The organism is Kitasatospora sp. NPDC127067 (genome assembly GCF_042724755.1).
Lineage (GTDB): Bacteria > Actinomycetota > Actinomycetes > Streptomycetales > Streptomycetaceae > Kitasatospora > Kitasatospora lactacystinica.
The window spans coordinates 33,595-89,059 of the sequence record NZ_JBHXEM010000019.1 but is presented as its reverse complement, the minus strand read 5'-3'; the positions used below and the strand labels follow the sequence as shown (position 1 = coordinate 89,059).

50 protein-coding genes and 6 pseudogenes (1 of these 56 cut by a window edge) are annotated in these 55,465 nt (G+C 73.1%); 22 read left to right on the top strand and 34 right to left on the bottom strand.

Going from position 1 to position 55,465, the window contains the following annotated elements:
• Positions 1 to 901: the 3' portion of an FAD-dependent monooxygenase gene (locus ACFWJ4_RS11260; protein ID WP_380542007.1), read on the top strand. Its footprint begins 308 nt before the window's first position; only the last 901 of its 1,209 coding nucleotides appear in the window; its start codon lies beyond the left edge, outside the window; it ends in the stop codon at positions 899 to 901.
• Between the two features lie 132 nt (positions 902 to 1,033).
• Here ACFWJ4_RS11260 and ACFWJ4_RS11255 read toward each other — a convergent pair whose 3' ends face one another.
• Positions 1,034 to 1,708: a DUF4386 domain-containing protein gene (locus tag ACFWJ4_RS11255; RefSeq protein ID WP_380542004.1), complete on the bottom strand. Its 675-nt coding sequence runs from the start codon at positions 1,706 to 1,708 to the stop codon at positions 1,034 to 1,036.
• A 107-nt stretch (positions 1,709 to 1,815) separates the two neighbouring features.
• Between ACFWJ4_RS11255 and ACFWJ4_RS11250 the strand changes: the two genes are divergently transcribed.
• Together ACFWJ4_RS11250 and ACFWJ4_RS11245 are read left to right on the top strand one after the other, a co-directional pair.
• Positions 1,816 to 2,523: a TetR/AcrR family transcriptional regulator gene (locus tag ACFWJ4_RS11250; protein ID WP_380542001.1), complete on the top strand. Its 708-nt coding sequence runs from the start codon at positions 1,816 to 1,818 to the stop codon at positions 2,521 to 2,523.
• 314 nt (positions 2,524 to 2,837) lie between these two features.
• A complete protein-coding gene (locus ACFWJ4_RS11245) occupies positions 2,838 to 5,033 on the top strand; it encodes a glycoside hydrolase domain-containing protein (RefSeq protein ID WP_380541998.1) in 2,196 nt (731 codons plus the stop codon).
• A 123-nt stretch (positions 5,034 to 5,156) separates the two neighbouring features.
• Here the strand turns inward: ACFWJ4_RS11245 and ACFWJ4_RS11240 are convergent, their stop codons facing one another.
• From ACFWJ4_RS11240 to ACFWJ4_RS11225, 4 genes are all read right to left on the bottom strand, one after another.
• Positions 5,157 to 5,975 carry a proline hydroxylase gene (locus tag ACFWJ4_RS11240; protein WP_380541995.1) on the bottom strand — a complete coding sequence of 273 codons (819 nt, stop codon included), beginning with the start codon at positions 5,973 to 5,975 and terminating at the stop codon, positions 5,157 to 5,159.
• Positions 5,976 to 6,238: 263 nt separating this feature from the next.
• A complete protein-coding gene (locus tag ACFWJ4_RS11235) occupies positions 6,239 to 6,478 on the bottom strand; it encodes a hypothetical protein (RefSeq protein ID WP_380541992.1) in 240 nt (79 codons plus the stop codon).
• Positions 6,479 to 7,019: 541 nt separating this feature from the next.
• Positions 7,020 to 7,661, bottom strand: a complete 642-nt coding sequence (locus tag ACFWJ4_RS11230; RefSeq protein WP_380541989.1) for a nucleotidyltransferase domain-containing protein — start codon at positions 7,659 to 7,661, stop codon at positions 7,020 to 7,022.
• A gap of 107 nt (positions 7,662 to 7,768) precedes the next feature.
• Positions 7,769 to 8,383 carry a hypothetical protein gene (locus ACFWJ4_RS11225; protein ID WP_380541986.1) on the bottom strand — a complete coding sequence of 205 codons (615 nt, stop codon included), beginning with the start codon at positions 8,381 to 8,383 and terminating at the stop codon, positions 7,769 to 7,771.
• Between the two features lie 323 nt (positions 8,384 to 8,706).
• Here ACFWJ4_RS11225 and ACFWJ4_RS11220 point away from each other — a divergent pair, with 323 nt between their 5' ends.
• Positions 8,707 to 9,969 carry an APC family permease gene (locus tag ACFWJ4_RS11220; protein ID WP_380541983.1) on the top strand — a complete coding sequence of 421 codons (1,263 nt, stop codon included), beginning with the start codon at positions 8,707 to 8,709 and terminating at the stop codon, positions 9,967 to 9,969.
• 89 nt (positions 9,970 to 10,058) lie between these two features.
• Here the strand turns inward: ACFWJ4_RS11220 and ACFWJ4_RS11215 are convergent, their stop codons facing one another.
• From ACFWJ4_RS11215 to ACFWJ4_RS11205, 3 genes are all read right to left on the bottom strand, one after another.
• Entirely contained in the window at positions 10,059 to 10,697 is a 639-nt protein-coding gene (locus tag ACFWJ4_RS11215) for a class I SAM-dependent methyltransferase (RefSeq protein ID WP_380541980.1), read from the bottom strand.
• A gap of 146 nt (positions 10,698 to 10,843) precedes the next feature.
• Entirely contained in the window at positions 10,844 to 11,920 is a 1,077-nt protein-coding gene (gene tsaD / locus ACFWJ4_RS11210) for a tRNA (adenosine(37)-N6)-threonylcarbamoyltransferase complex transferase subunit TsaD (RefSeq protein ID WP_380541977.1), read from the bottom strand.
• A gap of 213 nt (positions 11,921 to 12,133) precedes the next feature.
• Positions 12,134 to 12,712, bottom strand: a complete 579-nt coding sequence (locus tag ACFWJ4_RS11205) for a TetR/AcrR family transcriptional regulator (RefSeq protein ID WP_380541974.1) — start codon at positions 12,710 to 12,712, stop codon at positions 12,134 to 12,136.
• A 91-nt stretch (positions 12,713 to 12,803) separates the two neighbouring features.
• Between ACFWJ4_RS11205 and ACFWJ4_RS11200 the strand changes: the two genes are divergently transcribed.
• Complete coding sequence (locus ACFWJ4_RS11200) at positions 12,804 to 13,250, top strand: DUF1772 domain-containing protein (protein WP_380541971.1); 447 nt, start codon at positions 12,804 to 12,806, stop codon at positions 13,248 to 13,250.
• 134 nt (positions 13,251 to 13,384) lie between these two features.
• Here the strand turns inward: ACFWJ4_RS11200 and ACFWJ4_RS11195 are convergent, their stop codons facing one another.
• The 6 genes and pseudogenes from ACFWJ4_RS11195 to ACFWJ4_RS11170 form a co-directional block, all read right to left on the bottom strand.
• Entirely contained in the window at positions 13,385 to 13,747 is a 363-nt protein-coding gene (locus ACFWJ4_RS11195; RefSeq protein ID WP_380541969.1) for a hypothetical protein, read from the bottom strand.
• Entirely contained in the window at positions 13,708 to 13,974 is a 267-nt protein-coding gene (locus ACFWJ4_RS11190; protein ID WP_380542053.1) for a catalase-related domain-containing protein, read from the bottom strand. The genes ACFWJ4_RS11195 and ACFWJ4_RS11190 overlap by 40 nt, the downstream gene beginning before the upstream one ends.
• Before the next feature lie 210 nt (positions 13,975 to 14,184).
• A pseudogene (locus ACFWJ4_RS11185) lies at positions 14,185 to 14,568 on the bottom strand (catalase); the annotation flags it as partial.
• Positions 14,496 to 14,780 (bottom strand): catalase, encoded by a 285-nt coding sequence (locus ACFWJ4_RS11180; RefSeq protein WP_380542051.1) that lies wholly within the window; start codon positions 14,778 to 14,780, stop codon positions 14,496 to 14,498. The pseudogene ACFWJ4_RS11185 and the gene ACFWJ4_RS11180, both read right to left, overlap by 73 nt.
• A gap of 220 nt (positions 14,781 to 15,000) precedes the next feature.
• A complete protein-coding gene (locus ACFWJ4_RS11175) occupies positions 15,001 to 15,750 on the bottom strand; it encodes an anti-sigma factor domain-containing protein (protein ID WP_380541966.1) in 750 nt (249 codons plus the stop codon).
• Positions 15,747 to 16,331: a sigma-70 family RNA polymerase sigma factor gene (locus ACFWJ4_RS11170; protein ID WP_380541963.1), complete on the bottom strand. Its 585-nt coding sequence runs from the start codon at positions 16,329 to 16,331 to the stop codon at positions 15,747 to 15,749. The genes ACFWJ4_RS11175 and ACFWJ4_RS11170 overlap by 4 nt, the downstream gene beginning before the upstream one ends.
• A gap of 428 nt (positions 16,332 to 16,759) precedes the next feature.
• Here ACFWJ4_RS11170 and ACFWJ4_RS11165 point away from each other — a divergent pair, with 428 nt between their 5' ends.
• Both ACFWJ4_RS11165 and ACFWJ4_RS11160 read left to right on the top strand, forming a co-directional pair.
• Positions 16,760 to 18,397 (top strand): molybdopterin-dependent oxidoreductase, encoded by a 1,638-nt coding sequence (locus ACFWJ4_RS11165; protein WP_380541960.1) that lies wholly within the window; start codon positions 16,760 to 16,762, stop codon positions 18,395 to 18,397.
• 125 nt (positions 18,398 to 18,522) lie between these two features.
• Positions 18,523 to 19,188, top strand: a complete 666-nt coding sequence (locus ACFWJ4_RS11160) for a fasciclin domain-containing protein (RefSeq protein WP_380541957.1) — start codon at positions 18,523 to 18,525, stop codon at positions 19,186 to 19,188.
• Between the two features lie 75 nt (positions 19,189 to 19,263).
• Here ACFWJ4_RS11160 and ACFWJ4_RS11155 read toward each other — a convergent pair whose 3' ends face one another.
• From ACFWJ4_RS11155 to ACFWJ4_RS11125, 7 genes and pseudogenes are all read right to left on the bottom strand, one after another.
• Entirely contained in the window at positions 19,264 to 20,379 is a 1,116-nt protein-coding gene (locus tag ACFWJ4_RS11155) for a hypothetical protein (RefSeq protein ID WP_380541954.1), read from the bottom strand.
• A 145-nt stretch (positions 20,380 to 20,524) separates the two neighbouring features.
• Entirely contained in the window at positions 20,525 to 21,391 is an 867-nt protein-coding gene (locus ACFWJ4_RS11150; RefSeq protein ID WP_359910301.1) for an alpha/beta hydrolase, read from the bottom strand.
• 19 nt (positions 21,392 to 21,410) lie between these two features.
• Entirely contained in the window at positions 21,411 to 22,556 is a 1,146-nt protein-coding gene (locus ACFWJ4_RS11145; protein ID WP_380542048.1) for a glycosyltransferase family 4 protein, read from the bottom strand.
• A 62-nt stretch (positions 22,557 to 22,618) separates the two neighbouring features.
• On the bottom strand, positions 22,619 to 23,695 hold the full coding sequence (locus ACFWJ4_RS11140; protein WP_380541950.1) for a fatty acid desaturase family protein: 1,077 nt from the start codon (positions 23,693 to 23,695) through the stop codon (positions 22,619 to 22,621).
• A gap of 257 nt (positions 23,696 to 23,952) precedes the next feature.
• Positions 23,953 to 24,183 (bottom strand): cytochrome P450, encoded by a 231-nt coding sequence (locus tag ACFWJ4_RS11135; RefSeq protein WP_380542045.1) that lies wholly within the window; start codon positions 24,181 to 24,183, stop codon positions 23,953 to 23,955.
• Positions 24,184 to 24,431: 248 nt separating this feature from the next.
• Positions 24,432 to 24,536: pseudogene (locus tag ACFWJ4_RS11130) on the bottom strand (LysR family transcriptional regulator); the annotation flags it as partial.
• A 784-nt stretch (positions 24,537 to 25,320) separates the two neighbouring features.
• Positions 25,321 to 25,524 carry a hypothetical protein gene (locus ACFWJ4_RS11125; RefSeq protein ID WP_380541948.1) on the bottom strand — a complete coding sequence of 68 codons (204 nt, stop codon included), beginning with the start codon at positions 25,522 to 25,524 and terminating at the stop codon, positions 25,321 to 25,323.
• Between the two features lie 156 nt (positions 25,525 to 25,680).
• Between ACFWJ4_RS11125 and ACFWJ4_RS11120 the strand changes: the two genes are divergently transcribed.
• The 3 genes and pseudogenes from ACFWJ4_RS11120 to ACFWJ4_RS11110 all read left to right on the top strand — a co-directional run.
• On the top strand, positions 25,681 to 26,472 hold the full coding sequence (locus ACFWJ4_RS11120; protein WP_380541945.1) for an FHA domain-containing protein: 792 nt from the start codon (positions 25,681 to 25,683) through the stop codon (positions 26,470 to 26,472).
• Between the two features lies 1 nt (position 26,473).
• A complete protein-coding gene (locus ACFWJ4_RS11115) occupies positions 26,474 to 29,971 on the top strand; it encodes a protein kinase (protein WP_380541942.1) in 3,498 nt (1,165 codons plus the stop codon).
• A 60-nt stretch (positions 29,972 to 30,031) separates the two neighbouring features.
• Positions 30,032 to 30,214, top strand: a pseudogene (locus tag ACFWJ4_RS11110) (carbamoyltransferase C-terminal domain-containing protein); the annotation flags it as partial.
• On the opposite strand, the gene ACFWJ4_RS11105 reads toward ACFWJ4_RS11110, so the two are convergent.
• The 3 genes from ACFWJ4_RS11105 to ACFWJ4_RS11095 all read right to left on the bottom strand — a co-directional run bounded on the left by ACFWJ4_RS11105 (position 30,213) and on the right by ACFWJ4_RS11095 (position 32,199).
• Entirely contained in the window at positions 30,213 to 30,983 is a 771-nt protein-coding gene (locus ACFWJ4_RS11105; RefSeq protein ID WP_380542042.1) for a DUF2332 family protein, read from the bottom strand. The pseudogene ACFWJ4_RS11110 and the gene ACFWJ4_RS11105 sit on opposite strands and share 2 nt — an antisense overlap.
• 26 nt (positions 30,984 to 31,009) lie before the next feature.
• Complete coding sequence (locus ACFWJ4_RS11100; protein ID WP_380541939.1) at positions 31,010 to 31,681, bottom strand: polyprenyl synthetase family protein; 672 nt, start codon at positions 31,679 to 31,681, stop codon at positions 31,010 to 31,012.
• A 359-nt stretch (positions 31,682 to 32,040) separates the two neighbouring features.
• Positions 32,041 to 32,199 carry a hypothetical protein gene (locus tag ACFWJ4_RS11095; RefSeq protein ID WP_380541936.1) on the bottom strand — a complete coding sequence of 53 codons (159 nt, stop codon included), beginning with the start codon at positions 32,197 to 32,199 and terminating at the stop codon, positions 32,041 to 32,043.
• A gap of 465 nt (positions 32,200 to 32,664) precedes the next feature.
• Between ACFWJ4_RS11095 and ACFWJ4_RS11090 the strand changes: the two genes are divergently transcribed.
• From ACFWJ4_RS11090 to ACFWJ4_RS11080, 3 genes are all read left to right on the top strand, one after another.
• Positions 32,665 to 35,391, top strand: coding sequence for a BREX system ATP-binding domain-containing protein (locus tag ACFWJ4_RS11090; protein ID WP_380541933.1), 2,727 nt, complete (start codon positions 32,665 to 32,667; stop codon positions 35,389 to 35,391).
• Between the two features lie 165 nt (positions 35,392 to 35,556).
• A complete protein-coding gene (locus ACFWJ4_RS11085; RefSeq protein ID WP_380541931.1) occupies positions 35,557 to 36,516 on the top strand; it encodes a helix-turn-helix domain-containing protein in 960 nt (319 codons plus the stop codon).
• Between the two features lie 178 nt (positions 36,517 to 36,694).
• Positions 36,695 to 37,693 (top strand): alpha/beta hydrolase, encoded by a 999-nt coding sequence (locus tag ACFWJ4_RS11080; RefSeq protein WP_380541928.1) that lies wholly within the window; start codon positions 36,695 to 36,697, stop codon positions 37,691 to 37,693.
• Positions 37,694 to 37,763: 70 nt separating this feature from the next.
• Here ACFWJ4_RS11080 and ACFWJ4_RS11075 read toward each other — a convergent pair whose 3' ends face one another.
• Entirely contained in the window at positions 37,764 to 38,687 is a 924-nt protein-coding gene (locus tag ACFWJ4_RS11075; protein WP_380541925.1) for a VOC family protein, read from the bottom strand.
• 285 nt (positions 38,688 to 38,972) lie between these two features.
• Positions 38,973 to 39,353, bottom strand: a pseudogene (locus tag ACFWJ4_RS11070) (isochorismatase family protein); the annotation flags it as partial.
• Positions 39,354 to 39,646: 293 nt separating this feature from the next.
• Between ACFWJ4_RS11070 and ACFWJ4_RS11065 the strand changes: the two are divergent.
• The 4 genes and pseudogenes from ACFWJ4_RS11065 to ACFWJ4_RS11050 form a co-directional block, all read left to right on the top strand.
• Positions 39,647 to 39,820 carry a hypothetical protein gene (locus tag ACFWJ4_RS11065; RefSeq protein WP_380541922.1) on the top strand — a complete coding sequence of 58 codons (174 nt, stop codon included), beginning with the start codon at positions 39,647 to 39,649 and terminating at the stop codon, positions 39,818 to 39,820.
• Between the two features lie 73 nt (positions 39,821 to 39,893).
• A complete protein-coding gene (locus ACFWJ4_RS11060; protein WP_380542039.1) occupies positions 39,894 to 41,771 on the top strand; it encodes an amidohydrolase in 1,878 nt (625 codons plus the stop codon).
• 42 nt (positions 41,772 to 41,813) lie between these two features.
• The gene (locus tag ACFWJ4_RS11055; protein ID WP_380541919.1) at positions 41,814 to 42,527 is read left to right on the top strand and encodes a YoaK family protein; all 714 of its coding nucleotides are present in this window, start codon (positions 41,814 to 41,816) and stop codon (positions 42,525 to 42,527) included.
• A gap of 180 nt (positions 42,528 to 42,707) precedes the next feature.
• Positions 42,708 to 43,028 (top strand): annotated as a pseudogene (locus ACFWJ4_RS11050) (ATP-binding cassette domain-containing protein); the annotation flags it as partial.
• Between the two features lie 33 nt (positions 43,029 to 43,061).
• On the opposite strand, the gene ACFWJ4_RS11045 reads toward ACFWJ4_RS11050, so the two are convergent.
• Entirely contained in the window at positions 43,062 to 44,129 is a 1,068-nt protein-coding gene (locus ACFWJ4_RS11045; RefSeq protein WP_380541916.1) for a hypothetical protein, read from the bottom strand.
• A 678-nt stretch (positions 44,130 to 44,807) separates the two neighbouring features.
• Between ACFWJ4_RS11045 and ACFWJ4_RS11040 the strand changes: the two genes are divergently transcribed.
• Positions 44,808 to 46,082 carry an AAA family ATPase gene (locus ACFWJ4_RS11040; protein ID WP_380542036.1) on the top strand — a complete coding sequence of 425 codons (1,275 nt, stop codon included), beginning with the start codon at positions 44,808 to 44,810 and terminating at the stop codon, positions 46,080 to 46,082.
• 314 nt (positions 46,083 to 46,396) lie between these two features.
• Positions 46,397 to 46,738: pseudogene (locus ACFWJ4_RS11035) on the top strand (alpha/beta fold hydrolase); the annotation flags it as partial.
• A 282-nt stretch (positions 46,739 to 47,020) separates the two neighbouring features.
• Here the strand turns inward: ACFWJ4_RS11035 and ACFWJ4_RS11030 are convergent.
• Together ACFWJ4_RS11030 and ACFWJ4_RS11025 are read right to left on the bottom strand one after the other, a co-directional pair.
• Positions 47,021 to 48,373, bottom strand: coding sequence for a cytochrome P450 (locus ACFWJ4_RS11030; protein WP_380541913.1), 1,353 nt, complete (start codon positions 48,371 to 48,373; stop codon positions 47,021 to 47,023).
• The gene (locus ACFWJ4_RS11025) at positions 48,373 to 49,383 is read right to left on the bottom strand and encodes a hypothetical protein (RefSeq protein WP_380541910.1); all 1,011 of its coding nucleotides are present in this window, start codon (positions 49,381 to 49,383) and stop codon (positions 48,373 to 48,375) included. The genes ACFWJ4_RS11030 and ACFWJ4_RS11025 overlap by 1 nt, the downstream gene beginning before the upstream one ends.
• A gap of 319 nt (positions 49,384 to 49,702) precedes the next feature.
• On the opposite strand from ACFWJ4_RS11025, the gene ACFWJ4_RS11020 reads away from it, so the two are divergent.
• Positions 49,703 to 49,990, top strand: coding sequence for a hypothetical protein (locus tag ACFWJ4_RS11020; RefSeq protein WP_380541907.1), 288 nt, complete (start codon positions 49,703 to 49,705; stop codon positions 49,988 to 49,990).
• Between the two features lie 41 nt (positions 49,991 to 50,031).
• On the opposite strand, the gene ACFWJ4_RS11015 is transcribed toward ACFWJ4_RS11020, so the two are convergent.
• A complete protein-coding gene (locus ACFWJ4_RS11015; RefSeq protein WP_380541904.1) occupies positions 50,032 to 50,829 on the bottom strand; it encodes an SDR family NAD(P)-dependent oxidoreductase in 798 nt (265 codons plus the stop codon).
• Between the two features lie 270 nt (positions 50,830 to 51,099).
• A complete protein-coding gene (locus ACFWJ4_RS11010) occupies positions 51,100 to 51,615 on the bottom strand; it encodes a cupin domain-containing protein (RefSeq protein ID WP_380541901.1) in 516 nt (171 codons plus the stop codon).
• 160 nt (positions 51,616 to 51,775) lie between these two features.
• On the opposite strand from ACFWJ4_RS11010, the gene ACFWJ4_RS11005 reads away from it, so the two are divergent.
• Positions 51,776 to 52,372 (top strand): TetR/AcrR family transcriptional regulator, encoded by a 597-nt coding sequence (locus ACFWJ4_RS11005; RefSeq protein ID WP_380541898.1) that lies wholly within the window; start codon positions 51,776 to 51,778, stop codon positions 52,370 to 52,372.
• 341 nt (positions 52,373 to 52,713) lie between these two features.
• Positions 52,714 to 53,619, top strand: a complete 906-nt coding sequence (locus ACFWJ4_RS11000) for an SDR family NAD(P)-dependent oxidoreductase (protein WP_380542033.1) — start codon at positions 52,714 to 52,716, stop codon at positions 53,617 to 53,619.
• 121 nt (positions 53,620 to 53,740) lie between these two features.
• On the opposite strand, the gene ACFWJ4_RS10995 is transcribed toward ACFWJ4_RS11000, so the two are convergent.
• From ACFWJ4_RS10995 to ACFWJ4_RS10985, 3 genes are all read right to left on the bottom strand, one after another.
• Positions 53,741 to 54,046, bottom strand: coding sequence for a GNAT family N-acetyltransferase (locus ACFWJ4_RS10995; RefSeq protein WP_380352766.1), 306 nt, complete (start codon positions 54,044 to 54,046; stop codon positions 53,741 to 53,743).
• Positions 54,047 to 54,195: 149 nt separating this feature from the next.
• Complete coding sequence (locus ACFWJ4_RS10990) at positions 54,196 to 54,648, bottom strand: ester cyclase (protein ID WP_380541895.1); 453 nt, start codon at positions 54,646 to 54,648, stop codon at positions 54,196 to 54,198.
• 53 nt (positions 54,649 to 54,701) lie between these two features.
• The gene (locus ACFWJ4_RS10985; RefSeq protein ID WP_380541892.1) at positions 54,702 to 55,169 is read right to left on the bottom strand and encodes a nuclear transport factor 2 family protein; all 468 of its coding nucleotides are present in this window, start codon (positions 55,167 to 55,169) and stop codon (positions 54,702 to 54,704) included.
• Positions 55,170 to 55,465 lie beyond the last annotated feature (296 nt).

The following is a 55,465-nucleotide window of genomic DNA, read 5'->3' as shown; positions in this document are numbered from 1 at the left end:
CCTCAAGGGCGATCTGACCAGGATGCTGTACGAGGCCACCCGCGACGACGTCGAGTACGTCTTCGGGGACTCCATCGCGAGCCTGACCGAGGACGAGCACGGCGTCGAGGTCACCTTCGAGCGCGGCGCTCCCCGCCGCTTCGACCTGGTCGTCGGCGCCGACGGCCTGCACTCGCGCACCCGGGCGCTCACCTTCGGCCCCGAGGAGCAGTTCGTGCGCCACCTCGGCATCTACACCGCCATCTTCGGCCTGGACAACTACCTCGGCCTGCAGAACACCGGCCGTCTCCACGCCGCCCCGGGCAGGGCCGCCAACATCTTCACCGCCCGCGCCAACAGCGAGGCCCGCGCCGCCTTCCACTTCGCCGCCGGGCATCTGGAGTACGACCGCCACGACCGCGCCGGGCAGCACTGCATCATCGCCGAACGCTTCGCGGACGACGGCTGGGAGATCCCACGCCTGCTCCAGGAGATGGCGCAGGCATCGGACTTCTTCTTCGACGCCAACGCCCAGGTGGAGATGGACACCTGGTCCAAGGGGCGGGTCGTGCTGCTCGGCGACGCCGGGTACTGCGCCGGCCCGACCTCCGGCCGCGGCACCTCGCAGGCCCTGATCGGCGCGTACATCCTGGCCGGCGAACTCGCCGCCTCCGGTGGTGACCACACGAGGGCCTTCGCCGCGTACGAGCGCGAGATGCGCGGCTACGTGACGGAGCACCAGGCCCTGGGTCGCGAGGGCGCAGAGCGGTTCTTCATGCCCGCCCCCACCCAGGAGATTCTGGACATGCTGGCCGCCCAGGCACCCGAGTGCACCCGTACCACCCCGATCCGGCTGCGCGACTACGGCGCATCGCTGTCACCCGAGTCGGCGGCGGCCGCCGCGGCCGTGGGCACTGTCTGACGGCAGTCCTCGACAGGGCCCGTCGAGGACGCGGCAAGGCCCGGGGCGGAGGTCCTCACACGTGCCTCCGGTGTCGTGCGAAGCGGACACCCGGGAGGCGTGAGAAACGGGCGTCACAGTGCGACGGCACGCTCAGGAGGCGGTCGTCGGGTTGAATCCCTTGGTGATCAGCCGGACGGCCAGGCACAGCTCCCAGGCGAAGACCGGAACGGCGGCGAGCATCCCCGGCCCGGAGACCTGCGGGTAGAGGCCGAACAGGACGGCGATCGCGGAGGTGAAGATCAGCGCGCCGCCGACGAGCCCCAGTACGGCGATGAAGCGCGGTATCAGCCGGGAGCGGTACAGCAGGCAGGCGAGCACCGCGGTGTTGGCTCCGCAGATGAAGTTGGGGCCGAGCAGGAACGTCCAGTCGTGGACGGCGACCAGGGCTTTCCCCGCGGTGAGGAGCGAGGCGCTGTCCGCTCCCTGTGGCGGGTGTTGGCGGAGGGTCACCACGGCCAGCAGGCTGACGATGCCGACGGCGATGACGGCGGCTTCCAGGGTGCGCAGGCCGAGGTACCCGACGGCGAGGCCTTCGCCGTGCCGGCGGGCGACGGGGTACATCGCGAATGCGGTGCCGACGATGCCGATGGTGAGGAGCACCTCGAACAGGGCGCCCAGGAGCACTTGGGTGTCCGGGCCGGCGCCGAGCACGTAGTCGGCGGTCTTCAGGATCGGGCCGTACAGGACGAGCCCGCCGATCGAGGTGACGTGGGTGACGAGGAAGCACGTGCCCGTCGCTGTCGCGAGGGTTCTCGGTGAGGCCACTTGGGGCTCCTTCGGCCGTGGAGGCGGGAAGAGGTGTACGCCGTACACCTCATGGCGGGACGGTATGGTGTACCCCGTACACCTGTCAAGGGGGATCGGTGAGGACCATGGCCAAGCAGGCAGACGCCCAACAGGCGGCCACCGAGCGGAGGAAGCCGCTCAACCGGGACCGCGTGCTGCGCGCCGCCGTCGCCCGCGCCGACCAGTCCGGGATCGAGGCGCTGAGCATGCGCAGCCTCGCCCAGGAACTGGGCGTCGTGCCGATGGCCCTCTACAAGCACGTGGCCAACAAGGAGCAGCTCCTCGACGGCATGGTCGAACTCGTCGTCGGGGAGATCGACCCCCCGGCCGACGGCCCCGACTGGAGGAGCGCGATCCGCGAGCGCGTCCTGTCGGCCCGGCGGGCGCTGCTGCGCCACCCGTGGGCGCTGCGCGTCATCGAGTCCCGCGGCACCCCCACCCCCGCCGTGCTGGACTACCTGGACTCCGTGATCGGCACGTTCCGCGGGGGCGGCCTCTCCGTCGACCTGACCCACCATGCGATGCACGCGTTGGGCAGTCGCGTCTGGGGCTTCACCCAGGAGCTGTTCCCGGCTTCTCCGGGCGACGAGCCCGGGGAGCAGGCCGCCGCGCTCCGGGCGATGGCGGCCAGGTACCCGCACATCGCCGAGATCGCCATGGCCCGGGCCCACGACGGCGCGTCGGTCGTCGGCAGCGGCTGCGACGACCAGTTCGAGTTCGAGTTCGCCCTCGACCTCCTCCTCGACGGCTTCGCGCGGCTCCACGAGCGCGGATGGAGCTCCGGGCAGGCCTGAGCGGGCCGGGGGAAACCGGGCGACTCCCGCGCGCCCGATCGCCCGGAGCGGGCGCGCCCCCCGGGCGGCCGTTCACCGCCCGTCGTCGGTTCCGGACCGGACGACGACGCCCTCGTCCGGACCGTGGCCCGGAGCCGGTCGGACCGTGCCGGGAGCGGCGGCTGACAGCCGGCCGGACTGACGGACAGTCGGCTGACGGGAGGGGCCTGTGGCGGCACCCGTCGAAGGCGTGGATATCGTGGCCGACGCCGCGCGGCCGACTCCTCGGCGTGCGGTCTTTCGTCACGTCAGGAGAGAACTGGGTGAAGTCCCCAATGACAGCGCTCCGGAGCGCCGCGGCCGTCGTGGCGGCCGTGCTGATGGCGGCGCCCGCCGTCGCAGGCTCCGCCGCCGCAGCTCCCGCCGCAAGCCCGGACACCAAGGCGGTGACGTACCAGGGCCGCGTCTTCCAGGTGCCTTCGGCCTGGCCGGTGGTGGACCTGGCCGTGGACCCGCAGGCCTGCGTCCGCTTCGACCAGCACGCGGTGTACCTCGGTCACCCGGGCGAGCAGCAGGCCTGCCCGCCGCGGTTGACCGGCCGCACGGAGGCCCTGCTGGTCGAGCCCGCCGAGGGCGCCGCGCCGGACCGGGAGGGCTCCAACCCGGTCGCGCAGACGGTCCGGGCGACCGACGGCGTCGTCGCGGTGACCGGGACGTACGACACGGACCAGCCGCTGGTGCGGCGGATCATCACCGGCGCCGGGCTCACCCCCGCGCCGACGCACCGACCGCAGCCGGCGCCCGCCGGGCCCCGGACGACCGCCGCCCCGAAGTCCACCGCGGCCGCTGCCGCGCCGTCCGGCCAGGCCATGGCCGCAGCCGCCGCCCCGGCTGCTTCGGCCGCGGCGGCGGCGGTTCCCGCGTCGGCGACGAACTACACCGGCAAGGGCTTCGACGCCTGTACGGCGCCCTCCGGCGCCGCGATGAACGCGTGGATGGCCTCCTCCCCGTACCGGGCGGTCGGCGTCTACATCGGCGGTGTCAGGCGGGCCTGCGCCCAGCCGAACCTGACGGCCTCCTGGGTCCAGCAGCAGCAGGCCGCGGGCTGGGCCTTCATGCCGATGTACGTCGGCGTGCAGGCCCCGAAGATCAGCTACCCCGCCACCGAGGGCGCCAACGCCGCCGACGACGCGGTGAGCCAGGCCCAGGCCCTCGGCTTCGGCCCCGGCACGATCCTCTACTACGACATGGAGGCGTACACCACCCCGCAGTACTCGGCCGCGGTGCTCGCCTTCCTCACCGCCTGGACCAACGAACTGCACGCCTGGGGCTACAACTCCGGCGTCTACAGCAGCTCCTCGTCCGGCATGAAGGACCTGGCCGCGAACGCCGGCAACAGCGCCTACACCATGCCCGACGCCGTCTTCACCGCCAACTGGAACGGCAAGGAGGACACCGCCGACCCGTCGATTCCGGCCGGCTACTGGAACAACCACCAGCGCGCCCACCAGTACGCCTCGCCGCAGAACCCGGAGACCTGGGGCGGCTACGCGATCGCGATCGACCAGGACTACCTGGACATCCAGCTCACCGCCGCCCCGCCGTCCCAGTCCTCCGCGTTCTTCCTCGGCGTGCGCCAGAGCTCGGGCGCCTGGCCCGGCTTCAGCCCGCTGACGGGCGGCGCGGGCGTGTTCCGCGGCTCGGAGGCCGCGATCACCGGGCTGCCGGGCGGCTCCTCGCAGGAGCTGGGCATCGGCCTGGACGGCCGGCTCTACCACGGGGTCCGCGCCTCGAACGGCAGTTGGAGCGGCTTCGCCGGGGTGCCCGACGACGGCACGCCGGCCACCCAGGCCCGCCGGACCGGCATCGCGGGCATGCCGGACGGCTCCTCGCAGGTGGTGACCGTCGGCAGCGACGGCAACGTCTACCACCGGATCCGCTCGGCCGACGGCACCTGGTCCGGCTACGGGGAGCTCCCCGGGGTCGGCACCCCGACGATGGCGGCCGCGGACATCGCCATCGCCGGCCTGCCCGACGGGTCCGCCCAGGTCCTGGCGATCGGCAACGACGGGAACGTCTACCACGAGACCCGCTTCTCCAACGGCAGTTGGAGCGGCTTCGCCCCGCTCCCGGGCGTGAACAGCTCGCGGATGGCGGCCTCGCGGGTGGCCATCACGGGGCTGTCGGACGGCTCCTCGCAGGTCCTGGTGATCGGCGGCGACGTGAACATCTACCACGAGGCCCGCTTCGCCGACGGCAACTGGTCCGGCTTCGCCGCGCTTCCCGGCAGCGGCACGCCCACCATGGCCGCGCGGGCGGTCGGCATCGCAGGTCTGCCGGACGGGTCCTCCCAGGTGGCGGTGATCGGCAACGACGGCAACCTCTACCACGAGACCCGCTTCACCAGCGGCGCCTGGTCCGGCTTCGCCGCGGTCCAGGGCGCGTACGGCGCGAGCACCTTCCCGGCCCAGCGCGCCGCCATCGCGGGCCTGCCGGACGGCTCCAGCCAGCTGGTGGCCACCCGGAGCTGACCCGGACACACCCCACCACCTCACCACCCCGGCGCCCCCGCCCCCGGTACGTCCCGGGGGCGGGGGCGCCGGCCGACTCCGGCAACACGTCGGCGAGGGGGCTCGCCGGGGCCGGGGCGGCGGTCAGGACCAGACGATCAGTTCGCCGTTCATGGTGAATCCCAGGAAGAGGGAGAGGGTGATCCGGCGGCCGCCCTCGAAGTCCTGCACCTGGTGGAAGTTGCGGCAGTCGAAGAAGACGCCTTCGCCGGGCTCGGCCCGCACCGTGGCCGACGGCGCGTCGGCGACGACCTCGGGGGCCCAGCCGTAGCCGTCCCTGCGGGTGTCGTCGGCGGGGATCCAGCGGTGCCGCCAGACGGTCAGCGCGCCGCCGTGCCCGGCGACGGTGAGGTGCAGGTTGAAGGCGAGTTGCACGAGGGGCTGGTCGTCGAGGCGACCGGGGAACTCCCGCACCACCTCGTCGTAGTGGATCTTCGAGCCGGTGGGGAACTCGCGGAGGATGCCCGCGTGCAGCGGGCGCCCCCCGATGGTCGCGGGGCGCACCGGAATGCCGAGTTCGGTGCCCAGCCGCCGCATGAGGGCCACCGCCGGGTCGGTGTCGCCGTAGAGGTCGCGGGCGGCCTTCCGGGTCTGCTCCGCCTTCTCCCAGTAGGCGTCCCGGACCCGGCCCTGCCCGTAGTAGTCGTACACCGCGGGGCCGAACTTCAGGATCGGCGGGTCGAGCCGCTCCTCGTCGTAGGGCTCGAAGTCGGCCTGCTCGATGCGGGCGACGAGGTCGCTCAGGTCGCCCCGGAGCAGGTCGGGCACCCGGACGATCGCGCAGGTGCCGGCGGCCAGCCGCTGCAGAGCCTCCCGCAGCTCCCCGTCCCGGACCGTCTCCGCACCGAACATCGCCTCGTCGTCCTCGTCGTCGTCCTCGTCCTCGTTCCGGGTCGGTGTCATGGCAGCGGTGTTCCCCTCGGTGAGAGGCCGGACGGAAGGGCGGCAGCACCCACCCCGGGGCCCGCCGTCGCGCCGACGGCCCGGCCGCGGCCGCGGGCGGCTTCGGGCAGCGGGCTCCGGCGCCTCGGTCGCCTGGTGCCGCGCGTGGTGCCAGGCGACCGCTCGGCCTGTCGCGTAAGGTCACTATCCCTTCGCCACGGGTCGTGGGCGAGCGTGCTCGTCCGGCCGGGTGACAGCACGAGGGGCAACCCCGACCGGGGCCGTCACCGGGTCGGGGCGAGCCGGTCGCGACGGGCGAGGCTGACGGCCCGGCTCCGTTCCGATCGCCGCCGGACCGCTACGGCGGCGTCCACGGAGGTCGTCCCCGCGGCGGCCGTGACCCCCTCGGCGTGCACCGGGGCCAGTCCCACCGTCCCTCCCGCCCCGGTCACCGACGCGGCTCTGCGCAGCGCCGCCGCGCAGGCCGACGGCGCGGTCTCGGCCTCGGTCACCGACCTGGCCACCGGGCAGTCGCTCGCCTACGGTGCGTCCGGGCACGCCTTCGCCACCGCCAGCATCGTCAAGGTCGGCATCCTGGCCACGCTGCTGCTTCAGGCCCAGGACCGGGGCACCGGGCTGAGCGACGCGCAGCGGAGCCTCGCCGCCGCGATGATCGAGAACAGCGACAACGACTCGGCGACGGCCCTGTGGAACGCGATAGGCCAGGAGGCCGGCCTGGATGCCGCCGACGAACGGTTCGGGCTGACCTCCACCGTGGGTGGCACGGACGGCTACTGGGGTCTCACCTCCACCACCGCCACCGACCAGGCGCAGCTGCTGCGCCAGGTCTTCACCGGCGACTCGATCCTCTCGTCCGCCTCGCGCGACTGCATCCGGCGGCTGCTCGGCCAGGTCGAATCCGTGCCGACCTGCCGGGTGCGGGGAGCGGACAACCCGTACGGGGGCGGGGCGCCGAGGCCGGGAGCGGGCGATCGGTCGGCGGAGCCGAAGCCTCCGCCGACCGGTGCGGCGATCCGATACGCGAGCCCACCGGGAGAGGGCCGGCTACAGGGCCGCGATCCAGGGATGCCCGGGGTGTACGCGGGCGAGCAGCCCGGTCAGGGTCCCGCGCTGAGCCGGGGTCATGTGCGGGACGGTCGCGTCGAAGTCCGATTGATCCTTTCGGCGGACATGCTTGGCTTTGAACAGCAGGACCAGTTCGGGTGCCAGATACGGGATGCCGTCCCGGGTGTGGAGGATGATGTCGCGGTAGGGGAGCCGGATCCTCTCATCGCGTCGGCAGATCCAGGTGTCGCCGTCGTGCGGTTCGCGGAACACGTCGAGCAGGTAGTTTCCGGTGACCGGATCGCGGAGCCAGGTCTGGTGCACGGCGGCCAGCACCTCCGGTGCGGCGTCCTCCCAGATCCGGCCGCTGCCCGCCGCGTCGAAGACGTACCCGGGGAAGCGGGAGCGGACCTCGGGGAAGCTCGCGGCCGGAATCGCGATCTCGATGTCTCCATGAGCGCGCGTCCGCCTGCCGCGGAACAGGTCCAGCGCCCAGCCCGCGGCGACGTACCAGGGTGTGCCGATCCCGGCCAACCGCTGCGCGACCTCACTCGGGGTCCAGCAGGACGACCATCTGGCGTCGAGGGCTTCGATCTCGTCGGGTGACAGCTCGATGCCGCCGCCGGGCAGTTGCTCGCTCATCGCAGGAACCTATCAGCGGGCTCGACGGCCCCCGGCCGGGTACGGCACGAACTTCGGCTGCATGCCGGAGCTGCACTGGACGTTCGGTTACCCGGCGGTGGTGGCTTTCACCGCCACCGTCCGCGTGTTCGTCCTCCGGGCGTTCCGCCGCAACGACTGGCTGTGAGTCGGCGTCGGACTCGCGGGGCCGGTACCGGTGGGGTTCGCTGCGGGTCCGAGCCGTGGCCGTGCGCGGTCGGGCACGTCCACACCTCGATGTGCGAGCCCATGATGACGGTGCGGTCGCGGGGGAGGCCGACGTACTCGGCGGCGTCGGCGGTGATGTAGGAGGTGGCGATGAACAGGCGCTTGCGCCAGGGCGCCATCGTCGGCTGCTTCCCACGCCGCAGCTCGATCTTCGACAGGAAGTAGGACGCCTGGTCGAGCCGCAGGCGGCCCTCGGCTTCGGCTGGATCGAGCATCGCCAGGGTGGTGGGCACGTCCGGTGTCTCCATGTAGCCGAACCGGGCGGTGACGTGGATGATCCGGTCGTCGGCGTAGCCGAGGTCGTCGACGGCGATCCGCTGATCTGTTGGGACGCGCGGTACGGTCTCGGTCTCCATGGAGAGGATCACGACCTGATCGTGCCGAACGTGGTTGTGTTCGACGTTGGCCCGCAGGGCCAGTGGTGCGGTCTGTTTGCCCCGGTTCAGGAAGACGGCCGTGCCGGGGACCTGGAGCACCGGCACCTTCCCGCTGTGGAGGTCCTCGACGAACCCGCGCAGGCGGTGAGGGCCAGCTCGCGCAGCGTGGCGCGGGCCGCCCTCAGCTCGGCGATCCGGTGCTCGGCATCTACGCGTGTTCGGCGGCAACGGACGCTACATCGGCCGCTACATGCTCGACCCCGTCCCCGGCAGCCACCCCGACCGCCAGACCCTCCTGGTCGCGGTCACCCCGGCCGACCAGGCCGGCGCGGCACCGGAGAGCCGCTCGACACCTTGCTCCTATAGCGTGCGCCGGTACCGAAAGTCAGTAACGGCCGTAGGCCGTGGTCAAGGAGTCAGCGATGGGGACACCGGCATCCGCCCGGGCCGGGGAGCTGAGGCGCCATCTGGGCGTGTTCGACGCCGTGGTGATCGGGCTCGGGTCGATGATCGGCGCGGGGATCTTCGCCGCGCTCGCCCCGGCCGCCGGCGCGGCCGGTTCCGGTCTTCTGCTGGGCCTCACCCTGGCCGCGGTGGTGGCGTACTGCAACGCCACCTCCTCCGCCCGGCTGGCCGCCCGCTACCCGCAGTCCGGTGGCACCTACGTCTACGGCCGTGAGCGGCTCGGGGAGTTCTGGGGCTACCTGGCGGGCTGGGGCTTCGTGGTCGGCAAGACCGCCTCCTGCGCGGCGATGGCCCTCACCGTGGGCTCCTACGTGTGGCCCGGTCAGGCGCACGCGGTCGCGGTCGCCGCGGTGGTGGCGCTGACCGCGGTGAACTACGTCGGCGTGCAGAAGTCGGCGTGGCTGACCCGGGGGATCGTCGCCGTCGTCCTGGCGGTGCTCGCCGCCGTGGTCACCGCCTGCATGACCGGCCCCGCCGTCGAGGGCGCGCGGCTCGTCATCGGCGCGGACGCGACCTTCGGCGGGGTGCTCCAGGCCGCCGGGCTGCTGTTCTTCGCGTTCGCCGGCTATGCGCGCATCGCCACCCTCGGCGAGGAGGTCCGCGACCCGAAGCGAACCATCCCCCGCGCGATCCCCATCGCGCTCGCCATCGCGCTCGTCGTCTACGCCGCCGTTGCCGTGGCCGTGCTCGCCGTGCTCGGGCCCGACCGGCTCGCCCACACCACCGCACCGCTCACCGAGGCCGTGCGCGCCGCCGGCGTTCCCGCACTCGCCCCGGTGGTGCGCGTGGGGGCGGCCGTCGCGGCGCTCGGCTCGCTGCTCGCGCTGATCCTCGGGGTCTCGCGCACCACCCTGGCGATGGCCCGCGACCGGCACCTGCCCCGCGCCCTGGCCTCCGTCCACCCGCGCTTCCACGTGCCGCACCGCGCCGAGCTCGCGGTCGGTGCGGTGGTCGCGGTCCTGGCCGCCACCACGGACGTTCGCGGCGCGATCGGCTTCTCCTCCTTCGGCGTGCTGGCCTACTACGCCATCGCCAACGCCTCCGCCTGGACCCTCACCCCCGCCGAGGGCCGCCCCGCCCGGATCGTCCCCGTCGTCGGCGCCGTCGGCTGCGTGCTCCTGGCCTTCGCCCTGCCACCCGCCTCGGTCCTGTGGGGAGCCGCAGTGATCGCGGCCGGTGCCGCCGCCTACTGCCTGCGCAAGGCCATCGCCCGCGCCTGACCCCGTCCGGCCTCGGGGTGGTCCGGCCTCGCGAAGAATCCGCCGAGTCCGCCGAGTCCGCCGGTCGAACGGCGGCTCTGGAGGCGGGGTCAACTCTGGGCGCGGCTCAGGATCCAGACGCCGTAGGCGTCGTTCGCGGGGTGCAGCTGGTAGGTGCCTGCCCGAAGGTCGACGCGCAGTCCGGCGGCGGCCAGGTCCGCCTCGAACTCCGACGCCGTGCAGGTCCGGGCGTGCGGCGGCGGGTCCTGCAGGTGGAAGCCGACCAGGATCCGGCCGTTCTCGCCGAGCACGTCGCGCATCGCGCCCAGTGCCCTGCGTTCCGTGCCCTCGGCCAGGTAGACGATGACGTTGCCCACGCAGACGACCAGGTCGAACGGGCCGTCGTCGGGGCCGAGGTCGAGGATGTCGCGTTCCTCGATCGGCAGCCCGGGGTAGGTCTCCCGGGCCTGCCGGACCAGGGCCTCGTCGGGCTCGATCGCGACCACGTCGTGCCCCCGCTGCAGGAGCGCGGCGGCCACCCGCCCCATACCGGCGCCGGCGTCGAGCACTCGGGCACCGCGCGGCAGGAGCGTGTCGGCGAGCCGGGCCTCACCGTCGACGTCCTCGCCCGCGGAGATGAGTTCGGCGAACCGCTTGCCGAAGTTCCCGCTCTGCCCCGCCTCCTGCCAGCGGGTTCGCCTCGTCGTCATCGGTATGAGCTCTCCGTGCGGCAGCGTGATCCTGTCCATGTCCCGCATCCTAAGGCGAGACCGTCGGCACCCGTCATGGCCATCTGGTCGCGGTGCCGGCCGCGCTGCCCTCCCGGCTCACCACGTCGGGCAGGGCCCGGCGGGCGGCGCGCCGGCGCGGTGCGGCCGCCGCGCCGGGACGGCCGTTACGCGGCCCGGACCGGGGCCATCGGCGCGAGCGGGGAGAGCGCCGCGTACTCCAAGGGGGCGGACGGGTCGATCGAGAGGTTCATCGGGGAGGGGGCCGCGCCCGAGCGGACCAGGAGGTCGCCGATGGCCGCGATCATCGCGCCGTTGTCGGTGCACAGGCGCAGCGGCGGCACCCGCAGGGTGATCCCGGCCGCGGCGCACCGCTGTTCGGTCAGGGCGCGGATGCGGGAGTTGGCGGCGACCCCGCCGACCACGACGAGGGTGTCGATCCCGTGGTCGGTGCAGGCCCGGACGGCCTTGCGGGTGAGGGTGTCCGCGATGGCCTCCTGGAGCGCGGCGGCCGCGTCCGGGACGTGCGGCTCGGCGCCGACCGCCCGTCGGGCCTCGACCCAGCGGGCGGCGGCGGTCTTGAGGCCGGAGAAGGAGAACGCGTACGGGGGGTCGTTGGGCCCGCTGAGCGGGCGGGGGAGGCGCACCGCGTTCGGGTCGCCCTCGCGGGCGGCGCGGTCGATGGCGGGCCCGCCGGGGTAGGGCAGGCCGAGGATCCGGGCCACCTTGTCGAAGCACTCGCCGGCGGCGTCGTCGAGGGTGTCGCCGAGGTGGACGATCGGGTCGCGGGCGAGGTCGCGCACCAGCAGCAGGGAGGTGTGCCCGCCGGAGACGATCAGCACGACGCACGGGTTCGGCAGGGGTTCGCCGTCCAGGGCGGCGGCGGCGACGTGTCCGGCGAGGTGGTGGACGCCGTAGAGGGGGACGCCGAGCGAGAAGGCGTAGCTCTTGGCCGCCGCGACCCCGACCTGGAGCGGGCCGGAGAGGCCGGGTCCGGCGGTGACGGCGACGGCGCCGACGTCGGCGAGGGTGAGTCCGGCCCGGTCGAGGGCCTCGCGGACCACGGGGGCCATCGCGTGGACGTGGGCGCGGGCGGCGATCTCCGGCACGACCCCGCCGTAGCGGGCGTGCTCGTCCATGCTCGACGCGACCGCCTGTCCGAGCAGGACCCCGTCGCGGACGAGACCGGCGCCTGTCTCGTCGCACGAGGACTCGATCCCCAGCACCACCGGCGAGTCCGGCATCACGCGCACCCCTTATTGCTGATCACTGTGCAACTGCAACCATTGTGCAATAAGGCCGGGGGTGCTGGTCCGGCAGGTCCGGCTTCCCCGGTCCGCCCTGTCGGGACGACGGCCGTGACCTGTGTCGTCGAGCGGGTCCCCGTCCGGTCGCCGGCAACCCCTGCATGCGGTCCTGTTCGCGCTGGCCACCCGTCCGCCCGTCGGGACGGTGTGTCAGACCACGGCGAGCCGGTCCACCAGCAGTTCCACTCTCCGCTCGGTGTCCTCCGGCGGCAGTCGTCCCGCCCGGGTCAGGGTGGCCAGCCCGTGCAGGGCCGCCCAGAACACCTCGGTGAACAGTGCCGGGTGGACGCCGTCCCCGGTGACCTCGCCGAGGGTTTCCAGCAGGGCGGCGAAGGCGTCCTTCAGCGGCTCCGGGGTGTCCTCGTGCGCGAACGCCAGGCCGCCGTCGAGCTGGAACATGGCGTCGTAGACCGCCGGGTTGCGTTCGGCGAAGTCGAGGTAGGTGCGGGCGAGGGCGGTGACCCGCGGGCGGGGATCGTTCGCGGCGGAGGTCGCGGCCCGCAGTGCCGCGGCCATCTCGGTGGCACCTTCGAGGGCGACGGCGCCGATGATCTCGCGCTTGCCGCGGAAGTGGCTGTAGAGGACGGGCTGGCTGTATTCGATGCGCTCGGCGAGCCGGCGGGTGGTGACCGCGTCCCAGCCCTGCTGCTCGGCGAGTTCGCGGGCCGTGGCCACGATGAGGCGCTCGCGGTCCGCCCGTTCGCGCTGCTTGCGTTCCTGTACCGACATGATCCGATCCTAGCACTGCTAGACAATCGAGCGACGGCAGTACTAGCGTTGCCACATCAGCTAGCAGTGCTAGATCCCTGGAGGGGTCACCATGCTCAACGCACTTGAGGTCTTCACCACCGTGGTCGTCGGCCTGATGGTGGGGGTGGAGTTCTCCGTCGCCTTCTTCATCAACCGGATCCTCGACGCACTCCCCGAGGACAGCGGTCAACTCGGCCGCGCCCACGGGGGCCGGATGCTCGGCGCCCTGATGCCGTTCTGGTACATCGGCTCGCTCGTCCTGAGCGCCGTCTGGGCCGTCGCCGGATGGCACCGCCCCGGCGCCGGCCTGGTCGTCGTCGCCGGCGCGCTGCTGATCGTCAGCGTGATCATGTCGGTCCTGCTGCTCGTCCCTATCAACAACCGGGGCAGGACGTGGACCCCCGAGAACCGGCCCGCCGACTGGAAGCAGCAGATGAACCGCTGGGACCGCTACCACTACGTCCGCGTCGCCGTCATCGTCGCCGCCTTCACCCTGCTGGTCACCGCCCTCACCTGAGCCCGCGGGCGACACGACCGCCGCGGCCCCCGGAGCAGGACCACCGGGACTCGGACGGCGTGGCCGGCGAGAGGTGAACGCCGGGACGTCCGCCCCGCGGCAGGGGTGCTCCGGCCGGGCCCGGACGGCTCGGGTCACCGGGCCGGGAAGCGATGCCGCTCGACCAGTGCCGCGAACTCGTCCCAGAACGTCGGGTCGACCGGCTCGCCGGGCGGGTGGACCGCGACACCCGCCGGCGCGGACGGCGTACCCAGTCCGGCCGCCCGGGCGAGCTCGACGCCGGTCCCCAGGACGGCGATCGGCTTGCCGTGCCGCAGCGCCTCGGTGAGGAAGCGGACGGCGTCCGGGTCGGACGGCAGCGTCTGCTCGCAGCCGTCCGAAAGCACCAGTGCGTCGTAGAGCACCGAGGCGGTGGTGGGCAGGGCCCGGTCCACCGGCAGGTGCTCGCCGTCGCCCGTCAGGACGTGGCCGTCCTGCGCGGCGAGCGTCTCCACCACGTCGCCCCGGGACCGGAAGCGGCCTCGGGCTCGGGCTTGGGCCCGGGGTTGGGCCCGGGCTCGGCCTCGGGCTCGGGAACGCCGACGTGCCGGGCCACCTCCATCGCCAGCCCGGGGGACACGTGCACCAGGTTGCCCACCATCCGGCGCCGGACCTCCTGCTCCTCCACCTTCCCCAGCTCGAAGGCGAAGGCCTCCACGATGTGCCGCTGCTCCCAGTCGGCCAGGCTGCGCCGGAACAGTCCGGCCTGGCTGTAGTGGTCGGCGAAGCTCGGGCTGCGCCGACGGATCGCGGCGCCGTCGATGCGCTCCTGGTAGTGCTCGAAGACGCCCTCGGCCAGTCGTCCGCCGCCCGGAGCGGCGGGGCAGCCGCCGCCGACGGAGTTCGGCGCGTAGCCGGTGCCCGGGTGGACGGTCTGCCGGCCGTAGCCGTCGCGCTGGTTGGTGCGGACCTCGGCCAGCGGCCGGTTGACGGGCAGCTGGGAGAAGTTGGGGCCGCCGAGCCGGATCAGCTGGGTGTCCAGGTAGGAGAAGTTGCGGCCCTGGAGCAGCGGGTCGTTGGTGAAGTCGATCCCGGGCACGACGTTGGCGGTGTGGAAGGCGACCTGCTCGGTCTCGGCGAAGAAGTTCTGCGGGTTGCGGTCCAGCACCATCCGCCCGACCGGGCGGACCGGCACCAGTTCCTCCGGCACCAGCTTGGTCGGGTCCAGCAGGTCGAAGGGGAAGGCGAACTCGTCCTCCTCCGGGATCAGTTGGACGCCGAGCTCGTACTCGGGGAAGTCGCCGTCCGCGATCGCCTCCCACAGGTCGCGGCGGTGGAAGTCCGGATCGCGGCCCGCCGTGAGCTGGGCCTCGTCCCAGACCTGCGAGTGGACGCCGAGCAGTACGCGCCCGCGCCGCGGGCGTGCACCACGCGTTCCGGGATGCGCTCGTGGTCGAAGCGGGTGAGCTTCTCGCGCAGGTGGAAGTCCTCCAGCAGGGTGGGGCCGCGGTCGCCGACGGTGAGGGAGTTGTCGGTGTCGTCGACGGCCACCCCCCTGGTCGGTGGTGAGCGGCCCGTCCGGGTCGGGGCGCGGAACGCGTCGAGCGCGGTGTCCTTGGCGTCCCGGGCGTTCTGCGCCCGCGGCGTCGGCGTCGGTCTCCCACCGCACGCTCCGCCCGGCCGTGAGCACGGTTCCCGCGTGGTCGGGGAGGCCGCCCCTGCGGTTGGCCGACGAGGCCCGGCGGTGCCAGGCCGCCCCCCAGGGCGTGTCTCAGCCGAGCGGCAGGAGCATGACCGGTACCCCACTGGGGTGCGTCGAACCCCCGGCGGGCTCCACGGTGACGCCGATACCCGTCGCCCCGCCCAGTGGCCCGGACAGCACCAGCCCGCCGTCCCCACGGGCGAGCAGCCCGGCCGATCGCATCGTTCCGGAGTCGTCGAACCACAGTTGGTACGTGGTGCCCTCGGCCGGGGTGGGCATGCCGGAAGCGAGGAAGGCGGCCTGACCGCGGTCGTGCGACCACACCGCCGTCCCCACGCCGGTTCCGCCCGCCGCGGTTCCGGTGGCCGTGCGGGCGTCGGGCGCCGTCAGCAGACCCGTCAGCCGGTCCGCCTGCTGCTGGAGCGCGGCCGCCCGGGCGCGCGCGTGGCCGGCCTGCCGGTGCTGCTGGACGGCGAGGCCACCGGAGCCGACCGCGACGGCCAGGCAGGCGGCCAGCGCGAACTTCGTCCACCCGCCCGCCCGCCGGCCGGGCCGGGAGCCCGCGCCGGGCAGAGCGGCGGTCCGGGGCGCCTCCTGCCGCACGCCGGGCAGCGCGGCCATCACCCGGGCCTTGAGGGCCTCGGGTGGCACGACGGCCCGCGCGGCCCCGAGCCTGGCCAGGGTCGCGGCGAACTCGGCCACCTCCTGGGCGCAGGCCGGACAGTCGGCCAAGTGGCCTTCGAACTCCGCGCTTTCGGCGGGGGAGAGGGCGTGGACGGCGTAGGCGCCGGTCAGGGTGTGCAGGTCGGCGGCGGTCATGCTCCCACCCCCAGGCAGTCGCGCAGACGGATCAGTCCGTCGCGCACGCGGGTCTTGACCGTGCCCAGCGGTGCGCCGACGACCTCGGCGACCTGGGGGTAGGTGTAACCGCGGTAGTAAGCCAGTGTCAACGATTCCCGCTGCAGTTCGGTGAGCGTCCTCATGCAGCGTCTGACCTGCTCGCGCTCCAGTCTGCCCTCGACCTGTTCGGCGACTTCGTCGAACACCGGGGTGTGGGAGGCTGCCGCGACCCGCTGGTCGCGGTCGGCGGCGGCCTGCGCCGAGCGGACCCGGTCCACCGCGCGCCGGTGCGCGATGGTCAGCACCCACGGCATCACCTCACCGCGCTCGGCCCGGTAGCGGGCAGCGGTGCGCCACACCTCCAGCAACACCTCCTGGGCGACCTCCTCGGACTGCGCGGGATCGCGCAGAACCCTGCGCACCAGCCCCAGCACCGGACCGGCCACCACGTCGTACAGCCGGGAGAACGCGTCCTGGTCCCCGCGCGCGACGCGGGCGAGGAGTTCCGTCAGGTCCGGTACCGGCCGTCCGGGACCGGACAGGTGGACGACGGCGCTCATCCGTCCGTTCCTTCGCACTGGGCGGGCGTCGAGCCCGATCGGCGGACGGCAGACATCGAGGGCCTCCTCATGGTCCCGGCGGGACAGCGGTGCGGTCCCGGCCGGGCGGACAGTGCGGAACTCACATCCGCCCTTCGGAGCGGGCCCGCGCCCGGATTGGCCGAACCGCCTGCCGGTCCGCCCGGTCACCGGCTCCGGAGGACACGCGGATCCTGGTGCCGTCGCTCCGTCGCTCCGTCGCTCCGCCGCTCCGTCGCTCCGTCGTTCCGCCGTTTGCGTCTTCCGTCATCCGCGGGAGTCGGTGGACCGGCCCTCGGAGCCGGGCCGAGCCTGCTGCGCCCACCGTCAATGCCGGCTGCCGCCCAACCCGTTCGGGTGAGTCCGGCGCGGCGACCCATCCGCGGCCCCGGGCGCCTCGAACCCTCGGCGTGAGCAAGAAACCATCCGACGCTTCCGCGCTCCTCCGCGGCCGTTCCGACCGCCTCCGGCACGTCGGCGTCGCAGCGGCGACCGGGTTGGCGGCCGCCTCGGCCGCACTCGGTGCGGGAGAACTGGCCGCCGCCTTCACCGGGCCCGACACCGCGCCGGTCATCGCGGTGGGCTCCGCGGCCGTCGACCTGTCGCCGACCCCGCTCAAGGAATACGCCGTCCGCACCTTCGGCGGGTACGACAAGACGGTGCTGCTCGGCGGAATCCACCTGACGGCGGCCCTGCTCGCCGCAGGTGCCGGATGGCTGTCCGCTCGCCGCCCGAGGACCGGAGCGGGCATCTTCGCGGCCTTCGGCGTGCTGGGTGCCTGGGCCGCGCTCTCCCGGCCGGGAGCGCGCGCGGCGGACGTCGTACCGGCCCTCGTGGCAGGCGTCGTCGGCGCGGCCACCGTCCTCGCCCTGTCCCGCATGACGGGGTCGGCCGCGCTGCCGGTGAACACGGTCCGCACGATCGGACACCCCACCGCAGAGAGTGCCGACCAGGAGTGGCGCACCGGAAGCGAGGGCACCACCCGCCGGGCCGTTCTCGCCGTCACCGGCGGGACGATCGCCGTCGGCGCGGTCGCGGTCACCGGAGGCAGGATCCTGACGGACCGCCTCTTCGACGTCGGCGCCGTCCGCGCGTCCGTTCGCATCCCGCCCGCCGTGGAACCGCTGCCGCCCCTGCCGCCCCCGGTCCGTCCGAAGGTCGCGGGCCTGTCCCCGTTCGTCACCTCGAACACGGATTTCTACCGGGTGGACACCGCGCTCACGCTCCCCCGTATCGACCCGCGGCGCTGGGCCCTGCGCGTCCGGGGCATGGTCGACCACCCGCTGGTGCTGACCTTCGACGACCTGCTGCACGAACCCCTGGAGGAGATGGACCACACGCTGTCCTGCGTCTCCAACGAAGTGGGCGGCCCCTACGTCGGCACCACCCGCTGGCTCGGCGCTTCCCTCCCCGCCCTGCTGCGCCGTGCCGGCGTGCACCGCGGCGCGGACCAGCTCGTCGGCCGCTCACAGGACGGCATGACCATCGGCACGCCGCTGGAGCCGGTGCTCGACGGACGGCGCGCACTGCTGGCGGTCGCGATGAACGGCGAGGCCCTGCCCGTCGCCCACGGCTTCCCCTGCCGCAGCGTCGTCCCCGGCTTCTACGGCTACGCCTCCGCCACCAAATGGCTCGTCGACCTGGACGTCACCACCTTCGCCGCATTCGATCCGTACTGGGTGCGCCGGGGCTGGGACCGCACCGGCGCGGTGCGCACCGCCTCGCGCATCGACGTCCCGGCCCCGTTCGCCCGCGTACCCGCCGGGGACGTCACGGTCGCCGGCACCGCGTGGGCGACCCACCGCGGCATCGCCGCCGTCGAGGTCCGGATCGACGGCGGCACCTGGCAGCAGGCGCTGCTCGCCGCCGACGCCGGACCGGACCTGTGGCGGCAGTGGACCCACACCTGGCCCGGGGCCGCGCCCGGCACCCACCGGATCGAGGTCCGGGCGACCGATGCGACCGGCGCCGTCCAGACCGGGGACCGGGCCGCCCCCTACCCGTCCGGCGCGACCGGCTGGCACAGCAGCGTCGTCACCGTCACCTGAGAGCCCCGGCCGACCCGCCCGGCCTCCACCAGACCACCTTCACGACCACCTTCACGTACCCGGCGCCGTCCGGGGCGGTCCGCCCGAGGGGCCGACCGCCGCACCCTCACAAGGAGATCACCGCAATGAACGCCACCACCCGCCGCCGCGACACCGTCACCGCCGTCCTCGCCGCGACCGCGCTCGCCTTCGGCCTCGGGGCCTGCGGCAGCAGCTCCGGATCGTCCTCCTCCGCCGCCTCCGTCGCCCCCTCGAAGGCCCCCGCCGCCGCGCCGGCGGCCGGTACCACCGCGTCGGCAGCCGGTGCCGCCATGAGCGACCGGCCGTTCGGCACAGCCTGTGCGGCCGTGCCCAAGGACGGTGCGGGCTCCTTCACGGGCATGGCCAAGGACCCGGTCGCCACCGCCGCCTCCAACAACCCGCTGCTGTCCACCCTGGTGACCGCCGTCAAGCAGGCGGGCCTCGTCGACACCCTCAACTCCGCGCAGAACATCACCGTCTTCGCGCCCACCGACGACGCCTTCGGCAAGATCCCCAAGGCCACCCTGGACGCGGCCCTCGCCGACAAGGACACGCTGACCAAGATCCTCACCCACCACGTCGTCCCCCAGCGCCTCGCCCCCACCGCCCTCGCCGGAGGCCACAAGACCCTGGAAACCCACGACCTCACCGTCACCGGCGCCGCCCCCGACTTCACCGTCGACGGCGACGCCAAGGTCCTGTGCGGGAACGTCCAGACCGCCAACGCCACCGTCTACATCGTCGACACCGTCCTGATGCCCGCCTCCTGACGTACCGTTCGCGTCCTGCCGGCGGCCGGAGCCCGGCGAGGGTACGTCCTTCGCCTGCCCGGCCGCCGGCTTCGGTCAGTAACCGATGATCTGAAGGCCGGAGTTGACGGTGAGGTAGAAGGTGTGGGCGTCGGGTCCGAGGGCCAGGCCGGTCACCCAGTTGAGGCCGGTGATGCCCTCGGCCGGGACCAGGGTGTCGGTCGCGGTGTCCAGGGCGAGGACCGACGCCTTGCCGTCGCTGCTGGTGAGGTCCTGTTGGACCATGTACAGCCGGGTGCCGTCCGCGCCCACCGACGGGTTCTGCAGCCACTGGCCCGGGGAGATGTCCAGGGTGGAGAGGGCGTCGGTGGCGAGGTCGACGGCGTAGCCGGTGCCGTCGTTCCCCACGCCGTAGAGCCGGGTGCCGTCCGGGGAGAGGGCCAGGCTCGGGACGGAGCCGATCGGGGCGGCGATGGCGCCGACGACGGTCGGGGTCCCGGTGCCGGTGTCCAGGCGGACCAGGTTCTCGTCGGTGGCGGCGTACGCCGCGTCACCGGCCGGAGGCGTGACGATCGAGCCCAGGTAGCGGCCGGGGACCGGCACGGCGGCGGTGAAGCCCTGCTGCTGCGGGGAGAAGGACAGGACCCGGGCGCCCGGCTCGGCCGGGCGGTGATAGCGGGCCGGTCCGTCCTGGCCGACGTAGACCCTGGCGCCGTCCGCGCTGACCGCCAGCGAGGTGAGCGCCCCGGGGAGGGTCCCGTCGGGCCGCGGCTGGTCCGGTGCCTCCGTGCTGGAGACCACGGTGTCGGTGGCCGTGTCGATGGCGCCCAGGCTGGACAGCGGCGCCTTGCGGGCGGTCGAGAACAGCACGTAGACGCGCGAGCCGTCGGGGCTGACGGCCAGCGGTCCCGGACCGGCCCCGAACCCGGTGGACAGTGTCACCACCGCGGTGATCGCCCCGCTCCGGGTGTCGACCACCTTCACCTTGGCGCCATTGATGCTGTCCTTCACCGCGACGTACGCCTTGCGCCCGTCCGGGCCGACCGCCACCGAGGCGGGTGACGAGTCCAGCTCGACGGTCCGCGGGACACCCGGGACCGGCCCGCCGGACGTGCCGGTGACGGCGCCGGCGGAGCCGGACCCGGCGAGCAGCAGCGCCGCGCCCGCCGCCAGGGAGCCCAACCAACGGGCCTTCGACAAAAGCGAGTTCATGTGACCCTCCGCTTCGGACACCGCGGGTCCCCGCGGTGGAAGGCAAACGCTACGGGACGCACCCGTACGGGGTGCGGCTTCGGCCTCAGGGCCGCGGTCGGCGCCGGAGGCGAGGCGGGTCAGGGCCTGGTGGGCGGCGCGCGGGTCACCCGCCGGGCGTGCGACGGGGTTCCGCGAGCAGGGCGCGGAAGGCCGTGGCCACGGCGCCGGGGTGTTCCTGCATGGCGACGTGGCCGACGCCGGGCAGGGTGAGGAGCCGGGCGTCGCGGAAGGCGGCGTAGGCCCGGGCCGCCGAACGGAAGGGGACGAGGCGGTCCTCGCGGCCGTAGACGAGCAGGGTGGGGGCGGTGACCCGGTGGGCCTGGTGCCAGGCCGAGGCCTCGCCGGCGGGGCGCAGGTGGGATCGGACGACGGCGCGCACGCCCTGCGCCAACATCTGCTGGGCGTAGGGGAGTTCGGCCCGGCGCAGGCGTTCGCGCGCCTCCGTCGCCCGCTGTTCGGCGTCGACGCGGGACGGGTCGGCGTAGATCAGGCCGTAGAGGTCGTCGAGCTGCCGGTCGGGGCTCCGGGCCGACAGCAGCCGGGCGTACAGGCGGTGAGCGCCCGGCAGGCCCAGCAGGGAGATCCGCAGGGCCTGGGGCGGCGGGAGGGCGGGCAGGACCGGCGAGACCAGGGTCAGGGTGGAGACCAGCTCCGGGCGGTGGGCGGCGAGGTGGAGGGCGGTCAGGCCGCCGAGGGAGTTGCCGACCAGGTGAACGCGGCGGTGCCCGGTGCGGTCGAGGTGGCGGGCGACGGCCGCGGCCTGGCGTCGGACGGTGACGAGGCCGTCGGGCGGGGGAGCGGAGCGGCCGAAGCCCGGGAGGTCGAGGGCCAGGCAGTGCACCGACGGCCGGAGGCGCTCGATCAGGGCGGCCCAGTTGTGGGTCCAGCCGCCCAGCCCGTGCAGGAACACGGCGGTCTCGGCGTCCGGGCGGGCGCCGGGTGCGTACTCGGCGGCGAGCGGTCGGCTCATGACGGTTCGCTCCCCGCTCTCACGCGCGCCGCGCCGCGGAGGACTCCGCCACCGCGAGCCGGTAGTGGTCGAGGAGCCGGTCGCCGACCGCCTCCCAGCTGCGTTCCGCCACCGAGGCCCGGCCGGCCCGGCCGAGCGTTCGGCGCAGTTCCGCGTCGCGGGCGAGCCGCTCCACCGCCTCCCGGAAGCCCCCGCCCGCGCCCGGCGGCACGAGGAAGCCGGTGCGTCCGGGGAGCACCAGGTCGAGCGGTCCGCCGGCCGCCGGGGCGACGACGGGCAGGCCGCTGGCCATCGCCTCCTGGAGGGTCTGGCCGAAGGTCTCGAACGGCCCGGGGTGGGCGAACACGTCGAACGAGGCGTAGAGCCGGGCGAGTTCGTGCCCGGTGCGGCGGCCCAGGAAGAGCGCGTCGGGCAGTGCGGCACCCAGCCGGGCGCGGCACGGGCCGTCCCCGACCACCACCAGCCGTACGCCCGGGAGCCGGGACGTCTCGGCCAGCCGCTCGACCTGCTTCTCCGGTGCCAGCCGCCCGACGTAGCCGACCAGCACCTCACCGGGCCGGCCGAGGTGTCGGCGCAGGGCCTCGTCCCGGTGGCCGGGGTGGAAGCGCACGCAGTCGACGCCGCGCGGCCACAGGTGGACCCGGGGGATCCCGTGGGCCGTCAGGACGTCGAACGAGGCCCTGGACGGCGCCAGGGTCCGCGCGGCCGCCGTGTGGATGTGCCGCAGCCGGCGCCAGGCCAGCCGGGCTCCGGCCGCGCCCGCGAAGGGCAGGTAGGTCCGGGCGTAGGCGGCGAGGTCGGTCTGGTAGACGGCGACGGCGGGGACGCCCGCGCGTCCGGCCGCCGCCGCGCCGGCGGCCCCGAGCGCGAACGGGCTCGCCAGGTGGACCACGTGCGGGCGGTGCCGCTCGACGGCGTCGGCCACCCGGCGCCCGGGGAGGGCGATCCGCACCTCGGGGTAGCCGGGCAGCGGGACCGACGGGACGCGGACCACCCGGTAGCCGTACGCCTCTCCGCAGTCCTCGTTCTCGCGACGCTGCGCCGCCGGTGCCACCACCAGCGGGACGTGCCCCCGGGCGAGGAGGTGCTCGGCGGTGCGGAGCACGCTGTGGGCCACGCCGTTGAGCTGCGGGGCGAAGGACTCGGCGACGATCACCACCCGCAGCGGCCCGTCGTCGTCGGCCGGGCCGTCCGTGGCGGGCGACGCCCGCCCGGGCAGGACCCCGGTCACCGGGCAGCCTCCGCCGCCACGGCCTCCGCCGCCACGGCCTCGGGACGGGCCGGGACGGACCGGCCGATCGCGCGCAGGTCCCGGAGGATCTCCCGGAAGCAGGCGGTCAGGCCCGCCTCGGCGTACGGCACGCCGATCTCCGCGCAGTACGCGCGCACGATGCGCGAGGCCGGGCGCAGCGCCGGCACCGGCATGGCCGGGAAGAGGTGGTGCTCGATCTGGTGGCCGAGACCGCCGAAGAGGAAGTGGACGAACCGGCCGGCCCGCAGATTGCGGGAGGGCAGCACCTGCCGCCGGAGGAAGTCGGTGCGCTGCGCGCCGGGGCCGGTCAACGGCATGCCCTTGTGGTTGGGGGCGAAGACGCAGCCCAGGTAGACGCCGAGCAGCGCCCCGAACAGCGCGGTGAAGGCGAGCGCCTGGAGCGGAGCGAGCACGAGGACGGTCAGGGCAGCCGCGAGGACGTAGTGCAGTGCGGCGAGGGTGCGTTCCAGGGCGGGGCGGCGGACGGTGCCACGGGTGAGGGTCAGGCCGGTGGCGACGAGCAGGCCGAGCGCCTGGAGGGAGAGCAGCGGGAAGAACAGCTCCGCCTGGTACCGGGCCATGAGGCGTCGCAACCCCCGTGCCCGGTCGGCCTGTTCGGCGGTTCTGGCGAAGAGGATGGCATCGGCGGCCGGGTCGCGGCCCTCGTGGTTGGGGTGGGCGTGGTGCCGGTTGTGGTCGTCGACCCACCAGCCGTAGCTCATGCCGACCACCAGGTTCCCCAGCACGATGCCCACCAGGTCGGTCGTCCGGCGGTCGGCGAACACCGTGCGGTGCGCGACGTCATGGCCGAGCAGCGCCAACTGGCCCAGGACGAGGGCGAACAGCGGCGCGAGGCCGAGCTGCCACCAGCTCGCGCCGAGCGCGACGAACCAGGCGAGCAGCCCCGCCAGTGCGGCGAACAGCCCCGCGCTCCGGCACGCGTAGTAGAGCGGGCGCCGACGCAGCAGACCGGCCCCGGCCACGCGCCGGTACAGCTCGGCGAATTCGCCGCGCCGGGCGGTCCCGGCACTCGGAGTGTCCTGAACGGTCATGCCACCAATCCGGTCTCGGGCCGCCACGGCCGGCCGTCGCCGCGCGGCGTGCCCCGGGCAGGGGAGCCCTGAGACTTCCGTACTCCACCGGCCGCTGTCCCGCGCCGCCGGTGAACGCAACCTGATCGAGTGGGTGGCGGGCACGGATTGACGGTCCGCTGTTCACGGGTCGAGAACCCGTACGGAACGCTGCCGGGGCAGAAGGACCGCCCCTGACTGCTGCCGTCGGCTACCCGCTACCGGCTACTGGTTACCGACTACCGACTGAGCATGCGCAGCCGCAGCCGGTGCGGCCGCAGCACCGTGGCCAGCCGCACGGGGCGGGCGTCGGCCGGCCCGGGCGCCGCGACCGGCTGCCAGCGGCCCAGCACGGTGGCCAGCGCGATCGCCGCCTCGGCGCGTGCGTAGTCGGCGCCAACGCACTGCCGCGGTCCGTTGGCGAAGCCGGCGAAGGCCCAGCGCGGCAGAGCGGCGGCCCGCTCGGGCAGCCAGCGGTCCGGCCAGCAGATCGGTGTGCCCGGTACCGTCGGCCCGGCGGTCGCGTACGAGCTCGGCCACCGTCCGCCGCAGGGTGCGCACCGCCGCGTGGTAGCCGGGGCCCGCGGGCAGCATCAGCACCCGCCGCAACGCGCCGGCCAACGCGGTCTCGAAGGCGTGCTGCAGACGGTCGGCCAGCGCGTCCGGCGCCTCGGTGCCCAACAGGCTGCGCGCCACCACCCGCAGGGTGAACCGGTAGCACGCCTGGCCGCACCCCCGGGAGCCGGTCCGCGCCGGACGGCGGTCCGGCGATCCACCGCTGCCCGCGCAGGTCGGCGACGTCGACGTAGTCCCCGCGGGCCAGCACCCACCTTGCGAAGACCAACCGGTCACCGAACGGTCCGCCGGCAGGCTCGCGGCCGTTCCAGGACCGGGTCCTGGAACTCGTGGAGGGCCGGGCGAAGGCGTGCCAGGCAGTGGAAGGCAGCCGCACCCGTGCCGCCTTCCGCGAACATGGCAGGAGGGTACTCGTCGCGCTTCCCCAAAGGGCTGGTTCGAATTCCTCGAAGCGAATTCGAGCGACTGGTTCGAATGCCCGGACGGTTGACGGTCACGACAGAGGGAAGCGGCGAGCCCGGGCTGTGCGAGGCGCCCTGCCAGATCTGACCTTTCTGGGCCTCTGCAATGACGCTTCGCCATCTTCGAATGTGCTGGTCAGTGGGTCCGCCCGCCCACCGCACGATGGCCAGGATCCGTTGGTCTTCCGGCGGCAGCGCGTCCTCGGTTACGCCGGGCCCACGGTGCGGGACCAGCAGCGCCGCTCGGCCCGCGACCTGCGCCGTCGCTGAATCGGTCACCGCTGTCTCCGCGGCGAGTTGCTCGGCTATCCGCTGCCAGAATCGTTCCGCGACGGCGAGTTTCGTCCCGCTCCGCCCGCACCTGCACCAGCTGCTTGAGCAGCTGGCCTTCGAGTTCGCCCAGCTCCGCGCGTCGCGCCGCGATCCGTTCCGCGATCTCGGACTCCACTGTGAACCGGATCGTAGGCGGCACCGGGACAGCGGCGCGGAGGAACCAGTGGAACGGCCCCGGCTCACCCCGTCAGACGATCAAGACCGCAGCCTTCCGCCCACGACCGGCGTGAGCATGTGTCACCCGTCATGACCGCCCCGGTTGTGGTCACTGTGCTCCAGAACCGCCAAGACACTGCTCGCGGTAAAGCTCAGCACCGCATTGAGAAGCTCGTGGAGCGCGTTTCCGGAGTCGCCTGCGGTGAAGTCGCTCACCGCGAGCGCGTTGAATGCGATGCCGAGCGCGATGCCGGCGGCTGTGTACAGCTTCCGTGGCTTCTTCATGGGTTCATAGCAGCATCGCGATCCCGGGACCGGTGCCGCAATACCATCGAATTCTGTGGCCACTTGCGACCTGACGGGAGCGGGTTCGGGACTGGTCCCGGGGGCCAGGGCCCTACGGTGGCTGCAGTGGGGCTGGACGCGACGAGGGGGCGGAAAATGCCAGACAAGATCTTCAGAGCCCAGATGCTGCCGCCGGAGATGCCCAGCTTGGCCGATGGAGTTCCGGTGGCGCCGCCCGGAACCATCTTCGTGAAGGCTGCGGCGGGCGGGTACGCGGTGCCGCCGCGCAAGTTCACGTTGCACTTCGGGCGTGCCGTGCGCGACGTCCATGTGCCGGTGGGGGCCGGCGACGCTCACGTGAGTCGGCTGCACGGCGTCTTCACCTGCGATGGCGGCCAGTGGTGGCTGCGCAACGAGGGCCGGCGCCCTATCCAGTTCCCGGGCGAGGGCATGGTGCTACGCGGCCACGAGCTGCCGATGCCTGCTGGCTACACACCGCTGACCATCGAGACCCCCAACCGCAAGGCTCACCTGCTCGAAGTGCATGTCGTCGGCGGTCCCGGCCCGCTACGCAGGGACGACTCGCAGACGCCGACGGATACGGCGGACGTCTACGACCTCAAGCCCGTCGAGCGCCTCGTGGTCACCGTGCTGGCCCAGCAGTACCTGCGTCGGGAACCGTATCCGACGCCGGTGTCGTGGAAGCAGCTCGCGCACGATCTCAACCGGGTTGCGCCGTACCGGCGGTGGACGGACAGCGTCGTCGATCACGTGATTGCCGACCTGCGCCTACGCCTGGCCCACGGACCGGACGCGATCCGCGGGCTGCTCCGCGAGGATGTTGGCGAACCCGTGGGAAATACCCTCAACGTGAACCTGATTGAAGCGCTGCTGAGGAATGCGACCCTGATCCCCGACGATCTCGACGCGCTCGGTGAGGAGCTCTGACATGCCCGGCACCGACGATGCATGGCAGCCCGGCAAGCTGATCGACGGGCGCTACCACCTGATGGCCCTGGCTGGTGCGGGCGGGATGGGCTTGGTCTACCGGGCCAGACACCTGCAGTGGGGCGTCGATCTGGCCGTGAAGCGCCCCCGGTTGGATGCCGGACTCAATGCTGGGCAGATCGAGAAGTTCATGCGGGAGGCGGAGACCTGGGTCTCGGTGGGCCTGCATCCGAACGTCTGTGGCTGTCACTACGTGCGCAAGATCGACGACGTGCCCACGGTGTTCGCCGAGTATGTCGCCGGCGGGAGCTTGCAGCGGTGGATCACCGATCGTGTTCTTTATCAGGGCCCGGTCACCGAGGCCACGCTTCGGGCCCTGGACGTGGCGATCCAGCTCGCCTGGGGACTCGGCCACGCGCACGATCGCGGGCTGGTCCACCAGGACGTGAAGCCAGCCAACGTGCTGCTCGACTCCACGTCGCTCGAGGGAGACCTACTCGTGAAGGTCACCGACTTCGGTCTGGCGCGGGCCAGAGCGAGCCTCCTGACCGGGGCCGGAGCGATCCCAGTCGATGATCGGGCCGACGTCAGTGTGCTGGTAGGCGCGGCCGGAATGACCCCCGCGTACGCCTCGCCCGAGCAGCGGGCCGGCAAGGCGTTGAGCCGCCGCACCGACATCTACAGCTACGCGGCGTCGGTTCTCGAGATGTTCGTAGGCAGGCGGACCTGGCGTCAGGGGCCTGATGCGAGGGCCGCGCTGGCGAGATGCCTCTCCGGCGGAATCACCGATCTTCCGATGCCGCCGACCCTCGCCGAGTTGCTCAGCCGCTGCCTGGCCCCGGACCCCTCCGCCCGCCCGGGCTCGCTGGCCGAGGTGGCCGCGACGCTCGGCGAGGTCTACCGGGAGGTCGCGGGCCGCCGCTACCCGCGGGCGATGCCAGTGGCCGCCGAGCTTCGAGCCGACGAGCTAAACAACAGGGCTCTGTCCATGCTCGACCTGGAGCGGTTGACCGAAGCGCGGGAGATGTTCGCTGCCGCGCTACGGACCGATCCGCAGCATCTGGTCGCCAGGTACAACGCCGGGCTGCTCCGCTGGCGGTCCGGCGCCGTCACGGACGAGGACTTGGTGGCCGAGTTCGAGGGCGTGCGCAGTGACGCCGGCGATCCGTGGCAGGCACGACACCTCCTCGCCGAGATTCAGCTGGAGCGCGGCGACGTCGAGGCCGCCCGCGCGCTCGTCGCGGGGCTGGAAGAGAAGCCGGAGGTCCGGGAGACGATCGAGCTGCTGCGCTCCGGGCTGCTACCGAACGCCAGGACCCTCGGAAGCACTGAGATGCCGTGGTGGACGGACGACGTTTACCAAGAAATGCGGTATTCGAAAGATGGCGGCAGCTACGGGGCGGAAATTCCGATCCGGATAGCGGCCAGCGGTCGGATCGCACTGACCGGCGACCTGGACGGCACGATCAGAGTATGGGACCTGCGCGACGGAAGCCGTCCCCTCATGCTGCACGGGCACACCCGAAGCCTGCGGGATATCGACGTGACCCCGGATGCCCGGATGGCGGTGTCGTTCAGTGACGACAACACGATACGGGTCTGGGACTTGCGAACCGGCAGCTGCGTACAGGTCATCGCCACGGCGCATCTCGACGGGCTGTGGAGCTCGGTGCGAATCAGCCCTGACGGACGTCTGGTCCTGTGGGGCGGCGACGGCCTGGTCCAGCTCCGAGACCTCGCCACCGGCCACCACCAGGTACTGCACGACGGGGAGTTCGGCGGACAGATCACGCTGAGCGATGACGGACGTCGGGCAATGTTCGCCGCTGACGGCAAGCTGCACCTGTTCGAGCTGTCGCGGGGACGAGGCCGGGAGCTCCTCGTCTTCGAGGCGGACGCCGGGATCCTCAGCATGGTGCTCAGTCCCGGTGCGTACTTCGCGGTTATCGGAACGAACAGCGGCCGGGTCCTGCGCGTCTGCGAACTCACGCAGGGACGCCTCGTCCGAGCCATCGCTGGCGCGGACTCGGCGAGTTCCCTGTCGTTGAGCGCCGACGGACGGTACGCGCTGTCCGGCGCGAGCGACAAGACCGTGCGGTTCTGGGATTTGGTGAACGGACAATGCGTCCGGACGTTCAAGGCGGCCCACGAGGACTTCGTGGAGGCGGTATGGATGTCTGGTGACGCCCGATTCGGACTCTCGGTAGGCCAGGACAACGCCATTCGTCATTGGCTGCTGCCCGCCGGTCATCCCGCTCCGTATCAACTGAGCCAGCCTCGGGTCCATGCGGAACTCACCGAGCTGAACGCGCAGATGGAGGCGCACGTCCGTGATGCCGAGCAGGCGCTGGCGGCCGAGGACTTCCGGTCGGCGCTCGACGCGCTGACCAAGGCGCGCGAAGTCCCCGGCTACGAGCAGGCGCCCCGCGTGTTGTCCGTGTGGCGGGAGCTGGGTAGGTCCACAACCCGTGCCGGGTTGCGCGGGGCCTGGGAGGCGATGACCGTCCGGACCGATGGTCACCCTCACCTGGTCGACCTGTCCGATGACGCCCGGATCGCGGTGATGGGGAGCTTCGACGGGGCAATCCGAATCTGGAGCCGCGACGAGGGCAGGATCACCCGCGAGATAAAGGCGCACGCCCCGAAACCTCCGTATGAGCGGGTCGGGATAACCGGGCTCTGTATCAGCGGCGACGGGCAGCGGGTGCTGTCCAGCGCGTCGGACGGATTCGTCAACCTGTGGCGGGCCGAGACCGGCGAGTGCCTGCTGGCGCTGGACACTGCTCCCCTCGTGCCGACCACGATCCGATTCAGCGTTGATGAGGGTCAGGCGTTGGTCGGAGTCAGTGACGGCAGCATCGGGTTGTGGGATCTGCACACGGGGCGGCTGCTTCAGAAGATGGCCGGCCACGGCAACATTCCCATCCTGCCCGAGGACCCGCCGATGCTCAAGGCCCTCCTCGCGGAGACGAAACCCCAGGTCGAATGCCTGTCACCAAGCGTGGACGGCCGCTTTGCCGCGTCCGTCGGAAGCGACGGCAACCTAAGGCTGTGGCAGCTGGACGACGGCCACTGTGTGAGGACCTTCGACGGCTACCGCGGGGCCAACACGGTGAGCCTGAGCACCGACGGACGCTTCCTGCTGTCCATCGGCAACGTCGACGACCGCCCGATCCGACTGTGGGACGTCGAGACCGGTGCATGCATTCGAGCGTTCGACGTCGACGCCGAGCACCACCCGGTAACCGGCGTGCTCACCACGGACGGACGCTTCGCGGTGTCCGCGGGATGGGATTCCACGGTTCGCATATGGGAGGTGGCCACCGGGCGGTGCCTACGATCCCTCACCGGCCACCAGGACGGCGCGCTCGCCGTCGCGCTCTCGCCGGACGGGTACTTCGCGGTGTCCGCAGGACAGGATTTCACGATGAAGTTGTGGGAGCTCGATTGGGAGCTTGCCATCGCCGATGAGGGCGGATCCCTCCCCCGGACTCCGTGATCAAGCAGCGAGACGGTATCGGTCCTGGTAACGGGCCTGACGGCCACGCTCGTGCTCCTGATGAAGGTGGAGGGCCCAGTACTGCTCGAAGTCGCCGTTGGCGATTTTGGCGAGGAGGGTGAGCATGTGGACGGATCCGCCCGCGTCCAGACGGTGCACCGTGACACAAACCCTCTGCTGTGGAGCGTCATTGATGCCTACCGCCAGCTCTCGGGCCTGCCCGTCGTGCTGAACACCTCGTTCAACGGTGCGGACGAGCCGATCGTCTGCACGCCGAGCGATGCGGTCGCGACCTTCCTGAGGTGCCCGCATCCGCCCGTTCCACCCGGACCGGGGTGCGGGCGGCGAGGTCGAGCGCGTCGTCGAGGGCGGCTCGCAGAAAGGTGTGCTCGAAGGGCAGGTAGCTCCGTACGGTCCGCGCGTCGGCCGGATCGGCAGGGTCGCGGGGACGCAGGTCGCAGCCGGCGCGCGCCACGATCCGGATGCTTCCGGGGTCCGGGCCGTGGGCGGGCAGCCGGACCGGTGAGGCGGGGTCGCCCCACTCCCAGCCGGGCCCGAACCACCGGTAGCGGTCGATCAGCAGGTTGAGTCCGGCGCAGGCGCCGAGTTCGAGCAGTCGGATCCGCGGGGCCCGCACCAGTGCGAGTCCGTGCAGCAGCGTCGCGGCCCGGACGGGCTCGTGCTGCTGCACCGGGTTGTCCAGCGCGGTGGCGATCTCGGCGGGGTGGTCGGCGATCGCTGTGACGAAGAGCTCCCACGACCGGTCGGTGCCGCGCGGTTCGAGTCCTTCCGCCGCACTCGACTCGGCCAGGTGTGCGGTCGGTCGGGGAAGCCGCCCGGCGGTCAGCAGCCCCTGGACCCCAGCCAGGGCTCGAATGGTGAACAGGGGCGTGCCGGCCTGTGGGTGCCGTCCGATCAGGCGGGTCACCGGCCCGCCGTGCTCGACGTCGTCGGCGAGCCTGGCGAGCAGCCCCGAGGCGAAGGGAGCGGCCCCGGCGGACCGTGCGGCCATCGACCGCAGCAGCTCCGGTTGGTCGATCAACTCCCGCACGGGGAAACTCCGTTCGGCACCGCTCGGGCGGAGGTGTGGACCAGACCGTGCAGCAGCTCCCGGTACGGGCCGTGCGGAGCGAGCCGGTCGAGCACCGCGCAGCAGTGCTGCCGCAGCGACTCGACCCGGCGCCCGTATCCGTCGAGGACGGACGGATCCCGCAGCGCGGCCCGCAGCTCCCCGCGGGCGCCCGGATCGGTGCCGGCCCGGGCACGTAGCTCCAGCAGGTGCTCCCGGTGCGCCGGTGCTGCGACGTCGAGGGCGTGGGCCAGCAGGAGGGTGCGGGTGCCGTTGGCCAGATCCTCGAACTCCTGCGCAGGGCTGGGGACTCCGTCGTTGGCGAGCTGTCGCAGGACGCCGAAGAGTTCGCCGAAGGTCCGCCAGGACCGCAGTGCTTCCGGCCGGTCCGTGGCGAGCCTGGCCGCCAGCACCGCGTCGCGGCCGTAGGCGGCACCGCTCTTGCCCCGGTAGCAGACCATCACGGACCGCCACGTCACGGCGCTGTCCATCGGCTCGGCGATGTCGGCCAACTGGCCCTCCAACGTGTCCAGCGCGGTGCGGACCAGCTCCTGCTCCCAGGCGAGGCGGATGTCCGGGGCTGTCGACTGCCGGCCGACCACCCAGTGGGGCAGTGTGCTCCCGCAGGCCACGGCTGCCACAGCCGGGAGACCGCACACACCGCGGCCGCCGGCCGGGGCTCGCCGGTGATCGCCCCGAGGACGGCCATGCCGAGGAGACGGAAGGGACTTCGGCCGCCGCCGTCCGCCGCCAGCAGGCCGGCGACCGCGTCCGCCAGGCCCGGGCGGTCGCGGCGCAGATCCTCCAGCACCACGGCGATCTCCGCGCCCACGGCCGCGAACCAGTCGGGGGGAACTGTCAGCGGTTCGGCCATCTCGGTGGGACTCATCGATGTGTCCTTGCGGTCGGGCCCGCCGGCGCTCCGGCGGCCATTTGCGGTGCGGGGGAGGGCCCGCACTAGCCCGGGGAGGTGCCGGGCGAGCGCGGGCAGGAGCACCGATCAGCAGTAGGTGTAGAACCCGTTGCCCATCACGGCGGCGATCCGCTGGTCCATGCAGGACGACGGCGCGCTCGGGTCGGTGGGCTGCTCACCCTCCAGCAGGCGCTCCGCCGCCTCGATCACGTCGAAGGTGTTCTCCTCAAGCATGTTCTGCGACACCGCAGTTCTCCTCTCAGGGAAGTGGGCCGCCGGCCATCCGCCGACTGCGGGTGCGCCAGGGGCCGGGACTGACTGGAACGCTGGACGGAGGCGGGAGCCCGAACGGTTGTACGTCAGTGCACGGGGGATGTCCCAGGAGGGAATGAGAGCTGACGGCCAGTCGACTCCCTGTCGTGCCGATGCACCCCGACCTCGCTGACCGGGACCACCAGGGGGAGAGGACGGCGTCCTCGCTGTGGAGGATCCAGCCGCCGTGGATGCCGGTGAGGAGGTCTTCGAGGAGACCGCGAGCGGGTTGGGGTCGACAGGGGTGAGGTGCAGGGCGAGCGCGACCGCTGTGGCCGCCCGACGGCTCCGCCCCATCGCCCTGCTCCAAGCCGCGGCAGGCGCCATGGTTGGAGGTCCTGACGGGCTGTAACCTTGGGTGCCCACGGAACGGGCCGGGCGGACCCGAGGAGGGCGAGAGTGGTGGACGGCGGGCTGAACCCGGCCCTGGTCGGGCGGCAGCGGGAGACGGAACTGCTGACCGCGGCCCTGGTCCAGGCGGTGGACGGTGCGAGCGGGTCCACTGTGCTGCTGCGCGGCGAGGCGGGCGTCGGTAAGAGCACGCTGCTGGCCTGGGCGGAGCGCGCGGCGCGCGAGCGAGGGTTCACCGTGCTGCGGGCGGTCGGTACGGAGGCGGAGACGGACCTCGCATTCGGAGCCCTCCACCAGGCCTTCTGGCTGCTGCTCCAGCGTTCCGGCGCCTTGTCCGCCCACCAGCAGGACGCCCTGGAGAGTGCGCTCGGTGTCCGTTCCGGTACTCCGAGCGGGTTCGCCGTCGGTGCCGCCGTGCTGGCGCTGCTGGAGGAGGCGGCGCGGACCGCCCCCGTGCTGCTGCTCCTGGACGACCTGCACTGGATCGACTCCTCCAGCGCGACCGTTTTCGCCTTCCTCCACCGGCGCTGCGCCGAGCTGCCGGTGGTGATCGCCGGTGCCACCCGCCCGGGCAGACCGGCCGCTCAGGCCTGGTCGGCCGAAGCCGTCGACGTGGCCGCCCTGCCTCGGACGGACGCGGCGCTGCTGCTGGGCACCTGCTACCCCGAACTCGCCGCGCCCGCCCGGGATCGCGTGCTGGCGGAGGCGGCCGGGAACCCCCTGGCACTGGTGGAGCTGCCGCGCCAACTGGCGGCCGCCCAGCAGCGCGGGGCCGCTCCGCTGCCCGAACGGCTGCCGCTGGGGCGGAAGCTGGAGCGGATGTTCACCGAACGGCTGGGAACGGTGGCGCCCGAGGTCGGCCGCCTCCTGCTGCTGGGCGCGCTGGCCACCGGCCCGGACTCCGGCAGCGGAGCGTGGCTGCGCGCCCTCGCGGACGAGAACGCGCGGGGGATCCTGGAGCGGATCGAAGCGGACGGCCTGGCCCGAATCGACGCCTCCGGACAGCTGCTGTTCCGGCACCCCTTGGTCCGTACCGCCGTCGTCTCCTCGGCCACCGACACCGCCCGTCGCGAGGCGCACCGGGCCCTGTCGGAAACCCTCGCCCCGGACGACCCCCGACGGTTGGTCCACGAGGCGTCCGCCGCGCTGCTGCCCGACGAGGACCTCGCGTACCGCCTTCAGGAGGCCGGCCGCGACCTCGCCCGGCGCGGCGGCGATGCGGAGGGCGCGCTGCTGCTCGAACGCGCCGCCGTCCTCAGCTCCAGCTCCTGCGAGCGCGCCCGCAGGCTCACCTGGGCCGCGGTGATGTCCGCCCGCGGCGGGCAACTGCGCCACGCCGCCGCCCTGGTGGGGGAACTGAAGGCCAGCACGGTGCCGAAGGACGTCGCCCCGCTGTTCGCGTACGCGGTGGTCTACGTCGACCAGAGCCACCACGTCGAGTTCGAGTCCTCGTCCGACCTGCTGCCCGCGGCCCTCGACGCGCTGACCGCACCGGGCGCCGACGACTTCGGCGGGCTGGTGGATCAGGCCTACTTCAAACTGCTCCTGGCCGCCACCTACACGGACGACCCCTGGGCCTGGCGAGCCCTGGAACGGCACCGGGAGCACGTCTCCGAGGCGGGCCGTCTGTGCCTGCGGGCCTGGACCGACCCGGGCACGGACGCGGCCGCCGCGCTACGGGCGGTGGCCGAGGACCTGACCGAGGAGCAGGAGGCGGGCGCGGCCTGGCTCCTGCTGTGGACCGCCTCGGCGCTCGACTGCCCCGAGCTCGACCTGTGGCAGCGCTTCACCGGCTTGCACGGCTACGCGACCCAGGGCTCGGTGGCGAAGGCCAAGAGCCACCAGGACTTCCTGCTCGGCCACTGGGACCAGGCGGCCCGCTGTCTGCGCGAAGCCGAGATCGCGGACGATCTCGGCTACCGCACCAACGCCCTGATCTTCCGCCAGTACTACGCCCACTTCCTGGCCGGGCGGGGCGACGAGGCCGGGTTGTGGGAAGTCGAACAGGCCATCAGGCCGACGGCCACGCGCGCCCGGATGCGGTTCGTCCTCGACCGGCTGACCCACCTGAGGGGCCTGGTCGCCCTGGCCCACGGACGCTACGAGGAGGCGTACGCGCTCTTCTGCGAGATCGCTCCGCCCGGCCGGCTGCCCAGTGGACCGCCCTGGCACCACACGCTGGTCTTCGACCTGGCGACGGTCGCCGTGTACACCGGTCGGCGTGAGGAGGCACGGGCACACGTCGCGGCGGGGCGGGCGGCGGGCTCCGCGGAGATTTCCGGCCGGCACGCCTTCCTGCTGGCGGCCGCCACCGCCCTGGCCGCCGAGGACGACGAGGCCGAGGCCGCCTACCGTGCCGCGTACGCCGTGCCGGGCGCCGGGCAGTGGGTGTTCGACCTCGCCCGACTGCGGCTCGCCCACGGTTCGTGGCTGCGACGGCGCCACCGTCCCGGGGCCCGGGAGTCGCTGCGCGCGGCGCACCACGTGTTCCGGCGCCTCCAGGCGGATCCGTGGGCGCAGCGGTGCGAGGAGGAGCTGCGGGCCGCGGGCGACCAGGTGGCACCGTCGCCGGGTGGAGCGGCCCCGGATGCGGCCGCGCTGACCGGCCAGGAGCTGCGGATCGCCCGGCTGGCCGCCACCGGCCTGAGCAACAAGGAGATCGGCCAACGGCTCCAGCTGTCGCCCCGTACCGTCGGCGCGCACCTCTACAAGGTCTTCCCGAAGCTCGGTATCACCTCGCGGGCCGCGCTTGCCCGCGCCCTCGGTACCGACTGAGCCGCCGGGATGCCGGGTCGGCCCGTTGTGCTCCCCGTGCACCGGACCGGTCCCGCAGCGTACCGCCGCAGCCCGACAGTCAGATGACCTAACAGGTCTCCAGGCCCGCAGGTCAGGCTTGACTTCGCAGGGTTTCGGCGAAAGGGCGGTCAGGTGGGCTTGCAGGTGACGACCGCGTCGGTCCCGGACGACGAGAAGGCGGCGTTCTGGAGCGGGGCGATGTCGCGGACGCTGGTGCCGGTGGAGGTGGTCCCGCTCGCCGGTCGGCCGTTCGAGGGGATCCTGGCGTCCCACCGGCTCGGGTACGTCCGGATCTCGACGCTGGAGGCGGATGCGGTGCGGGTCTTCCGTACGGCGGCGCTGATCGCGCGGGCCCCGCGGACCGAGCCGCAGGTGGGGGTCGGGGTTCAGGTGTCGGGCCGGGCCGTGCTGGAGCAGGACGGACGCCGGGCGGAGGTGCCGGCAGGCGGGCTCTTCCTGTACGACACGGCACGGCCGTACTCCGTCGACTACCCGGAGAGCTTCCGCACCCATCTGTTCCACCTGCCGCGCCGGTCGCTGGACGTGCCGGAGCGCGAGCTGCAGCAGGTGGCGGGGACGGCCGTCGCCCCGGCCGAGGGGTGCGGATCGGTGCTGCTGCCCTTCCTCAAGGCCCTCGCGGCGTCCGTGCACTCCTACTCGGCGCCGGTCGGTGACCGGCTGGCCGGCAGTGTCGCCGACCTGCTGAGCACGCTCGTCGCCCAGCTGACCGCCGCGCGGACGGCCGACGGGCCCAGCACTCCCAACGACCACCTGGTCCGCCGGGTGCGGGAGCACATCGACCGCCACCTGGGCGATACGGAGCTGTCGCCCGAGGCGATCGCGCGGGCCCACCACATCTCCGTGCGGTACCTGCACCGGCTCTTCGAGAGCGAGGGAGTGACGGTGAGCCGGCTCATCCAGCGGCGTCGGCTGGACGCGTGCGCCCGCGAGCTGGGCCGCCGCGGCCGTACTGCGCCGACGGTGTCGGCGGTCGCCCAGCGGTGGGGCTTCGTCAACCCGGCGCACTTCAGCCGGGCCTTCCGGGCCGCCTACGGAGTCTCGCCGCGCGAGTGGCGCGCGCTCCGGACCGCCGACGCCGGTTGACGAAATGCCCGCCGCGGCCGTAATCCGTGCACGGACAGGACACCACGGCCGCCGTCCCGGCCGTACGGTCGAGCGGCGTGTGCGCGGCGTGGGACGGCGCGTCCGGCATTCCGCCCGGCGTGCAGCGGGTGCGCGCCACGCGTCGTAGTGCCCATCCGATCACGCCAGGAGTGAAGAGTTGTCCGACACCACCCCCGCGCACGGCCGACGACCGGTGCTCGACCGGGCGCTCCAGGAATTCCTGGACGCATCTGCCGGCAAGGCGGCGACGGAATTCCCGGACCTCTCCCTCCTCGCCGCGGACGAGGCGTGGGACGTCGTCGCGTCGGCCGGCAGGGAGCCGGACGATCCGTACGGCACCACGTCGGAGTGGCTCGCGCTGCCCTGCGGGCCGACCGGGCGGGTGCACGTCCAGGTGATCAGGCCTGTCGGCGCCGCCGAGCCGAGCCCCGTGGTGCTGTTCCTGCCCGGCCTCGGCTGGTCGCTCGGCGACGCCGCCGCCTACGGTCGGCTGATCCGGGAGTTCGCCCTGGGAACCGACGCCGCCGTGGTGTACGTGGATTACGCCCGGGCGCCCGCGGCCCGCTATCCGATGGCCGTCGAGCAGTGCTACGCCGTGGCCCGTTGGATCCACGCGCACGGCCACGAGATCGGCCTGGCGCGACACCGGATCGCCGCCGTCGGCGACTCCGCGGGAGGCAATCTCGTGGCTGCCCTGACGTTGCTCGCCCGGCAGCGCGGGGACGTACGGCTGGTGCACCAGGTGCTGCTGTGCCCGGTGACCGACGCGGACTTCGACACCCCGTCCTACCTCCGGTTCGCGACGGGGTACTTCCTGCACCGCGACCACATGCGCCGGTTCTGGGACGACTACCTGCCCGAGGCGCACCGGCGGCGGGAGGTCGCCGCCGCGCCGCTGCGGGCCACCCTGGACCAGCTCGCCGGGCTTCCCCCGGCGCTCGTGGTCACCGCCGAGGCCGACGTGCTGCGGGACGAGGGCGAGGCCTACGCCGCCAGGCTCCGGGTGGCGGGCGTCCCGGTGGTGGCGACGCGCTACCAAGGTGCTGTGCACGGCTTCCTCCTCCTCGACGGGCTCCATCCCACCGGCACCGCCCGGGCCGCGCTGATACAGGCCGTCGACACCGTGCACGTGGCCCTGCACCGCGGTTCCTGCTGAGGCCGGGCGACGCGGCGCCCGGCCTCCCACCGGCGGCCCGACCGGTGATGGCGCGTCATCCGGCGCACCGTCACCGGTCGGCGTGGACCTCCGCGATGTAGCCGCCCGGGAACTGCACCATCGCGCTCACCCGGCCGCTCGTCGTGACCGGCCCCCACAGCACCGAAGCGCCGGCGTCCCTGGCCCGGTTCAGAGTCGCGTCGAGGTCGGGCACGCGGTAGCCGGTGAGTTCCCGGCCGAACGGGGAGGGCAGGTGGCCGTCCGTCACCGTGACCGCGGTGGCGCCGAAGCCGGAGGTGAGGCGGACGAGTCGGTACGCCGTCCCGGGACGGCCGATCCCGGCGCCGTCGGCCCGCCGGTCGTCGGAGACGATCCGGCCCCCGGTGAAGGAGAGGTAGCTCCGCAGGAAGGCGCCGACCGCGTCCGGTGACAGGTAGAGCCGGTTCTCCGGAATGCTGGCCAGAGCCGGGTACGACGGTGGTGTGGTGTGCACGTAGAGCTGGGCGCTGATCCCGCCGGGGAACTGGATGACAGCGTCCCGGCCGATCGGATCGTCGAACGGTGTCACGGTCACCGCGGCACCGTCGGCCCGGGCGGTCCGGACCGCCCGGGCGAGGTCAGTGACGAGCCAGCCGGTGCGCTCGGTGCCGAACGGGTAGGGGACGGGCGTGGTGTAGTCGAACACCGACAGCGTGCCGACCGGCGACAGAACCAGCTCGGACTGCGTCCGGCTGGGCGTCGGGGTCACCTGGGTGGAGACCGGCCCGATCGTGGTGCCCCCGAAGGTGGCCACCCAGCTCGTCACGAACGCCTGCTCCGTACCCGGCGCGACGTACACGTGGGTGGAGTCGTACTGCTCGCCGACGGCGAGCCGGCGAGTCGAGCCCGGCGGACCGGTCGGGGCGCTCTGGGCCACCGAAGCGGTGGGGATCGCCGTCAGCGCGGCCATCGCCGCCACCAACGGAACCAGCCGTCGGGTGAAGCCCTGCATCATGGGGGACCTCCTGGTCGTCGTTCGTGCCGGGCGCCCGTTGTGCCGGACGACGGGGGTTCGGGTCCGCGGCTGGTCGGAGAAAGCCCATCCAAGGGTGTGGCCGGCGCGGAGCCGAGCACGCCGTCGGCGGAGCCGGTGGGCGTCGGCAATCGTGTGCGGGCTCGCCTGGTCGGGCTCAGAAGTTTCTGTGTCCAAAGAATTTTGGCGGACCGTCCGATACCGCTTTGTGCGTTCCGGTCGACTCTCACGCTACGCGGACGAAAGCGGGGAAGCTGTCCGTCAGTGCACCGGACAGACCTCGGTCCACAGGCCCGACAGGATGATCTTGCTGCGGCCGGTCGCCTTGACCGCCTCGACCAGGGCCCCGTCCTCCCAGGCATTCATGCTGGTCCGGTCGATGGCCTCCTGCTCGGGGGAGACCGCCTGCAGCTGCGGGAGGATCGGTCCGGAGAAGGACTTCGCCGCCACGGTGGAGAGCACCACCGGCACGTCGAATATCCTCGCGGCCTTCGCCAGGCCGACGGTCGAGTTGATGATGGCGGTGCGGTCGCCGCTGCCGGTGCCGAAGAACATCTGCGGCTGGTGGTCAACGAACAGCATCATCGCGTTGTCCGGGGTGAGCAGATCGGGGCTCGGGGTGGCATGGACCTTGGTGAAGTCGACCATGATTCTTCTTTCTCCTTCAAAAATACGAGAGTTGACGAAGCGTCAGATACCTGCCGGATCGGCGGAGCGCCATACTTTCGACGCTAGTGCGCGTCGGCCCGACGCGACTGCTCGCCGTGTGCCCGGTGCTGTTCCGACACTGCACAGACGGCACGCCCCGGGGCGGTGACATGCGCCGTGCACTGCGGGGCAACCGACGGTGCGCTGCGGAGGCACTCCGGACACCGCAGGCTGCTTAGGTTCGCCGGGGCGGCCCCAACCGGGCCGTTCTGCCAGTGGGAAGGCGGCACCTCTTGCAGTTCGGGATCTCCGGCCTCGGCGAGGTGACCGTCGACCCCGCCACGGGGCGGGCCGCGTCCGAGTGCGAGCGGATCAGGGCGAGCCCGGCCATCGCGCCCGCTCCGCGGCCCGCCGACAGCTCGGAGCCGCGGTTCACCCTGCCGCCCGCCGCGCTCGATGCCCACTGACCCGGCGCGCACCCCGACTGCACCTGCCAGCCCGCCGGCCGCCACCGCCCGAAGGGGAACTCCGTTGTCCAGCATGCCTGTCGCCGGGATCCACCCCGGCACCCCGGACCAGCCCGCCGACCTGGTCGTCCGCAACGCCAAGGTGTACACCAACGACCCGCACCGGCCCCGGGCGACCGCCGTGGCCGTCCGGGACGGACTGATCAGCGCGGTCGGTGACGACGCGGACGTCGCCGCGCTGGTCGGCCCGGACACCCGGGTCGTCGACGAGCTAGGCCGCCGGGCCGTCCCAGGGCTCAACGACGCGCACCTGCACGTCATCCGGGGCGGTCTCAACTACGTGCTGGAGCTGCGCGGGGACGGCGTACCGACGCTGCGTCAGGCACTGGCCATGCTCCGGGTCCAGGCCGAGCGCACCCCGCCCGGCCAGTGGGTGCGAGTGGTGGGCGGCTGGTCCGCGGACCAGTTCGTCGAACGGCGGCTGCCCACCCTGGAAGAGCTCAACGCCGCGGCGCCCGACACCCCCGTCTTCGTGCTGCACCTCTACCAGTCGGCGCTGCTCAACCGCGCCGCGCTGCGCGCCGCCGGCTTCACCCGGGCCACCCCGGACCCGGTCGGCGGCCAGATCGTCCGCGGACACGCCGGCGAACCGACGGGCCTTCTGATCGCCGCGCCCGGCGCGCTCCTGCTCTACTCCACGCTGGCCAAGGCGCCGGCGCTGGACGAGGTCGACCGGGCCGGCTCCACCCGGCACTTCCTGCGCGAGCTGAACCGCTTCGGCCTCACCTTCGCGATCGACGCCGCCGGCGGCTTCCAGAGCTTCCCGGAGAATTACGCCACCGTCATGGAGCCGGCCCGTCAGGGGCAGTTGACGCTGCGGATCGCCTACCACCTCTTCCCGCAGACCGCCGGGCAGGAACTGGACGACCTCACCCGCTGGGTCGGCACGGTGCGCCCCGGTGACGGCGACGCCTGGCTGCGTCTCAACGGCGCCGGGGAGAACCTGACCTGGGCTGCCGCCGACTTCGAGAACTTCACCGAGCCCCGGCCGCAGCTGGGCTCCTGCGAGACGGAGTTCGAGAAGGCCGTCCGGCTGCTGATGGAGAACGGGTGGGGCTTCCGGTTGCACGCCACCTACGACGAGACCACCCGCCGCGACCTCGCCGTCTTCGAGAAGCTCGCAGCCGACGGCCTCTTCCCGCACGGCAACCGCTGGCTCTTCGACAACGCGGAGACGGTGAGCCCGGACAGCCTCGACCGGATCGCAGCCCTGGGCGGCGCCGTTTCCGTGCAGAACCGTCTCTCCTTCCAGGGCGAGGCGTTCGTCGCCCGCTACGGCGTCCCGGCGGCGGCCGAGGCACCGCCGCTGCGCGCCATGCTGAGCCGAGGCCTCACCGTCGCGGCGGGCACCGACGCCACCCGGGTCTCCTCCTGCAACCCCTGGGTCGCCCTGCACTGGCTGGTCTCCGGCCGCGCGGTCAGCGGACGGCGGCTCGCCGCCGACCACAACCGGCTCGGTCGGGAACAGGCGCTGGAGCTCTACACCCTGGGCGGCGCCCGGCCCACCGGCGAGGAGGCGGTCAAGGGGCGGCTGAAGGTGGGGAGTTACGCGGATCTCGCGATCCTCGGTGCGGACTACTTCACCGTGCCCGAGCCGGACATCCCGCACATCGAGTCCGTCCTCACCGTGGTCGGCGGACGGATCGTGCACGGCGCCCAGGAGCACCAGGGGCTGGCCCCCGACCTGCCCGCGGTGGCGCCGTCGTGGAGCCCGGTCACCCGGTTCGGCGGCTATCACGCCACCCCCGCTCCCAGCCTGGCCGGCGTCCACCAGGCCGAGCGGGTGGCGGCGGCCGCGGCGGCCTCCGACGAGCAGCGCGCCTGGCGCGAAGCCCGCGGTCTCGCCCTCCCCGGTCGGGGTTCGGCGCCGCTGGACCCGTGCTTCTTCTGAAAGTCCTTTTCCTGAAGTGCGTCAATTCAAGCAGGAGACTCCATGACCACGCCCGCAGACGATCCCGGCGCCGCGGCCCGACCGCAGCCGCCGCCTCCCGGGCCGCAGGTCCAGGACCGGCATCCGCTGGCGCTGGCCCTGTTCGCCCTCACCGCGGTCAGCGGCCTGATCGACGCCGTGAGCTACCTCGGCCTCGGCCACGTCTTCACGGCGAACATGACCGGCAACGTCGTCGTCATCGCCTTCGCCCTGGCCGGAGCCCCCGGGTTCTCCGTCGCGGGCTCACTGACCTCCCTCGCCGCGTTCCTGCTCGGCGCGGTCCTGGCCGGCCGCCTCGTGGCACGGCAGGCATCCCCCCGGCGTGGCCGGTGGCTGCGCACGGCCCTGGTCCTGGAGGTCGCGCTGCACGGCGTGGCCGCCGCCCTCGCCTTCGCCTGGGGCGCGGACGGCTCCGTGCGGTACGCCGTGATCGCCGTGGTGGCCCTGGCGATGGGCATCCGCAACGGCACCGTGCGCGGCCTCGCCGTACCCGACCTCACCACCACCGTGCTCACCCTCACCCTGACGGGCCTGGCGGCCGACTCCCGCCTGGCCGGTGGCACCGCGCCGCGCCAGCGTCGCAGGATCCTCGCGGTCGCCACCATGCTGGCGGGCGCCGCCCCGGGCGCGGTCCTGGTGCTGCACGGGCAGATCGCCTGGGCCCTGGTGGCCAGCGCGGTGCTGGCCGGCGTCACCGTGTTGCTCTACCGGGAGTGAGGTGGCGCTCCATCGGATTCCCACTCCCGCCATCGCGGCTGCGATGGCGGGAGTGCCGCTTCCCGGTACGCAACCCGCGCGGACCGTGCGCCCTCGGGGCGGAACCCTGTTCGCCCGGCTGACCGCCGATGTCGAGGCGGTGGCGGGCCTGCCCGCCCAGGTCATCGGCCACTCTCGTTCACCTTTCGTGCTCCCCGGCTGCTCGTCGTCGCCGGCACCAACGGCAGCGGGAAGTCCACGCTCCTCGGGCAGCTGGCCGGACGGCTGCCGATCACCTCCGGCAAGGTGCGGCTGGGTGCGGCTCCCGTCGCGGACCTGCCCGCCGAGGACGTCGCCGACGTGCTCACCCTGGTCGAGGCCGACGACTGGCTCGCCGACACGACCGTCGCCGCGAACCTGCACCTGGCCGCACCACTCGCCGACCCGGAGCAACTGCGCGCGGCGCTGGCGACGGTCGGCCTCGGCACCCTGCGCCTGGACACCCCGGTCGGCCACCGCTGACCGCCCGCTGCCCCGCCCGTCGCCGAGCGGGTGTCACATGACGCGCTTCATCACGATCATGTGGCGTTTGAAGGGCGCGGTGTCGCTGCCCCAGGAGAGGACGGCGAAGACCTCGCCGCCAGGGAAGCCGTGGATCTCGGGTGCGGCGCCCGAGGGGGAGGGACCGCCGGAGCTGTGGGCCCAGCCGGACCAGGTGTTGCCGCCGTCGGTGGAGCGGTTGAGATAGAGCTGGTGGTCGCTGGGGCTGATGCAGCCGATCGCCATGTTCTGCTGGGCGGCGTAGCCCGGGTCGAAGGGGCTGGTGGCGAGGTGCCCGGGGTCACCGCCGCGGCCGATCGCCAGCGACTCGCACCGGCCGCCGCCGGGCAGTTCGGTGTACCGGGCGTTCCTGCCGTCGCCCGGGCGGGTGCGGGCGATGCCGACCGTGTTGGTCAGGCCCCGCGAGGCGTAGAACTCCTGTTCCCCGGCGGTGAAGGTGAAGTTGCTGGAGAGGGCGATGTCCGGGCCTCGGAAGTGCTGGATCTCCCAGTCGGGCCGGAAGCGCGGCCGGCCGGGCCGGAGGTCCATCCGCTGGGTGTAGAGCCAGCCGTTGACCTCGGTTCCCAGCTGGATGCCGTCGGTGGTGTAGGTCGCCGAGACCCTGCCGGTGAGGTGCAGGATGCCGGGGACCCGGCTCCAGCCGGTCCACCGGTTGGTGTTCCGGTCCTGGAGGAAGCTGTAGTAGGCGGCGCCGTCGTCGCCCACGCGGAACATGACCAGGCGCTGGGTGCGGGCGTCCACGTCGCCGACCGCCAGCGTGGGCGGGCGGTGGGTGCGGGCGTCGCCCGGCATCTGCTGCCAGCTCCCGTTGCCGTGCCGCCACCAGATCCGGTTGTCCTCGCCGCGGGCGGCCTCGTACGTCTCGTTGTCGTGCCAGAGGGCGGTCATGGCCGACGGGGACCGCGCGGGGCCGCCCTCGTTGATCCAGCCACCCTCGGTGGCCGCCACGGCGGGCGAGGCCGAGAGCCCGACCGCCAGGCCGAGTCCGGCCAGCACCACTCCCGCCACGCGCGGTGCGGGAGCGACTGCGTCGCGGAGGACGGGTACGCGTTGCGATCCCATCGGGTCGTCTCCCTCTTCTGGGTGCCCCGGCGGGCAGACGCCGGGGCGGGTCCGAAGCCGTTGCGGGAGGCCGCCCCGGCATCCGCACGCTAGTGCCGCCGGAGGCGTGCGACGGTGCCGTGAGCGCACGGACGCTTGCCTACGGATGCCTACGGATGCCTGCGGATGCACGCGGCCGACCGGCCGGTGCCCGGGGCGTGGCTACCCGGCCGCGGCCAGGTGGGTGCCGAAGAAGTCGGCCGGTTTCGCGACGGCGGGGTGACGTACTGCGCCTTGTCGTAGAGGTCGACGTGTGCGGCGCCGGTGACCGGCGAGGTTCAGGCCGGCGCTGGGGAAGGTCACATCGGTGATCACGATGCTGCTCCGGTCGTGCGACGGGCGGGCCGGCCACGGGGGCCGGCTCCGGGGCCTTCTTCGGTGGCCGCTCCTCCACCGTGGCGCCGGGGTCACGGGGGCCAGGAAGGACGCTGCCCATGCACGCCGGTACCAGGCACGGGACCGTGGCGGTGGCGACCAGACCTCCCACGACAACGCGCTGGGCGACTTCCTACGCGCCCGCCGCGCCGCCCTCGACCCGGCGGGCGCCAAGCGCCCGGGGAGCTCTCCGAGGCCCCGATCGCCGCCGTCGGCTGACGCGTTTCCCGGCGGCAGCACCCGTCCGGGCGTTTGACTTGGGGGATGGACGAGAGGCTGGTCGGTCGCGAGCACGAACTGGGGCGGCTTGGTGACTTCCTGGCGGACATCCCGCGCACCGGCGGGTCGCTGGTGCTGGTGGGAGAGCCGGGTGTGGGGAAGACCGCGCTGCTCGCCGAGATGTGCCGGGCCGGCGGGGCGGCCGGACTGCGGGTACTGCGGAGCGAGGGTGCGCAATTCCGGGCGCAGGCAGGCTACGGTGCCCTGCGACAGTTGGTGGCGTCGGCTCCCGAGTGTCGGGCGGCGGCCGCGGACTTACCGGCCCTCGCCGTGGTCCTCGGTCTGGAGCGGGAAACGGCGCCCGGGCACGAGGACGTGGCGCGGGCGGTGCTGTGCCTGGTGGAGTCGCTCTCGCTCACCCGGCCCACCCTGATGGTGCTGGACGACGCGCAGTGGGCTCGACGGGGCCAGCGCCGTCAGCGCCGTCGTCCTGGAGCGGGTGGCGCGTCGACTGCCCGGAACGGGCACGGGGATGGTCTGCGCGGTCCGCTCGGGGGAGGAGAGCTTCTTCGACCACGTCGGACTCCCCCTGCACGAGCTGCGGCCCCTCGGCGAGGCCGCGTCCGAGGAACTGCTCGTCCGCCGCTTCCCTGCGCTGGCCCCACGGGTGAGGCGCCGGCTGATGGCCGAGGCCGAGGGCAACCCGCTGGCGCTGCTGGAGCTGCCGACCGGGCTCACGGACGCCCAGCGGGCCGCCGACAGTCCCCTGCCGACCCGCCTTCCGCTCACCCAGCGCCTGCAGGCCGCGTTCGCCTCGCGGATCAGGGGCCTGCCGGCGGTCACCCGGCACCTCCTGCTCGTGGCGGCGCTGGAAGGCACAGGCAACCTGCTGGTGCTGCGCCGGGCGGTGACCGGGCGGTGCGACCTGAAGCACCTGGCCCCGGCGGAGCGCGGACAACTCGTCCGCATCGACGAGACGACGGGCCGGCTGGAGTTCCGGCACTCGCTCGTGCGATCGGCGGTCGTCGGGCTGTCGACCGGAGACCAGCGGCGCCATGTGCACCGCGCGCTCGCGGAAGCCTGGGGCGCGGCTGCCGAGCAACGCGTTCGGCACCTGGCACTCGCCGCGGTCGAGCCGGACGAACGGATCGCGGCACTCCTGGAGGAGTCCGCAGAGCTCGGTGCCCGCCGGGGCGACGGGCCGAGCGCTGTGGCGGCGCTGGTCCGGGCCGCCGACCTGAGCCCGACCGGGGCGGACCAGGCCCGGCGGCTCGCGAAGGCCGCGTACGTCGGCGCCAGCCTCACCGGCGAGCTGCGTGAGGTGCCGGTTCGGCTGGACACCGCCCGGCAGGTTGCCCCGGAGGCGGCTTCGCCGGCCGCCGCGGTGGCCACCGCGATGTACCTGCTCAACAGCCACGGGGACATCGACACCGCCCACCGGCTGCTGCACGGCGCGATCTCGCTGCTGCCCGAACCGTACGATCTGACCGACGCCACTCTTCTCGAAGCGTTGTCCACCCTGCTGATGGTCTGCGTCCACGGCGGCAGAAGCGAACTGTGGGCCGACTTCGACGTGACGCTGTCGAGGTGCGTGGCGGTCCCGGACACCCTGCACCTGCTGCGGACCACCTTCGCCGACCCGGCCCGGGCCCGACGGCTTCCTGTTCCTGGACCGGGAGAAGTTCGCCGCCTCCTTCGCCGCCGACGTTCCCGCCGAGCTGGCCGCCTTCATGGCCGACTCCCAGGTTCCGTGGGGCGTCGACGCCCTCGCCGGCGCCGTCTCCCAGCCCGCCTGGCGCACCAAGCCCAGCTGGTACCTGGTGGCGGCCGACGACCGCATGATCCCGCCGCCCGCCCAGCGCGCCATGGCCGAGCGGGCCGGCGCCCGCACCTCCGAGGTGCCCGGCAGTCACGCCGTCTACGTCTCCAGTCCGGACGCGGTGGCCGACTTCATCCGACAGGCCGCCGAGCACTGACGGAACGCCTTTCGAGCCGGGACCATCCGACGCGCGCGGGCGGGGAAGGACCGTCCGCCGCCCGCGCCCGTCCCCGAGGAACCGGTGCAGGTGAGGAACCGACACGAGTAGGGAATCCCCCGTTCGGTTTCGGGGTTCAGAGGCCGACCCGGGCGCGGTGGGTGGCGGGGACGAGGCCGGCGTATTCGGGGTGCTTGGTGATCCAGCCGCGGATGAAGGGGCAGTAGGGCATATGTCGCCGTCGATGCGTGACGGAGCGACGGCTTCGCCGCGCCCGGCTGCTCACCGTGGTTCGGCGATGATCAGCGGGCCGCGCGGGCGGACGGTGGCGGCGCTGGCGTTCTCCCGGAGGGGGGTGGCCGTGGCGGGCCGGAGTCGTAGGCGGGCGAGGACGGCTGCGGCGACGACGAGCATCTCGGCCCGGGCGAAGGACTCGCCGACGCACTTGTGCCGGCCCGCGCCGAAGGGGATGAACAGCCCGGGTCGGGCGTGGCCCGTGGGATGGCGCCAGCGGTCGGGATCGAACCGCGACGGGTCGGGGTAGAGCTCTGGGGAGCGGTGCAGCGCGGTCGGGCTGAAGAGGACCTCCGCCCCCGGGGGCAGGACGACCCCGCCGTACTGGAGCGGCTCCATCGCCCGGCGCATCAGGATCCAGTTGGGGGTGTGGAGCCGGAGGGTCTCGCTGATCGCGTGTCCCGTGCGTTCCAAGCGCGGCAGGTCCTCCCAGGACACGGCGCCGTCGGCGGCGACGGTGCGCACCTCCTCGCTCAGCTCGTCCTGCAGGTCCTGGTGCCGGGCGAGTTCGTGGAAGAGCCAGGCGAGCGTGGTGGCGGTCGTCTCGGTGCCGGCCAGGAGCAGCGAGACCGCCTCGTCCCGGACCTGAGCCGGTGCCATCGCGAGGCCGGTCTCCTCGTCGCGGGCGGTCAGCAGCAGGGACAGCAGCGTCTCGTCCGGGCCCTGGTGCCGGACGGCGGCCCGGGCGACGATCTCGTCCACCGTGGTGCGCAGGTCCCGGACCGCCGTGTCGAAGCGCCGGTTGGCCGGTACGGGCAGCTTCTCCAGCAGCGGCGAAGGATAGAGCGCCCGCTGGACGAAGCCGGTGAGGACCACGGGCACGGCCCGGTCGATCCGGGCCTTCTGGGCGTCGCTCAGGCGGGTGGCGAACAGTGCCTCGACCACGATGTCCCGGGCGAGGCGGTGCATCCGCGGCTCGATCGGCGCCGGCCGCTCGGGCCCCCAGCGGGACACCGCCGCCGCTGCCAGTCGTGCGGCCGACGCGGCGTAGCGGCGGACGCTGTCGCGGTGGAAGGCCGGTTGCACCAGGCGCCGCTGGCGGAGGTGGAACGCGCCCTCGGAGATGAACAGGCCGTTGCCCAGCAGGCCACGGGCCTTGTCGAAGACGAAGCCCTTCTCGGTCTTCGCGGCGTCCTGAACGAGCAGCCGGTGGACCAGCTCGGGATCGGTGAGTACGTGAACCGGCGTGCGCCACAAGTGGATCCGTACCACCGGGCCGTGGTCGGCCAGTGACTGGAGAAAAGGCAGAGGGTCGGTCAGCAGTGGGAGCAGGTGTCCGAGCGGGGGCAGGCGGCCCGGCGCGCACGGCACCGTGACGGGCGGGGCGTCGTTCTCGCGCATCAGGGCCTCGCCGTGGGGGCCGGCACGTCGAACCGGGAGCTGCCGCGGGACCAGTCGATGTGTCCGCGCAGCCACAGCCCCAGGCTCCGGGCGTACGCGGAGGCCGCCTCGCCGCCGTTCGCGCGGACGGTTCGGCTCAGCTCGATGAACGCGCGCATCTCGGCGTCCCGCATGGCGACGGCCGACCGTCGGGCCTCGGCCGGAGAACAGCGGTGGTGGCGGGCGAGGACCTCGACCAGGTTGTGGCGGCCCTGGCCGCCCGCGGTCTCCTTGGCGTGGGAGTACAGGTCGTTGTCCCAGCTCACCAGATTCGCCGTGAGGTCCCTGAGCCTGCGCAGCGAGGGCCCGTCCGCCTCCGCGGCCGGGACTTCGCGGCCGGCCGCGAAGTCGACCAGGGCGAGGCAGGTGTACGTCGCCCCGGCGTGCCTGCGCATGGCCACGTACTCGGACAGACCCGGCATCGTGCCCGCCTCGCGATTGGCGGCCTCCCACACCTGGGCGGAGAGGTAGTCGCGGACCGTGCACTCCCACCGGAACAGCTGCGATGGCGAGGCCTGCGCGGCGACCCGGTCCCGGATCTCCCGCAGGGCCGTCGCGAAGGCGCCGGCTGGTCCGGACAGCCCGCCGCCGGACATCCTGCCGCCGGGCGGATCGGGGTCGATCACCCGGGCGAGGAGAGCGGTCGTGCGGGCCAACGGCCCGGGGCGATGGCCGTGTTCGCGGTCCTCGCAGTACCCGTCGTCGAAGGCGAAGAGCCAGACGTACCAGTCGGACAGCAGGCGCAGCATCCCGGCGGAGACCTCGGGGTTGGTCCGTGCCGCCAGGTGGCCGCTGCGCTGGCGCCCGATCCGGTCGGACTGCCGGAGGCGCCCGTCCAGCAGCCGGTGGTGCGCCAGCCACGCCAGGCTCTGCCGGTCGGCCTGTTCGGCGTGGGGGTTCGTCAGGGAGGGAAAGGGGCACCACAAGTCGTCCGGGGTGCCGTACGGTCGCCCGTCGCGGAGCTCGGTCATCGCTGCGCCGGCCTTCGTCTGGTTGGGAGCGTGGCTGGCCTTCCCGCTCTGCGACGCCTACGTGGCGTTGCCCGGCCGGCCTGCGTGAGGAGGCCGAAGCTAGTTCGGGCCGGGGCGGGGTGGTGGACTGTGCGCGCATCCGTGGTTGTCTCTCGGCGCACTGCCGGCCGCCTCGCCGTCGCTGTACGGCCGCTCCGCGTGCACCCGTGCCTCCTCCGGTGGTGAACCTGCCGGAGAGGATCGGCGGGTCGTCTGTTCCGGGAGGACCGTCAGATGACCCGAGGCGTCGTCGCGTCCCCACGCCAATCCGGTAGCGCGCGTGCGGGACTTCGGCGCCCGCAACGCCCATCTGGTCCGGCGGGTGCGGGAGTACATCGTCCACCACCTGGGCGACCCGGAACTGTCGCCCGAGCGGGTTGCCCGGGCCCACCACATCTCCGTGCGCTACCTGCACCGGCTCTTCGAGGGGGAAGGCGCGACGGTGGGCCGTCTCGTGCAGCGGCTCCGTCTGGACGCCGGCGCCCGCGAACTGGCCCGCCCCGTCCGGTTGCCTGCCGGGTTCCGGTCGACCTCTCCCCGCCATCCCAACGGGCGAGCGACCGGCTGACGGTCCGTCATCGTGCCGCCCCGCGCACCACCACGAGGCGGTCAGGCGCCGGGCAGCAGGAAGTCGGCGTAGTCGGGCAGGCCGCGCAGGTGGGTGCCACCGTCGACGAGCAGGGTGATGCCGGTGATCCAGTCGGCGTGGTCGGAGGCGAGGAAGACGACGGCCTTGGCGATGTCGTCCGGCCGGCCCATCCGGTCGATGGCGAAGGTGCGGTGCCAGGCTGCCTCGAACTCCGGTGTGGTGAACTCCTGGGCCAGCGGGGTCTGCACCGCACCCGGCGCCACGGCGTTGATCCGGATGCCGTACCGGCCGGCTTCCAGGGCAGTGGCTTCGGTGAACTTGGCGATGCCGGCCTTCGCGGCCGAGTAGTGGGCGTTGCCGCGGGTGGTGGCGAAACCGTCGACCGCGCCGAGGTTGACGATCACCCCGCCGCCGATGGTCTTCATGTGGTTGATCGCGGCCTTGGTGCCCAGGTAGGTGCCCTTGAGATGGGTGGCGACGACCGCGTCGAAGTCGTCCTCGGGCAGGTTCTCGGTCAGGTCGAAAGTGCTGTTGCCGGCGTTGTTGACCAGGATGCCGACGCTGCCGAGCTCGGCGATGGCCCGGTCGAACAGGGCCGTCATGTCGGCGGACCTGCTGACGTCGGCGACCACCGGGACGGCCCGGGTCCCGTCGTCGGCGTGGGCCGCGGTGAGCCGGGCGGCGGCCGCGGTGAGTTCGGACCGGTTGCGGGCAGTGACGACCACGTCGGCGCCACGGCTCATCAGGCGGTCGGCGATCGCGTAGCCGATGCCCTTCGACGCGCCCGTGACGATGGCGGTGTCTCCGACGAGCTCCATGTTCTTCCTTCCGGGTCCCGGCCCCCGGCGGTCATCGGGCAGGGCCGCCAGCAGGCTGAACGATCCGCACCCGGGGTCGGTGACGGTGATCGGCTCGATCACCGCACCCCCGACACCGGGGCCGGCGGGCTCGCACAGCCGCCACCTCCGTGTCCGTGCCCGAAAGGACCGCGAACCATGCCCAGCTACGGCGCCTACTGCCCGTGCCATGCGTGCCGCCCGTGCCGTGCGGGATCGTGTTGCGCGGGCGGCCGAGTCGTCTCGGTGGTTCTAGCTGGGGTCGGGGAGGATCTCGGTGGCGTAGCGCTCCATCAGCTCCGTCGGGGGTTCCGCGATGCTGAGCTGCCGGACGGGCGGGGCCGTTCCGGGCCGGGCCGGTGTGGCGTCGGCGAGGAGGAGTTCCTCGATGCCGCCCGGGGTGAAGAAGAAGATCATCTTGGCCGCGTGGTAGCCGCGGTTGCGGAAGCGGTGCCGGGTGCCGCGCGGGACGAAGAAGAAGCCGCCGGGCCCGGCGGTGACGGTCTCGTCGCCGTTGAGGAACTCCAGCTCCCCGGAGATCACGTAGAACGCTTCGTCGTGGTCGTTGTGGACGTGCGGCGCCGGCCCGCCCTCGGGCGGCACCGTCGCTTCCAGGAACGTCAGCGCCCCGTTGGTTTCCTGGCCGCCGACCTTGAGGGTGTAGGTGTCGGCGAACACCCAGGCCGTCTCCCCCTGTCCGGAGGGCACGTAGACCGCGCCGCGCCTGGTGTACCGGGGGTCCGTCACGTAGGGATCGATCAGGCTCATGGCCTCTCCTGCGTTGCCGAGCAGAGTATCCTAACGATCGTTACTAAACTATTCCGCGCGCGTGGGGACGTGTCAACAGGACCGTCGATAGGCTGAGGGAGGCCTCAACTCTCCATGGGGTCGCCGAACGCCGATGGGTGAGGAAAGGCAGGAAAGGCTCATGCCGGGTGGTCGACCCCGCGGCTACGACCCCGAACTCGCGCTGGAAGCGGCCATGCTGACCTTCTGGACGCGGGGCTACGAGGGCACCGCCATGGCCGAGCTCACGGCGGCCATGGGGATGAGCGCCCCCAGCATCTACGCGGCGTTCGGGGACAAGGAGGCCCTCTTCCGGAAGGCGGTCGAACGCTACATGGCCGGCCCGGGAGCCTATCTGCAGGCAGCCCTCGACCAGCCGACCGCCGAGGCGCTGGCGCGCACTGTCCTGCACTCCGCCGTGGAGGCGGTCGCCGGGGAGAACACCCCGCACGGCTGCCTGGTCGTGCAGGGCGCGCTCGCTGTGAGCCCTCGCTCGGCCGAGGCCCGGGACTACCTGGCCAGGCTCCGGGAGGACGGGGTGACGTGCCTGGCCGACCGGCTGAGCTCCTTCCCCGCCGCCGACGGCCTGCCTCCCGGCTCCGACCCCTCGGCCCTCGCGCGGCTCCTGGTCACGCTCGTCCAAGGGCTCGCCGTCCAGGCCGTCTCGGGTGTGCCGCGCGAAGCGCTCCACACCGTCGCCGGCCAGATGATGACCTGCTGGCCGCGTCGAGCGGATTGAACTCTCCAACACCGCCACCCACGCCGTGCTGCCGCGACTTCGCCCCGCAGCTGCGCCCTGGCGCCCGGCTGCTCGTGGTGGCCGGCAGCCTGGGCACCCTCGGCCGCCTCGACGCCCGGCTGCGGCACCTGTTCGACGGCGCCGACCTCGACCAGGTCGAGTACGCCGCCGAGTCCTGGCGCAGCGCCGTCCACCACCGCACCGCCGAGGAGGCGGGGCGGCCGCACTGGCTGAACGTGCCCTCGAAGGTGGCCCAGGTCGCCGCCGTACGGGCGGTGGCCGCCGAGCGGCGCGAGCGCGACCTCGCCGCCGACATCCTGATCGCCGCCGTCTGCCCCGGCATGGTCGACACCGCGACCGCCCGGCCGTGGTTCGGCGACCACGGCCGGACCGCCCGGCCGCCCGCGGTGGCCGCCCGGGCCGTCCTGGACCTGGTGTTCGCCACGCCGGTCGACCCCGTGCTGTACGGCGAACTGGTCCGCTCCGGCACGGCCCTGGACCGGCGCGTCGCCAGGACCATCGCCGAGTCGACCGGCAACCGGGACCTGGACGTCGCCCACCTGGACCTCACCGACCCGGCCTCCGTCCGGGCACTCGCCGGTGCCTGGCAGGGCCCGCTGCACATCCTGGTCAACAACGCCGGCGTGATGGCCTGCCCGGAGCGGTACACCGAGCAGGGCTGGGAGTGGCAGTTCGCCACCAACTACCTCGGCCACTTCGCCCTCGCCACCGGACTGCACCACGCGCTCGCCGCCGCCAGCGCCGCCCGCATCGTCTCCGTCAGCTCCAGCGCCCACCAGCGGTCGCCGATCGTGTGGGACGACGTCCACTTCGCCTTCCGCCCGTACGACCCGTGGCTCGCCTACGGCCAGTCCAAGACCGCCAACGTCCTCTTCGCGGTGGAGGCCACCCGCCGTTGGGCCGAGGACGGCATCACCGCCAACGCCCTGATGCCCGGCGCCATCTACACCAACCTCCAGCGCCACACCGAAGGCGGCCGCGGCAGCGGGACGGTCCCGGACGAGCTGCTCAAGACCGTCGAACAGGGTGCCGCCACCTCGGTGCTGCTGGCCACCTCGCCCCTGCTCGACGGCGTCGGCGGACGCTACTTCGCCGACTGCAACGAGACCGGGACGGTGGACCGTCGAACCGGCACCCTGCTCGGTGTCGCCCGCTACGCCGTCGACCCGGAGGGCGCCCGGCGGCTGTGGACGCTCTCGGAGGGCCTGCTCGCGACCGCCGGCTGAGGCCCCCGGCGGAGTACGAGGCGGTGGAGTACGAGGCGGTGGAGCGGCGCCACCGCTGATCCGGGCGGACCGTGGCCGGCAGCGGATCCCGCCGACCGCCCGGCGCCTTCGGCTTCGGGGTTCAGAGGCCGAACCGGGCGCGGTGGGTGGCGGGGACGAGGTCGGCGTACTCGGGGTGCTTGGTGATCCAGCCGCGGATGAAGGGGCAGTAGGGGAGGACGGCGAGCTGCTGGTCGCGTGCGGCGTCCAGGGCGGCGCGGGCCAGCCGGCTGCCGAGGCCGCGGCCTTCGAAGCGGGGGTCGATCTCGGTGTGGATGAAGGCGATCTCGTTGCCGGAGCGGTGGTACTCGGCGAAGCCGGCGAGTTCGCCGTCGTCCTGGATCTCGAACCGGGACTTCTCGGTGTTGTCGGTGACGGACTGCTCCATGGTTCCTCCTCGTGCGGTCGGATCGCCTGGTTGGCACCCCTGACTATAGTTGAAAACTCAACATTTGTCGCGGTTGGCGTGGCGAGGCGACGGCTTCGGCGTGCTCGGCTGCCGGCGGTCGGGTGCCGTACCCGTGCTTCCGGAGGTGGTCAGGGGGTTGTGACGGCGGAGGCGAAGTCGGGGTGCACGCCCAGCTGGGCAAGCATGACGCTGAGCCCGACGTAGCAGTTGAATTCCTTGACCTTCCCGTTCCGGACGTACCAGAAGTCGGCGGTGGGGATGCCGAGCCGGGCGCCGGTGGCCCGCACGGTGCCGGCGGGTGTCTCGAAGGGGCCGGTGACGGTGCCCTCGATCGTCAGCTCGACGGCGACCACGTCGCCCATGACGTGGACCCGGTGGAGTTCGCGGTGGATGTCGGGCGCCAGGGCGCCCATGAAGGCGACCTGGTCGCCGAGGTGCTCGCCGCGGTAGCTCTCGCCCGCGACGACGTTGTTGAACACCCCGTCCTCGGTGAACAGGTCGATGAAGCCCTGCACGTCGAGGACGTCGCCCTCGGCCGCGTGGTAGGCGGCCCGGACCACGGCCTCCGCGTCGGTGGCCATCGCACTTCCCCTTCCGTGGAGGCAATCGGATTGTCGCCCGGGGTGCCAGGGCGTCAGGGCCTGCAGGGGCGGGTCTCGGTCCAGTCGACCAGCAGCCGGCGCTCGGCGAAGAACCAGCCGCCGTCCTGCTTGACGAACCGGTCGAGGTAGCGGATGGACGCGATCATGATCGTGCGCTCGTCGTCCGGGCCGGACGAGACGTGGTGCGCCAGGCAGTAGGTCTCGCCCTCGGCCCGGTCCCCGTCGAGGGTCACGGTGCTCTGGCCGTTGAAGTGGGTGGTGGCCCGGTACCGGTCGAGGTCGGCGAAGACCGGTGCGAGGGCGGCGCGTCCGCGCAGCTCCTGGGTCGGTTCGGCGGCCGTGGCGTCCATGTGGACCAGGAAGCGGCTGTCCTCGGTGAACAGGGCCATCTGCCCCTCGGCATCCCGGCGGTCCGCACAGTGGGCGTAGGCGTCGACCAGCCGGCGGATGGCCAGCCGGTCGGCGGCCTCCGGGGGTGGAACGGCAACGGGGGACGACACATCGGCTCCGATCGTCGCACTGCCTGACACCAGCAGGAGAGCACCGGCGCCGAGGGCCCCGCAACCGGACGAACAGGCGCCGCCGCCCGGCAGGAGCCGCGACCGCGTGCGTCGGGGGGCTCCGGTGGTGAGGACGGCACCGCACGGGCGGCGCACCGGCACGGGCCCGGACCGACGAGGCACTGCCGGAAGGGTGGGCGCGGGGCCGCGGCCCCCCCCCGCCGGGACCCGGGGGCCGCACCGGGGTTGGTGTGGGGGGTTTCTGGGGCAAAAATTTCTACATAGGGGTGTAGGCG

Coding starts and splice junctions, on each gene's coding strand:
- ACFWJ4_RS11250 (WP_380542001.1), top strand. CDS start 1,816: ATGGCCAAGCAGGCAGACGCCCAACAGGCGGCCACCGAGCGGAGGAAG.
- ACFWJ4_RS11245 (WP_380541998.1), top strand. CDS start 2,838: ATGACAGCGCTCCGGAGCGCCGCGGCCGTCGTGGCGGCCGTGCTGATG.
- ACFWJ4_RS11240 (WP_380541995.1), bottom strand. CDS start 5,975: ATGACACCGACCCGGAACGAGGACGAGGACGACGACGAGGACGACGAG.
- ACFWJ4_RS11230 (WP_380541989.1), bottom strand. CDS start 7,661: ATGAGCGAGCAACTGCCCGGCGGCGGCATCGAGCTGTCACCCGACGAG.
- ACFWJ4_RS11220 (WP_380541983.1), top strand. CDS start 8,707: ATGGGGACACCGGCATCCGCCCGGGCCGGGGAGCTGAGGCGCCATCTG.
- ACFWJ4_RS11215 (WP_380541980.1), bottom strand. CDS start 10,697: ATGGACAGGATCACGCTGCCGCACGGAGAGCTCATACCGATGACGACG.
- tsaD (WP_380541977.1), bottom strand. CDS start 11,920: ATGCCGGACTCGCCGGTGGTGCTGGGGATCGAGTCCTCGTGCGACGAG.
- ACFWJ4_RS11205 (WP_380541974.1), bottom strand. CDS start 12,712: ATGTCGGTACAGGAACGCAAGCAGCGCGAACGGGCGGACCGCGAGCGC.
- ACFWJ4_RS11200 (WP_380541971.1), top strand. CDS start 12,804: ATGCTCAACGCACTTGAGGTCTTCACCACCGTGGTCGTCGGCCTGATG.
- ACFWJ4_RS11175 (WP_380541966.1), bottom strand. CDS start 15,750: ATGACCGCCGCCGACCTGCACACCCTGACCGGCGCCTACGCCGTCCAC.
- ACFWJ4_RS11170 (WP_380541963.1), bottom strand. CDS start 16,331: ATGAGCGCCGTCGTCCACCTGTCCGGTCCCGGACGGCCGGTACCGGAC.
- ACFWJ4_RS11160 (WP_380541957.1), top strand. CDS start 18,523: ATGAACGCCACCACCCGCCGCCGCGACACCGTCACCGCCGTCCTCGCC.
- ACFWJ4_RS11155 (WP_380541954.1), bottom strand. CDS start 20,379: ATGAACTCGCTTTTGTCGAAGGCCCGTTGGTTGGGCTCCCTGGCGGCG.
- ACFWJ4_RS11150 (WP_359910301.1), bottom strand. CDS start 21,391: ATGAGCCGACCGCTCGCCGCCGAGTACGCACCCGGCGCCCGCCCGGAC.
- ACFWJ4_RS11140 (WP_380541950.1), bottom strand. CDS start 23,695: ATGACCGTTCAGGACACTCCGAGTGCCGGGACCGCCCGGCGCGGCGAA.
- ACFWJ4_RS11125 (WP_380541948.1), bottom strand. CDS start 25,524: ATGAAGAAGCCACGGAAGCTGTACACAGCCGCCGGCATCGCGCTCGGC.
- ACFWJ4_RS11120 (WP_380541945.1), top strand. CDS start 25,681: ATGCCAGACAAGATCTTCAGAGCCCAGATGCTGCCGCCGGAGATGCCC.
- ACFWJ4_RS11115 (WP_380541942.1), top strand. CDS start 26,474: ATGCCCGGCACCGACGATGCATGGCAGCCCGGCAAGCTGATCGACGGG.
- ACFWJ4_RS11105 (WP_380542042.1), bottom strand. CDS start 30,983: ATGGCCGCACGGTCCGCCGGGGCCGCTCCCTTCGCCTCGGGGCTGCTC.
- ACFWJ4_RS11075 (WP_380541925.1), bottom strand. CDS start 38,687: ATGATGCAGGGCTTCACCCGACGGCTGGTTCCGTTGGTGGCGGCGATG.
- ACFWJ4_RS11060 (WP_380542039.1), top strand. CDS start 39,894: ATGCCTGTCGCCGGGATCCACCCCGGCACCCCGGACCAGCCCGCCGAC.
- ACFWJ4_RS11055 (WP_380541919.1), top strand. CDS start 41,814: ATGACCACGCCCGCAGACGATCCCGGCGCCGCGGCCCGACCGCAGCCG.
- ACFWJ4_RS11045 (WP_380541916.1), bottom strand. CDS start 44,129: ATGGGATCGCAACGCGTACCCGTCCTCCGCGACGCAGTCGCTCCCGCA.
- ACFWJ4_RS11040 (WP_380542036.1), top strand. CDS start 44,808: ATGGACGAGAGGCTGGTCGGTCGCGAGCACGAACTGGGGCGGCTTGGT.
- ACFWJ4_RS11030 (WP_380541913.1), bottom strand. CDS start 48,373: ATGCGCGAGAACGACGCCCCGCCCGTCACGGTGCCGTGCGCGCCGGGC.
- ACFWJ4_RS11025 (WP_380541910.1), bottom strand. CDS start 49,383: ATGACCGAGCTCCGCGACGGGCGACCGTACGGCACCCCGGACGACTTG.
- ACFWJ4_RS11015 (WP_380541904.1), bottom strand. CDS start 50,829: ATGGAGCTCGTCGGAGACACCGCCATCGTCACGGGCGCGTCGAAGGGC.
- ACFWJ4_RS11010 (WP_380541901.1), bottom strand. CDS start 51,615: ATGAGCCTGATCGATCCCTACGTGACGGACCCCCGGTACACCAGGCGC.
- ACFWJ4_RS11005 (WP_380541898.1), top strand. CDS start 51,776: ATGCCGGGTGGTCGACCCCGCGGCTACGACCCCGAACTCGCGCTGGAA.
- ACFWJ4_RS11000 (WP_380542033.1), top strand. CDS start 52,714: ATGGTCGACACCGCGACCGCCCGGCCGTGGTTCGGCGACCACGGCCGG.
- ACFWJ4_RS10995 (WP_380352766.1), bottom strand. CDS start 54,046: ATGGAGCAGTCCGTCACCGACAACACCGAGAAGTCCCGGTTCGAGATC.
- ACFWJ4_RS10990 (WP_380541895.1), bottom strand. CDS start 54,648: ATGGCCACCGACGCGGAGGCCGTGGTCCGGGCCGCCTACCACGCGGCC.